Source organism: Shewanella sp. Isolate13, from assembly GCF_022398325.1.
In the GTDB taxonomy this organism is placed as follows: domain Bacteria; phylum Pseudomonadota; class Gammaproteobacteria; order Enterobacterales; family Shewanellaceae; genus Shewanella.
On sequence record NZ_JAKEVD010000010.1, the window covers coordinates 115,343 to 158,323 of the forward strand.

The 42,981-nt window shown below is 44.8% G+C and carries 39 protein-coding genes and 6 tRNA genes; 19 read left to right on the forward strand and 26 right to left on the reverse strand.

Features of this window, described 5'->3' with window-relative positions:
• Window positions 1-19 precede the first annotated feature (19 nt).
• The gene (locus tag L1D44_RS09115; RefSeq protein ID WP_220770258.1) at window positions 20-748 is read right to left on the reverse strand and encodes a SapC family protein; all 729 of its coding nucleotides are present in this window, start codon (window positions 746-748) and stop codon (window positions 20-22) included.
• Between the two features lie 751 nt (window positions 749-1,499).
• On the opposite strand from L1D44_RS09115, the gene L1D44_RS09120 reads away from it, so the two are divergent.
• The 5 genes from L1D44_RS09120 to L1D44_RS09140 all read left to right on the forward strand — a co-directional run bounded on the left by L1D44_RS09120 (window position 1,500) and on the right by L1D44_RS09140 (window position 9,412).
• Window positions 1,500-4,205, forward strand: a complete 2,706-nt coding sequence (locus L1D44_RS09120; RefSeq protein ID WP_239889983.1) for a family 20 glycosylhydrolase — start codon at window positions 1,500-1,502, stop codon at window positions 4,203-4,205.
• Between the two features lie 235 nt (window positions 4,206-4,440).
• Entirely contained in the window at window positions 4,441-5,337 is an 897-nt protein-coding gene (locus L1D44_RS09125) for a BadF/BadG/BcrA/BcrD ATPase family protein (RefSeq protein ID WP_239889985.1), read from the forward strand.
• 31 nt (window positions 5,338-5,368) lie between these two features.
• On the forward strand, window positions 5,369-6,502 hold the full coding sequence (gene nagA / locus L1D44_RS09130; protein WP_239889995.1) for an N-acetylglucosamine-6-phosphate deacetylase: 1,134 nt from the start codon (window positions 5,369-5,371) through the stop codon (window positions 6,500-6,502).
• Between the two features lie 122 nt (window positions 6,503-6,624).
• Window positions 6,625-7,809, forward strand: coding sequence for a DUF5009 domain-containing protein (locus tag L1D44_RS09135; protein WP_239889996.1), 1,185 nt, complete (start codon window positions 6,625-6,627; stop codon window positions 7,807-7,809).
• A gap of 289 nt (window positions 7,810-8,098) precedes the next feature.
• Window positions 8,099-9,412 (forward strand): sugar MFS transporter, encoded by a 1,314-nt coding sequence (locus L1D44_RS09140; protein ID WP_239889998.1) that lies wholly within the window; start codon window positions 8,099-8,101, stop codon window positions 9,410-9,412.
• A gap of 421 nt (window positions 9,413-9,833) precedes the next feature.
• On the opposite strand, the gene L1D44_RS09145 is transcribed toward L1D44_RS09140, so the two are convergent.
• The 8 genes from L1D44_RS09145 to mutY all read right to left on the reverse strand — a co-directional run bounded on the left by L1D44_RS09145 (window position 9,834) and on the right by mutY (window position 13,593).
• Window positions 9,834-9,909 (reverse strand) — tRNA-Thr (locus L1D44_RS09145).
• A 227-nt stretch (window positions 9,910-10,136) separates the two neighbouring features.
• Window positions 10,137-10,212, reverse strand: a tRNA-Phe gene (locus tag L1D44_RS09150).
• Window positions 10,213-10,689: 477 nt separating this feature from the next.
• Window positions 10,690-10,765 (reverse strand) — tRNA-Thr (locus tag L1D44_RS09155).
• Between the two features lie 227 nt (window positions 10,766-10,992).
• A tRNA-Phe gene (locus L1D44_RS09160) sits at window positions 10,993-11,068 on the reverse strand.
• A 536-nt stretch (window positions 11,069-11,604) separates the two neighbouring features.
• Window positions 11,605-11,680, reverse strand: a tRNA-Thr gene (locus L1D44_RS09165).
• A gap of 50 nt (window positions 11,681-11,730) precedes the next feature.
• Window positions 11,731-11,806, reverse strand: a tRNA-Phe gene (locus tag L1D44_RS09170).
• Window positions 11,807-12,247: 441 nt separating this feature from the next.
• Entirely contained in the window at window positions 12,248-12,526 is a 279-nt protein-coding gene (locus L1D44_RS09175) for an oxidative damage protection protein (RefSeq protein WP_220770589.1), read from the reverse strand.
• A 2-nt stretch (window positions 12,527-12,528) separates the two neighbouring features.
• Window positions 12,529-13,593: an A/G-specific adenine glycosylase gene (gene mutY / locus L1D44_RS09180; RefSeq protein WP_239890000.1), complete on the reverse strand. Its 1,065-nt coding sequence runs from the start codon at window positions 13,591-13,593 to the stop codon at window positions 12,529-12,531.
• Between the two features lie 291 nt (window positions 13,594-13,884).
• Between mutY and trmB the strand changes: the two genes are divergently transcribed.
• From trmB to L1D44_RS09210, 6 genes are all read left to right on the forward strand, one after another.
• On the forward strand, window positions 13,885-14,598 hold the full coding sequence (gene trmB / locus L1D44_RS09185; protein WP_239890009.1) for a tRNA (guanosine(46)-N7)-methyltransferase TrmB: 714 nt from the start codon (window positions 13,885-13,887) through the stop codon (window positions 14,596-14,598).
• Window positions 14,599-14,650: 52 nt separating this feature from the next.
• Complete coding sequence (locus tag L1D44_RS09190) at window positions 14,651-14,977, forward strand: YggL family protein (protein ID WP_239890011.1); 327 nt, start codon at window positions 14,651-14,653, stop codon at window positions 14,975-14,977.
• The gene (gene glsB / locus L1D44_RS09195) at window positions 14,977-15,891 is read left to right on the forward strand and encodes a glutaminase B (RefSeq protein WP_239890013.1); all 915 of its coding nucleotides are present in this window, start codon (window positions 14,977-14,979) and stop codon (window positions 15,889-15,891) included. Before L1D44_RS09190 ends, glsB begins: the two co-directional genes overlap by 1 nt.
• A gap of 213 nt (window positions 15,892-16,104) precedes the next feature.
• A complete protein-coding gene (locus tag L1D44_RS09200) occupies window positions 16,105-16,920 on the forward strand; it encodes a YggN family protein (protein WP_239890015.1) in 816 nt (271 codons plus the stop codon).
• Between the two features lie 316 nt (window positions 16,921-17,236).
• Window positions 17,237-18,178: a LysR family transcriptional regulator gene (locus tag L1D44_RS09205; RefSeq protein ID WP_202722488.1), complete on the forward strand. Its 942-nt coding sequence runs from the start codon at window positions 17,237-17,239 to the stop codon at window positions 18,176-18,178.
• Window positions 18,179-18,843: 665 nt separating this feature from the next.
• Window positions 18,844-20,865: a hypothetical protein gene (locus L1D44_RS09210; RefSeq protein ID WP_239890017.1), complete on the forward strand. Its 2,022-nt coding sequence runs from the start codon at window positions 18,844-18,846 to the stop codon at window positions 20,863-20,865.
• 97 nt (window positions 20,866-20,962) lie between these two features.
• On the opposite strand, the gene L1D44_RS09215 is transcribed toward L1D44_RS09210, so the two are convergent.
• From L1D44_RS09215 to L1D44_RS09260, 10 genes are all read right to left on the reverse strand, one after another.
• Window positions 20,963-22,081, reverse strand: a complete 1,119-nt coding sequence (locus tag L1D44_RS09215; protein ID WP_239890019.1) for a TDT family transporter — start codon at window positions 22,079-22,081, stop codon at window positions 20,963-20,965.
• A gap of 481 nt (window positions 22,082-22,562) precedes the next feature.
• Complete coding sequence (locus L1D44_RS09220) at window positions 22,563-24,431, reverse strand: DUF885 domain-containing protein (RefSeq protein ID WP_239890021.1); 1,869 nt, start codon at window positions 24,429-24,431, stop codon at window positions 22,563-22,565.
• Between the two features lie 152 nt (window positions 24,432-24,583).
• A complete protein-coding gene (gene hemW / locus L1D44_RS09225; protein WP_239890028.1) occupies window positions 24,584-25,723 on the reverse strand; it encodes a radical SAM family heme chaperone HemW in 1,140 nt (379 codons plus the stop codon).
• Complete coding sequence (rdgB, locus tag L1D44_RS09230) at window positions 25,723-26,322, reverse strand: RdgB/HAM1 family non-canonical purine NTP pyrophosphatase (RefSeq protein ID WP_220770579.1); 600 nt, start codon at window positions 26,320-26,322, stop codon at window positions 25,723-25,725. The genes hemW and rdgB overlap by 1 nt, the downstream gene beginning before the upstream one ends.
• A gap of 124 nt (window positions 26,323-26,446) precedes the next feature.
• Entirely contained in the window at window positions 26,447-26,881 is a 435-nt protein-coding gene (locus tag L1D44_RS09235) for a DUF4426 domain-containing protein (RefSeq protein ID WP_239890037.1), read from the reverse strand.
• 90 nt (window positions 26,882-26,971) lie between these two features.
• Window positions 26,972-27,169, reverse strand: a complete 198-nt coding sequence (locus L1D44_RS09240) for a hypothetical protein (protein WP_239890039.1) — start codon at window positions 27,167-27,169, stop codon at window positions 26,972-26,974.
• A gap of 111 nt (window positions 27,170-27,280) precedes the next feature.
• A complete protein-coding gene (yggU, locus tag L1D44_RS09245) occupies window positions 27,281-27,568 on the reverse strand; it encodes a DUF167 family protein YggU (protein ID WP_220770577.1) in 288 nt (95 codons plus the stop codon).
• Window positions 27,568-28,116, reverse strand: a complete 549-nt coding sequence (locus L1D44_RS09250) for a YggT family protein (RefSeq protein ID WP_239890041.1) — start codon at window positions 28,114-28,116, stop codon at window positions 27,568-27,570. The genes yggU and L1D44_RS09250 overlap by 1 nt, the downstream gene beginning before the upstream one ends.
• Window positions 28,117-28,151: 35 nt before the next feature.
• Complete coding sequence (proC, locus tag L1D44_RS09255; RefSeq protein WP_239890043.1) at window positions 28,152-28,970, reverse strand: pyrroline-5-carboxylate reductase; 819 nt, start codon at window positions 28,968-28,970, stop codon at window positions 28,152-28,154.
• A 151-nt stretch (window positions 28,971-29,121) separates the two neighbouring features.
• Window positions 29,122-29,823, reverse strand: a complete 702-nt coding sequence (locus L1D44_RS09260; protein ID WP_239890045.1) for a YggS family pyridoxal phosphate-dependent enzyme — start codon at window positions 29,821-29,823, stop codon at window positions 29,122-29,124.
• A gap of 35 nt (window positions 29,824-29,858) precedes the next feature.
• Here L1D44_RS09260 and L1D44_RS09265 point away from each other — a divergent pair, with 35 nt between their 5' ends.
• The 3 genes from L1D44_RS09265 (at window position 29,859) to hemH (ending at window position 33,174) form a co-directional block, all read left to right on the forward strand.
• Window positions 29,859-30,896, forward strand: a complete 1,038-nt coding sequence (locus tag L1D44_RS09265; protein WP_239890047.1) for a type IV pilus twitching motility protein PilT — start codon at window positions 29,859-29,861, stop codon at window positions 30,894-30,896.
• Between the two features lie 31 nt (window positions 30,897-30,927).
• A complete protein-coding gene (locus tag L1D44_RS09270; protein ID WP_220770572.1) occupies window positions 30,928-32,040 on the forward strand; it encodes a PilT/PilU family type 4a pilus ATPase in 1,113 nt (370 codons plus the stop codon).
• 120 nt (window positions 32,041-32,160) lie between these two features.
• Window positions 32,161-33,174, forward strand: coding sequence for a ferrochelatase (hemH, locus tag L1D44_RS09275; RefSeq protein WP_239890048.1), 1,014 nt, complete (start codon window positions 32,161-32,163; stop codon window positions 33,172-33,174).
• Window positions 33,175-33,241: 67 nt separating this feature from the next.
• Here the strand turns inward: hemH and ruvX are convergent, their stop codons facing one another.
• From ruvX to L1D44_RS09295, 4 genes are all read right to left on the reverse strand, one after another.
• Window positions 33,242-33,667 (reverse strand): Holliday junction resolvase RuvX, encoded by a 426-nt coding sequence (gene ruvX / locus L1D44_RS09280; protein WP_239890049.1) that lies wholly within the window; start codon window positions 33,665-33,667, stop codon window positions 33,242-33,244.
• A gap of 41 nt (window positions 33,668-33,708) precedes the next feature.
• Complete coding sequence (locus tag L1D44_RS09285; protein WP_220770569.1) at window positions 33,709-34,269, reverse strand: YqgE/AlgH family protein; 561 nt, start codon at window positions 34,267-34,269, stop codon at window positions 33,709-33,711.
• A 23-nt stretch (window positions 34,270-34,292) separates the two neighbouring features.
• Window positions 34,293-34,622, reverse strand: coding sequence for a stress response translation initiation inhibitor YciH (gene yciH, locus L1D44_RS09290; RefSeq protein ID WP_239890051.1), 330 nt, complete (start codon window positions 34,620-34,622; stop codon window positions 34,293-34,295).
• A gap of 195 nt (window positions 34,623-34,817) precedes the next feature.
• Window positions 34,818-35,138, reverse strand: coding sequence for a hypothetical protein (locus L1D44_RS09295; protein WP_239890053.1), 321 nt, complete (start codon window positions 35,136-35,138; stop codon window positions 34,818-34,820).
• A 174-nt stretch (window positions 35,139-35,312) separates the two neighbouring features.
• On the opposite strand from L1D44_RS09295, the gene L1D44_RS09300 reads away from it, so the two are divergent.
• Entirely contained in the window at window positions 35,313-35,873 is a 561-nt protein-coding gene (locus L1D44_RS09300; RefSeq protein WP_239890055.1) for a DUF4136 domain-containing protein, read from the forward strand.
• A gap of 89 nt (window positions 35,874-35,962) precedes the next feature.
• Here the strand turns inward: L1D44_RS09300 and L1D44_RS09305 are convergent, their stop codons facing one another.
• Window positions 35,963-36,793, reverse strand: a complete 831-nt coding sequence (locus L1D44_RS09305) for a hypothetical protein (RefSeq protein ID WP_239890057.1) — start codon at window positions 36,791-36,793, stop codon at window positions 35,963-35,965.
• Window positions 36,794-36,818: 25 nt separating this feature from the next.
• Window positions 36,819-37,700: a LysR family transcriptional regulator gene (locus tag L1D44_RS09310; protein ID WP_239890059.1), complete on the reverse strand. Its 882-nt coding sequence runs from the start codon at window positions 37,698-37,700 to the stop codon at window positions 36,819-36,821.
• Between the two features lie 84 nt (window positions 37,701-37,784).
• Here L1D44_RS09310 and L1D44_RS09315 point away from each other — a divergent pair, with 84 nt between their 5' ends.
• The 4 genes from L1D44_RS09315 (at window position 37,785) to L1D44_RS09330 (ending at window position 42,101) form a co-directional block, all read left to right on the forward strand.
• Window positions 37,785-38,198 carry a PACE efflux transporter gene (locus L1D44_RS09315; protein WP_239890061.1) on the forward strand — a complete coding sequence of 138 codons (414 nt, stop codon included), beginning with the start codon at window positions 37,785-37,787 and terminating at the stop codon, window positions 38,196-38,198.
• 248 nt (window positions 38,199-38,446) lie between these two features.
• On the forward strand, window positions 38,447-40,363 hold the full coding sequence (locus tag L1D44_RS09320) for a TonB-dependent receptor (protein WP_239890063.1): 1,917 nt from the start codon (window positions 38,447-38,449) through the stop codon (window positions 40,361-40,363).
• Between the two features lie 294 nt (window positions 40,364-40,657).
• Entirely contained in the window at window positions 40,658-41,248 is a 591-nt protein-coding gene (locus L1D44_RS09325) for an OmpA family protein (protein ID WP_239890065.1), read from the forward strand.
• Between the two features lie 28 nt (window positions 41,249-41,276).
• Entirely contained in the window at window positions 41,277-42,101 is an 825-nt protein-coding gene (locus L1D44_RS09330; protein WP_239890067.1) for a mechanosensitive ion channel domain-containing protein, read from the forward strand.
• A 79-nt stretch (window positions 42,102-42,180) separates the two neighbouring features.
• On the opposite strand, the gene L1D44_RS09335 is transcribed toward L1D44_RS09330, so the two are convergent.
• Window positions 42,181-42,819, reverse strand: coding sequence for a trimeric intracellular cation channel family protein (locus tag L1D44_RS09335; RefSeq protein ID WP_239890069.1), 639 nt, complete (start codon window positions 42,817-42,819; stop codon window positions 42,181-42,183).
• Window positions 42,820-42,981 lie beyond the last annotated feature (162 nt).

A 42,981-nucleotide genomic window follows, 5' to 3' on the forward strand; every position in this document is an offset into this window, starting at 1 on the left:
TGGCTTAATCAATAAGGGCTTAGTGAGTCAAATCGTAGTGGTTTTGTTTTTCAATCAGACGTGGGATCTGCTGCAGTGATAGTAAATGAGCGTAGATTAGTGGTAGCAGGCCGTTCTCTTTTAGGGATATAAACTCTTCATTACTAAGCTGGTTTAACGCTTTCTCATCAACAACATATATACCGTCGATGTTTATTGGTTGCTGACTTTCGGCTAGCTTAACCGTTAACTGTTTTGCCGTGAACAAGCTCTTGGATGCTAGGAGCTGACAAATATTGCCTGTCTGTTCATTAAAAGCGGCTATTTCAAGTAGCGCTTGAGTTCGTTTCTTAAGGTATTCACTCTGCTCTTTATTATCGTTAAATAAGCGATGTGCATTCTCTGCAGCTTCGGTTACTAACGGGCTAGCGGTATCGACGCAGATTAGAACGTTGTCACTTTCTTGACTGGTCTTAACTAAAGATAAGGGGGCGTTATTAAAGCCTCGAGGTTTTATCATTGCTGGCCAATCACTGCTTTGACAGTAGAGGTTTAGGCCGTTTTTAACTCCCATCATGGCGACAGGAATAAATTGTCCAGTCTCGCTGTTCTTAACAAAAACCAGTGGAAACTCGGTCGCTAATTGATGAAATTCATGAAAAACAACAGGAATGAGCTGCTGCTCGGCAAAGCGGCGATAGTCTTGTGACTCGGCAATACACATTTCAAGATGATTTTCAGAGTTAAGTGGGACGATATTATTCTTCATTGTTATAGGGTCCTTGAGCGTAATCCATTTGCAAGCCACTAGAAAACTAACACAGGCGTGTTGCAATTGCGTGTTTTTTGTTGTGCTTAGGTATACTTATAAGTGACAACGTTGTCAATTAAGCCTCGGGAATAACACCTTACAGATCTAGATAGCTATGCTTTCGCCTCATCGGTACCTAGGTTAATTTTATCTACTGTTATCTAGGGCCTATTTCTTATATGAACCTTTTTTAGTGCCGCTAATGTTCATATCGGGTGTCAAAGAAGAGAGTCGTAATCAATATTAATATCGAGGGTTATGGTTTAAGGTATTGTTTTTATAATGCTTTACTCTTGATTGTCTCAGTAGGGAGAATATAAATACAGCTAAATGTCAGATAAATGTAGTTGTTTTGTACATATTTGTGTATATTCTGAATGACAGCGTTGTCATCTGCTTGTGTGACAGGTTGTTTGTAAGGTCTTCATGGACGGGAAGAGGTCTCTCGTTTCATGTCTTTGACGAACAATTATGTTTGTTACTCCTATATAGTCTCTCCCCAGAAACTAGCGTGGGCCGAGTACTTTAAGAGTACTCGGCCATTTTTTTATCTGGCACAATAGAGGAGCCTTACGCAAGGTATTGAGAAACAAGCGTGTTAGAACCTAAGTAATACTGAGTTCTCGTTGATTTTCATAAGGGGGAGAAATAACGAGACCGAGCTTGAGCATTTCACCTTTAAATAACAATAGAAATCATAGGGAATGTAATGAAGATTAAAGTGATAGTTTCAGCGGTAGCACTCGCGTTGTCTGTTGGTGCATGTTCTACGCAGAACGAAACTGAAGAGGTTACTCGTGTTATCTCCCCCACAGAGCAAGGCTCATCGCTTAGCCAACCAGTAAGTTCTTCTGGCTTGACTCAAGCTTCACTGAAGCTAATTGGTGAGACGCTCGATATTCGTTATCGCGTAGTGACCAATATCCCCGATGATAATTGTGACCAAGGTGCGGCAGATGGTCGCTGTTTCTTGGCTGAAATAGATCTAACTTCTCAAGTCGATATAGACAGTAAAGATTGGGCTATCTACTACTCCCAAATGCGACCCATTCAAAGTATCGTGGGTGATGAGTTCTCTATCACTCGTATTCAAGGCGACCTACATAAAATCACTCCGGCAGTGGGCTTTAGTGGCATTAGAAAGGAACAAACTAAAACGATTCAATTTCGCGGCGAGTTATGGCAGTTATCTGAAACTGATGCCATGCCCAATTACTATATCGTTGCCGATGGTTTAGAGCCTGTCATCATTGCTAGTACTCAGGTATCGGTTGATCCTGAAACTGGTATGGAAGTTCGCCCTTATGTGAGCGCCTTTACCGACAGTGATAGCCAATATAAGCGCCGTGAAACAGACAAGCTTCAATGGGCAACGACAGAGGTACTATATCGTAATAACCTCAACACGCCTGTCGATGCCAGCCTAGCAGAAAATACCATTTTACCTACGCCGTCAAAGGTTTCACTGAAAACAGATGCTAAAGCTATCTCACTAAAAGATGGAATAAAGCTCGAGCTTAATGGCGTCAGCCTAGAGGCTGTTGATGCAGCGTTGCAGCGTTTAGCTCGCATCGGCGTTGAGCAAAGTAACCCTGAGGTTGAAAGTGGTGTTAACACGGCACTGTATCCTTTAGCTACAGCGAGCATTGAAGGAGAATATCGTCTCGAGATCTCTAGCAATGAGATCAAGATTTTTGCCGCAGATGATGCAGGCTACTCCTACGGTTTAGCCTCACTGGCGGCACTCGTCGATGCCAACACCTTAACGGTTAACCCTATGATAGTGGAGGATACGCCGCGCTTTGATTTTCGTGGCATGCATATCGATGTATCACGCAACTTCCATAGTAAGCAGTTGATTCTAGACCTTTTAGATCAGATGGCGGCCTATAAGCTCAATAAGTTACATCTACATATGGCAGATGATGAAGGCTGGCGTTTGGAGATTGCAGGCCTAGCTGAGCTAACGGAGGTAGGAAGTAAGCGCTGTCATGATCTCAATGAAGATACCTGCCTACTACCTCAGTTAGGCAGTGGTCCCTATAGCGACACTAAGGTTAATGGCTACTACAGTAAAGCTGACTATATCGAGATCTTACAGTACGCGACCGCGAGACAAATACAGGTGATCCCATCGATGGATATGCCGGGTCATTCGCGAGCGGCGATCAAATCGATGGAATCGAGAGCTCGCAAGCTAAATGCTCAAGGGAAAGTAGAAGAGGCAAAGCAATACCTGTTATCTGATAGCCAAGATAAAACTGTCTATTCATCGATTCAGTATTATAACGATAACACCTTGAATGTGTGTATGGAGTCGACCTTTACCTTTATCGAAAAGGTTATCGATGAAATCGCTAAGCTGCACCAAGCTGCTGGCGTGCCACTGAATCTTTATCATATCGGTGCCGATGAAACGGCTGGAGCCTGGCTCGAATCCCCGCTATGTAAGGCCTTTATCGCCAATAATGATAAAGGCGTGACTAGCATGGATCAGTTAGGGGCTTACTTTATTGAAAGAACCTCAAAAATGTTAGCAGATAAAGGCATTGAAGCAGCAGGCTGGAGTGATGGCATGAGCCATACTCGCCCCGAAAATATGCCAAAGCAGGCGCAATCAAATATCTGGGACGTTATTGCACACGGTGGGCATAAGCGGGCACATCAACAGGCTAACCTAGGTTGGCAAGCGGTATTAGGCCAGCCAGAAGTACTCTATTTTGATTTTCCCTATGAGGCGGATCCAAAGGAGCACGGCTACTACTGGGCTAGCAGAAACACCAACTCAAAGAAAATCCATAGCTTTATGACTGGGAACTTACCCGCCAATGCCGAGCAGTGGACCGATATTGAAAACCTACCATTTGAAGCAGACGATACGCTTAAAACCGATGAGTCAGGCAAAGTCATTAGTGAGCCACTAAAGGCTCCGTTTGGCTTTGCGGGTATTCAAGGTCAGCTGTGGAGTGAAACTGTGCGTAGTGATGATGTGGCTGAGTATATGATGTTTCCTCGTCTGATGATGTTGGCTGAGCGTGCATGGCACAAGCCTAGCTGGGAAGTGCCATATCAGTATCAAGGTGCAGTTTATAATCAAAACAGCGGTTTCTTCACTAAAGAGATGCGTCAAGCACAGGCCAGTGACTGGCACACGGTTGCCAACACTTTAGGCGCTAAAGAGCTATTAAAGCTAGATAAAGCCAATATTGCCTATCGTGTGCCAACGCCTGGAGCCGTCATTAAAGACGGTAAGTTGTTTGCGAACGTTATTTTTCCAGGACTTGAAATTGAGTATCGTGATGCAACAGGGCGGTGGCAGAACTATGCCGAAGGGGTAAGGGTAACTGCACCTGTAGAGGTGCGTGTTATAGCCGCCGATGGCAAGCGTAAAGGCCGAACTTTAGTCGTTGAATAACAATTAACTAACAGGTGTTGTCTTGCGCTTGTTAGTAATAACTAAGCCTGAAGGTGGCAGCATTAAGGTGTTGCCACACTTCTACCCCATTATCTGGTAGGTTTAAAAAACAAATGACAACGCTGTCATTGTTGTTGTAACATGGAGTTAACTTAGTGGGCTTTAGAGGCGTTAATATGCATAAAGCCCTGACCCATTCTGCATTTAAAGAATGAGAACAATAAAGAGGTCTGTCATGGGCATGAGCCAGGCGAAAGAAGAGTCCCTATATATAGGTATCGATGGTGGTGGCAGCAAATGCCGCGCAACAATTTACACTCACGATTATCGCATCCTAGGTACTGGAGTTGCAGGCCGTGCCAATCCGCTTCATGGGCTAGCTCAAACATTTCAATCAATTGAAGAGTCCACTCAACTAGCCCTTATTGACGCGGGTCTTAAAGCTAGTGACAGTAAACAACTCGCTGCAGGTCTCGGTCTAGCCGGGGTTAATGTTCCTCGCCTTTATCAAGACATCGATAAATGGCAGCATCCGTTTGCTAGCATGTATCTCACAACCGATCTTCACACGGCTTGCATAGGCGCTCACCAAGGCCAAGAGGGCGCGGTAATCATTACCGGTACAGGCTCTTGTGGTTATGCACGCGTTGGTGATCAAGAGTTATTTCTCGGCGGACATGGATTTGCTTTAGGTGATAAGGGCAGCGGTGCTTGGCTGGGCTTAAAGGCCAGTGAGGCTGCGCTGTTAGACTTAGATGGTTTTGGCGAGAAAACATTACTGACCGAGCGATTGATGCAACACTTTGGGGTCAATAATGCCCTCGGCATAGTTGAGAACTTAGCGGGTCAGTCTTCCAGTACCTATGCCAAGCTTGCCAGAGTCGTGTTTGAATGTGCTCAGCTTAATGACGGTGTGGCCTTAGACATTGTTCGTGAAGGCGCTGCCTATATCAGTGAATTGGCTAGAAAGTTGTTTGACATAGAACCGCCTCGATTCTCTATGATAGGTGGTTTAGCCGAGCCTCTAGCACCTTGGTTGGCTGAAGATGTATTAGCTAAATTATCTCCTAGTCTGCAGCCGCCAGAGTGGGGCGCAGCCTTTTTTGCTAAGCAACAACATAGCAAAGCCTAGCAGGATCACTATTTTAGTAAGTGAGAATAAGATGAAGCAGACGATAATTGCCGACCGCGTATTTGATGGAGAGACATTTCATACAGATTTAGCCATCACCTTCGAAGATGGTCATATCCTTTCGTTCGACACGGCTCAAGGTGTAAGCGAATCTCGCGTGAGTGGGCTGATGGTACCGGGCTTTATTGATGTGCAAGTCAATGGTGGTGGTGGAGTTCTGTTTAACTCCTCTCCGAGTGTTGAGGGCATCGAAGCGATAGGTAAGGCTCATGCTAAGTTTGGCACGACAGCTTACTTACCGACACTTATTACCGATGATGTCGATGTTATGCGTCAGGCGGCCGATGCGGTTGCATTAGCCGTTGAGTCAAAAAGTGCAGGTGTCGTCGGAGTGCACTTTGAGGGACCACACTTAAGCGTGCCTAAAAAAGGTGTGCATCCACAATCATATATCAGGCGCATCTCCGATGCCGAACTGGCAATTTTTAGTCGCCAAGATCTAGGCATTAAAGTGGTAACGCTTGCACCTGAGAATGTATCACCAGGGGTGATAGAAGCATTAGTGAAGGTGGGAGTGAAGGTATGTTTAGGTCACTCCAACGCCGATTACGATACTGTTAAAAAAGCGCTCGCAGCTGGCGCGACAGGCTTTACTCATTTATATAATGCCATGTCGGCACTGGACTCTAGAAATCCTGGCATGGTCGGCGCAGCTCTGGAAAGCGCAGACGCTTGGTGTGGCTTGATTGTCGATGGTCATCACGTTCATCCTGCTTCAGCAAGGGTCGCTATTAACGCTAAGCCTCAGGGCAAGGTGATGTTAGTTACCGATGCCATGCCTCCTGTTGGTCTTGAAGATGAGGTCAGCTTTGAGTTATTTGGTACTCAAGTATTAAGGGCGGGGGATAGGCTTAATGCTGCGACGGGCGAACTTGCAGGTTGCGTGTTAGATATGGCGGGAGCGGTAGCCAATACGGTTAATATGCTTGGACTAGAGCCAGAGGAGGCGCTAAGAATGGCATCTTTATATCCTGCCCAGTTTCTCGGATTGAGTGACAAGATGGGCCAGTTACAAGTTGGTGGACGTGCCGATATGGTGCTTCTCGATGACAAATATCGTGTCGAGCATACCTATATTGGTGGTGAGTTGGCTTTTAAGGGCTAATCATAGCTGCTAGTTTGTTCAAATTAAGCTTCGATAAGCCTCTGTGGTGAATATGAACTAAAACCACCGGAGGCTTTGCTTTATATTGGCGGTGTTAAAAGCGGTAGAAAAGGGCTGTTTAGATGACAACAATAATAGATAAACCCCAATCGAATATCGTAAAGACAGTGGTTGAAACGGCTTCCAAGCCGAAAGCTAAGCTTAGGCTTAAGTCGTTAGATGCACTGCGCGGCTTCGATATGTTTTGGATCTTGGGGGGCGAAGCGATATTTGCCGCTTTGCTGCTATTAACGGGATGGGCCGGATTTAAGTGGTTTGATAGTCAGATGCACCACAGTGCTTGGCACGGTTTTACTTTCTATGACCTTATTTTTCCGCTGTTTATCTTCCTGTCAGGCGTTGCCCTGGGCTTATCGCCCAAGCGTTTAGACAAGTTACCCCTACCTCAACGTATACCCTTATATAAACATGCGGTAAAACGCCTGTTACTCTTGCTGTTATTTGGAGTGATTTATAACCATGGCTGGGGCACAGGAGCGCCATTTGTTGCCAGTGACATTCGCTATGCTAGTGTGCTTGGCCGAATCGCCTTTGCATGGTTTTTTTGCGCTCTTTTAGTGTGGCACACAAGTTTAAGAACTCAGATAGTGACAGCAATAACCGTATTGATTGGCTACGCCTTGCTGCAAGTCTTTCCAATGGTAACCCTAGACAGCAGCGGAGCCTTTAGTCAAACAGGCTCAATTAACGCCGCAGTCGATAATTTGTTATTGCCAGGCATAACTTATCAGAACGCTGCAGTGGATCCCGAGGGAATACTTTCAACGATCCCTGCAGTCGTAAATGGCTTATTTGGTGTCTTTGTGGGGCACTTTATCGTTAAACCTCACGTTAAGGGAGAGTGGTTTAAGGTTGGAGTTTTAACCATTTCCGGTTTTAGCTTATTGGCGCTAGGTTGGGCGACTTCGCCATGGCTCCCTGTGAATAAAACCCTGTGGACCAGTAGCTTTACCTTAGTGACTTCGGGCTGGAGCATACTCTTCCTAGCCTTGTTTTACGCCATCATCGATGTAGTTAAGGTACAGAAGTGGGCGTTTTTCTTTACGGTTATAGGTTGCAACTCTATCGTTATCTATATTGCGACTAGCATTGTAAATTGGAAGTACACAGCCAGCAGCTTGTTTGGTGGATTAATTTCTTCCTTGCCTAACAATGCTCAAACCTTAGTCAGTGTTGTTGCTTTGCTGCTAGTGCAATGGCTAGTGCTTTACTGGATGTATAAGCGCAACATCTTCATTAAGGTTTAAGCTATTAAGTTTACACTCAGCCTCGATTAAGCTCTTTTAGCAAGGGCGAGGCGAAGAGGAGCAGTAGCTTTAAATTCGTGGTTTGAGTAAAAATGACAGCGTTGTCTTTTTCGCCATAATGTTTTAACATCGGTGAAACATTAGGTTTGAAATGGCCTGAAGTTAAAACCAAGGTAGAGAATATAAGCAGACAGTCATCTGCATAAGTTAAAGAGATAACAATGAAGGGTGGGGTAGCAGTTTAATCTGGTATCATAAAATTAATTACTATAAGAAGCAGGTTTAATACATGACAGCAACGACTCAGGCTCAAGCTAGCCCCAAGAGCAGTTTACTGCCTATGACCATTATCGGTGTGTTATTTTTCATCTTCGGATTTGTGACTTGGCTTAACGGCTCGCTGATCCCTTTCCTTAAAATCATCTGTGAGCTAAACGAATTTCAAGCCTTGTTTGTGACGTTTGCTTTCTATATTGCTTATACCGTGATGGCTCTGCCGATGTCATCGATACTTAAGAGAACGGGCTACAAAAACGGTATGGCAATCGGCCTAGCCATTATGGTGGTCGGCTCTTTACTGTTTATTCCTGCGGCGCAGAGTGCAAACTTTATCTTGTTCCTTGGTGCTTTGTTTGTACTTGGTACGGGCTTAACCATTTTGCAAACCGCATCTAACCCTTACGTAGTGCATATTGGCCCTAAAGAAAGTGCGGCGATGCGAATTAGTATCATGGGGCTTATCAATAAAGGCGCAGGGGTTATTGTGCCCATATTGTTTACGGCGTTAGTGCTGTCAGGCTTTGAAAACTTCACTGCAGATCACTTAGCTGCGTTAAGCGAAGCAGACCGATTAGCACAAATTAATGAATTGTCTTCAAGATTGGTTATGCCCTACATCTATATGGCACTGGCGCTGACTTTCTTAATTGGTTTAGTTAAGTTCTCATCGCTACCTGAACTTGAGTTTGAAGCAGCTGAAGAGCATCAGGAAAAGGGCAGTATTACCCATTTTCCACAGGTAGTACTTGGCGCAGTGGCCTTGTTTGCCTATGTCGGTGTTGAAGTAATTGCGGGTGACACTATTGGCTTATACGGTGAAAGCTTAGGGGTTAATAACTTTGCTTCGCTGACCTCTTATACCATGGTGTTTATGGTATTTGGTTACATAATAGGTGTGACCTGTATTCCTAAGTTTATCAGTCAGGAAAAAGCGCTGCTTGGTTCGGCGCTTGCTGGAATCGTTTGCATTATCGGTGCGGCATTAGGTTCTCGTGAAAGTACTGTAATTGCTGACGTACTTTGGGGATGGAGTGGTATTCCGGTGATCCCTGATACGGTAACTTTTGTGGCATTGATGGGGCTTGCTCATGCACTCGTCTGGCCATCAATCTGGCCATTGGCACTTGAAGGGCTAGGTAAGTATACGGCTCAAGGTTCTGCTCTGTTAATCATGGGCATTTCAGGTGGTGCAATTCTACCATTAGTATTTGGTAAAGTAGCTCATTTTGCCGATAACACTCAGGTTGCTTATTGGGTTGGTCTACCATGTTATCTATTCATCTTATTCTACGCGCTAAAAGGCCATAAGATGCGTAGCTGGTAACATTGGATTAAGAAGCTCTTGCTTGGCAGGAGCCGTTATAAGGGAGCCTAAGGGCTCCTTTTTTGTTTTCAGACGACCAAACTCGGTAAAAGGCACTAAAGGCTGAATGAGAGCCGGATACAAGCCGACAAAAGCTAGGACGGTAAACGCAGAACCTTAGCCGGGTATAGGCCGATAAAAGCCAAGACGGAAAAGCTGAAAGGGCACAGGCGAAAGCCAAAGTACTGTCGGTCGGCATTTATGCCGTTTTAGTTCGATGGAGATTAGGGCGAAGTAAATAGCAGGTATAAAAATCTACTTGTCATAGATCGGGCTTTCTTGTTGAGGTTGTTAGCTTAACTTAGTTTGGAGCAGAGTAGTTTGAAGCTGATTGAACGACAGATACAAAAAAGCCACTCAGTGAGTGGCTTTTTTGTTTTTATGGTGCCGGCACCAAGAGTCGAACTCGGGACCTACTGATTACAAGTCAGTTGCTCTACCAACTGAGCTATGCCGGCTTATTTGCTTAACAAGTTACTAAGTAAGATAGTTAACTCATTAATAAATGTTGGTGCCCGAACCCGGAATCGAACCAGGGACACGAGGATTTTCAATCCTCTGCTCTACCGACTGAGNTCGAACTCGGGACCTACTGATTACAAGTCAGTTGCTCTACCAACTGAGCTATGCCGGCTTATTTGCTTAACAAGTTACTAAGTAAGATAGTTAACTCATTAATAAATGTTGGTGCCCGAACCCGGAATCGAACCAGGGACACGAGGATTTTCAATCCTCTGCTCTACCGACTGAGCTATTCGGGCAACTAAGCGCTACTAATGTATGCGTTAGATTTGCTACTTCAAACTGAGCCTTTAAAGCCCGTCTCGTTTGGAGTGCGCGTATAATATAGGGATGTTTTAGAAGGTGCAAGTGCTTTTTTTGTTGTGTGGGTTATTAGTAAGCTAATTCCTTGCCTAGCTCCTGTTGAGTGGTTAAAAAAGCGCTAACTATAGGGCTGTTAACTTCGGAGGCAGCACTATTTGTCACTATTATCTGGTTGTTCGCTGCCAGCCCGCGATCTTCTTCAGTGGTATGATCTCAATTCTGAACAGTAGTCTGAAGCCCTAAACTTAAAGGGCAAGCTGAATATAAAATAACACTTGCTTAAGGGAAGGGGGTTCTTATTGAGCGGTTAGCCTAACTTAGTTTGGGGCAGAGTCGTTCGGAGCAGAATAGTTTGATGCTGATTGAACGACAGATACAAAAAAGCCACTCAGTGAGTGGCTTTTTTGTTTTTATGGTGCCGGCACCAAGAGTCGAACTCGGGACCTACTGATTACAAGTCAGTTGCTCTACCAACTGAGCTATGCCGGCTTATTTGCTTAACAAGTTACTAAGTAAGATAGTTAACTCATTAATAAATGTTGGTGCCCGAACCCGGAATCGAACCAGGGACACGAGGATTTTCAATCCTCTGCTCTACCGACTGAGNTCGAACTCGGGACCTACTGATTACAAGTCAGTTGCTCTACCAACTGAGCTATGCCGGCTTATTTGCTTAACAAGTTACTAAGTAAGATAGTTAACTCATTAATAAATGTTGGTGCCCGAACCCGGAATCGAACCAGGGACACGAGGATTTTCAATCCTCTGCTCTACCGACTGAGCTATTCGGGCAACTAAGCGCTACTAATGTATGCGTTAGATTTGCTACTTCAAACTGAGCCTTTAAAGCCCGTCTGTTTGGAGTGCGCGTATAGTATAGCGATGTATTCGAGGGGGCAAGTGCTTTCCTGTCTGACTGCGCAACAAATAGTCTTTATGTGGGATTATTCCGCATTTCTGGTTTTGGTTGAGGTATATTTCGGCAATGCGGTTCAAATGCTAGGGTTAATTCGGTTAGATAAATATTTGAATAACTCTAGAAGGTGTTGCGCTCGGTGAGTACTAACAGAGCAAGCTCTAAAATCCAACGCCTTCTGATACAAAAAGCCAATCGTTTATAGAGGGCGCTTGCTGAACGGTTAGCCTCGCTTGTCTTGAGCTGAATTTATTACAGACATAAAAAAATCTACTTGTTTATGGCAAGGACTTTTTTGTTGAGCAGTTAGTCTAACTTAGTTTGGAGCAGGATAGCTTGGAGCAGAGTAGTTTGATACTGACAAAACGACAGATACAAAAAAGCCACTCAGTGAGTGGCTTTTTTGTTTTTATGGTGCCGGCACCAAGAGTCGAACTCGGGACCTACTGATTACAAGTCAGTTGCTCTACCAACTGAGCTATGCCGGCTTATTTGCTTAACAAGTTACTAAGTAAATAGTTAACTCATTAATAAATGTTGGTGCCCGAACCCGGAATCGAACCAGGGACACGAGGATTTTCAATCCTCTGCTCTACCGACTGAGCTATTCGGGCAACTAAGCGCTACTAATGTATGCGTTAGATTTGCTACTTCAAACTGAGCCTTTAAAGCCCGTCTCGTTTGGAGTGCGCGTATCTTATAGCGGCAAAAAAAATCCTGCAAGGGCTTTTTTAATTAATGCCTACTGTTCGCCTAGTTTGTGTGCAGGGGCTTGAGTTTCGAACAATCATTGTCGCATTAATGATTAAAATACTAGCTAAAACTCAATTAAAAGCCGCCGTTATCGGCAGGTTGTTGGTCGATGAACGGCTAACATTTTTAATTTATGGATGAGGGGAGGTGAGAGTGTTATCTCAATTCATCGATATTATGAGCTTGTGTAGAGTTGATGGGAGTCTTACTTTTGAACGGCTTAGTACAAACTAAACAAAAAAGCGCCACCTAAATTAATTTTAAGCGGCGCCTTTGTCGGTTCATTTTAGACGTTTCGAGTCTTACTCGTCATCTTTTTGAGGCACATAACCCTCAATTTCAACTTCTTTACCTTCAAATAGAAAGTTTACCATCTGCTCTTCAAGAAACTTACGGTCATCGACATTCATCATGTTAAGTTTCTTTTCGTTGATCAACATGGTCTGCTTTGACTGCCAAAGTGCCCAGGCTTCTTTACTAATATTATCGAAAATACGCTTTCCTAATTCGCCAGGGTAGAGCTGAAAACCTAGGCCTTCTGCTTCTTTGTTTAAATACACGCAGTTTACTGTGCGAGCCATGATTACTCCTTATTTAATACAGAACCTAAGTCGGCCAAAATTCGCTCGGTAGCCGAGGCTAAACCAACTTTAGGTGGATGAGTTAAGTTATACCAGACAGTGGATGTTTGTTCCATGATCTGATTATCGCTATCTCCACTTGCACGCACCAGTACAGGTTGGACATCGAGGTGAAAGTGGCTAAAGGTATGTCTAAAACCAGTGAGCTCCTGCTCAGACACCACCTTCAGTTGTTTATCTTTAATATAGCTATCTAATTCATGGCGCTGATTGAACTGGGGAAAACACCAGAGTCCTCCCCAAATACCTGCCGGGGGGCGCTTTTCTAGTTGTACTCGATGGTTTTCTTCAATGACTAACAGCCAAGCCGATTTTTCAGGGATGGTTTTCTTTGGTTTTTTTCCCGGAAACTCACTCTGACGCCCGCTTAACTGCGCTTTGCAGTCGATAGCGACTGGGCATTGAGCACAGTTAGGTTTAGATCTGGTACATACAGTGGCGCCAATATCCATCATAGCTTGATTATATTTCTGGATATCTTTAGCCGGTGTTAGCTTTTCCGTTAATTGCCAGAGCGCCTGCTCGACAGGCTTTTTGCCCGGCCAGCCTTCAATTGCGCCATGTCGCGCTAAAACACGTTTTACGTTTCCATCGAGAATAGGAAAGTTAAGTCCAAGGGATAAAGACAACACTGCCCCTGCTGTTGAGCGCCCGATCCCTGGTAATGCTAATACGTCATCGAAGTCGGTCGGAAACTCCCCACTAAACTGTGATTGCATTGTTTGGGCGGCTTTATGTAGGTTTCGTGCACGAGCGTAATAACCAAGGCCTGTCCAGTAATGTAGCACTTCGTCTTGCTCGGCGTTCGCTAAAGCATCGATATCTGGGAATCGCGCGATAAATTTTTCGAAATAGGGGATAACGGTAGCAACTTGGGTCTGCTGTAGCATGATCTCTGAAATCCATACTTTATATGGGGTTTTAGCGATTTGCCAAGGGAGCTGTTTACGACCGAACGTGTCGTACCAATTAATAATTCGTGTTGAAAAGGAAGCGGTAGTTTTCATCGGCGCAGTGTAACTTTAGCCTTGGCGATTAACAAGGCAACACTTGCGCTTTATGCCCTAATAGGTCTCTACACGATCAGCTCTGCAGCTTATATAGAGGATAAGTGTGATATTTGAGCTGAAAACCCAGTTATTTGCGGGCAAAGTACAGCTGCAGCTCGCACAAACTGAGATTATTGGTATAATTTCGCCACAATAAGGCTTGCACTGAAGGTCTAACTTTGGATAATGCCTTTCTTTTTTTAAATAATAGCTGTCTTATGCGAGAGCAGGCTTAAAGCGAGGGCGAAAATGAGCGACGTAACAACCGCTGAATTCAATGAAGAAGGTAAATACCTTCGCAAAGTAAGAAGCTTTGTATTGAGAGAGGGGCGCCTAACTAAAGGTCAAGCTCAAGCGATGGAGCAGCAATGGCCAATTATGGGCCTAGATTATACTCCAGAACCAATCGATCTAGTCGAAGTCTTTGGTCGTGAAGCGGATACGGTTTTAGAGATCGGCTTTGGCATGGGCGCATCACTCGTTGAGATGGCGAAGGCAGCACCAGAATTAAACTTTATTGGCATCGAAGTTCATAAACCAGGTGTTGGCGCTTGCTTGGCAGATGCCGCCGAAGCGGGTGTGACTAACCTACGCGTTTATCATCATGATGCGATTGAAGTACTAGAAAACAGCATCGCAGAAGGCAGCTTGGCACGTGTGCAGTTGTTCTTCCCAGATCCTTGGCATAAAAAGCGTCACCATAAGCGTCGTATCGTTCAGGCACCTTTTGCTGAATTGATCCGCAGTAAGCTTAAAGTGGGCGGTGTGTTCCATCTGGCAACAGACTGGGAAAACTACAGTGAGCATATGCTAGAAGTGATGAATGCAGCGCCTGGTTATAAAAACCAGTCAGCAACTGGCGATGTGGTAGAGCGTCCAGAACATAGACCTTTGACTAAATTTGAAGCTCGCGGCCATCGTTTAGGTCACGGTGTTTGGGATCTTATGTTTGAGCGTATATAAACGCTAAATATATTCTTGTTTACTTTAAATATTGTTTTTTAGGAGAACAACCATGGCAGCAAACCGTAGTCGTCGCTTACGTAAAAAATTACGCGTAGATGAGTTCCAAGAGTTTGGGTTTGACGTTAACTGGACCTTTAATGACTCTGTAACTGAAGAGCAAATTGATGCAATCGTTGATCAGTTTATCGACGAAGTGATTGAGCCTAACGATCTTGGTTACCACGGCGGTGGACACAAAGAATGGGAAGGCATTATCGCGACTCAAGCTATCGGCAAATGCACCGAAGAAAACCGAGCTGCAGTTAAGGCATTCTTCGCTAACCAACCAGTATCAGATCTCGAAATCGGCGAGCTTTACGATATTTGGTGGGGCTAATGCCTGAATTGGCATTACTTGAAGAGATTGTCGACAAAGTTCGGCCTCTTCTTGGACAGGGCAAGGTCGCTGATTATATTCCAGCCCTTGCTCAAGTTGATGCTAACAAGTTAGGTATTGCAGTGACAACCTCCGATGGTGTCACAATAGGGGCTGGAGATTATCTCGAGCCCTTTTCAATTCAGAGTATCTCTAAGGTGTTCAGCCTTACCTTAGCGCTTATGCTGTATGAAGAGGATGAAATTTGGTCGAGAGTTGGCAAGGAGCCTTCTGGCCACTCTTTCAACTCGTTAGTACAGGTAGAATTGGAAAAAGGCGTTCCTAGAAATCCTTTCATCAACGCTGGTGCGTTAGTCATTGCCGATCTTCTGCAGAGTCGCCTTGGCGCACCTAAGCATCGTATGCTTGAAATTGTTCGTGGGCTCAGCGAAAACCATCGAATTGGGTACGACAAAGTGGTTGCCGCATCTGAGTATCAGCATAGTGCGAGAAATGCCGCTATTGCTTACTTGATGAAATCCTTTGGCAACTTCAATAATGATGTCGATACCGTTTTGCACAGTTACTTTCATTATTGCTCACTGCGTATGAGTTGTGCAGACCTGTCGCGCACCATGTTTTATCTGGCTAATGCGGGAAAAAGTCTTTCTGGTAAACAGCTTATTAGCCCAGTACAGACTCGGCAACTTAATGCGCTGCTTGCGACATCTGGACTCTATGATGGAGCAGGAGAGTTTGCCTATCGTGTCGGCATGCCAGGTAAGAGTGGTGTTGGCGGCGGTATTATCGCTGTGATCCCTGGTGATATGTCAGTGTGTGTTTGGTCTCCTGAGCTCGATACTAATGGTAACTCCTTAGCTGGCACTGCGGTATTAGAAGCCTTGAGTCAGACGCTAGGTCGTTCCATTTTTTAATCTTCCTACATCAACAGCCTATATATGCTGCTTGTGAAATTTGGCCAATTGTTAGTTTAATTGGCCAAATTATTTATTAATGCGGCTAGCCACTATTCTGTGGAAATCTAATAAACCTGAATAAAAACAATGGCTTTTATTGTTTGGCACAGTCTGTGCTTTATCTAATCAAGATTAAAGTCATACAGACAATAGCGATAAAGGATTGATGCGATGAAAAAATTACTTACCTCAGTTGGGATCTCCGCGGTATTGCTTTCGGCAACTAGCCTACAAACCGTTGCCGCTCATAGCGACCATGACGTTCATAATGAGTGTGAAGTCGCACTGAATTATGACGTCACCGTAGAACCGAAGAAGCTTATCGTAAGTGAGGTTGGTGACGAGAAGTATCGCATCGAGATGGACAAGCTGTTTGTTAATGGCAAGCAAATTTCACTCAATAGTGAGCAGCAGGCTTTAGTTAGTCAGTACTCACAAGAGGTTTCAGCACAGGTCCCTGAAGTCATTGCCCTCGTTAATGACGCCGTTGAGATGGCGTCAACGGCGGTGAGTCTCGCTCTGACTCCATTATTAGGCGATAGCGCTGGCGCCAAGATAGACGAAATGATGGCAGGCCTTGAGGAACGTATCGAAAGCGTTGCCTACCAACATGGTGATAAGTTTTACCTTGGTTCAACAGAGTCTTCTCTAGAAGATGCTTTTGGTGAAGAGTTTGAGCAAGAGATGGAAGAACTTGTGCAAAACTCCCTTGGTAGCATGATGATGAATTTAGGTGCGCAGATGATGTCAGGTGATGGCGACAGCTTCGAGCAGAAGATGGATTCGTTTTCACAGAAGATGGACTCTATCGGTGAAGAGATTGAGCTGCAGATGGAACAGCAAGCCGATGACATAGAGGCTCGTGGTGAAAAGTTATGTGAAAGATTTAAAACCTTAGTCGTGCTTGAGCAGCAGCTAAGAGACGAGATCCCTGAGTTAGCGAGCTATCCCCTGGTCGAAACAGCAAATACCACTCTGCTGGAGTAAATCGATTTAACCTGTTGCTTTTAGTTGATTTGCAACGCCCCCTGCATCCCACCTTTGTGCAGGGGCTTTTCCGTTTCTAGGCCACAATAGCGGGTAAACCAATCTTTTGCTTTGATTAGTCCAAACGACTTATTTGATGAGTTATGAGGATTTTTTGGTATACTTCTAAAAATAAAAGCAAAAACCATATATTGGTAAATAATTAAAACTCTACTCTAGCGTACATATATTCACTTAAGATATTGTTTTTATTGAAAACAGCATGTCTTAGCGATGGAAGTACTATTACTGTCGTAAACACCTTAAGGCGATTTACATGTTAGAACTTTTAGAACCGATCGCAATTTTTACCCATGTGGCTCGAGCGGGGAGTTTTAGCTCTGCGGCGAGAAAGTTAGGCATATCTAAGTCAAAGGTCAGCACCCAAGTTGCCGAGTTGGAGCATAAACTTGGTGTACAGCTTATTCAACGTACCACAAGAAGTCTGAGCCTAACCGAAGCCGGCCAGTTGCTATACGCCCAAGGTGAAGAGCTATTAAGAGATGCCGATCAGGCCGTCGCCAGCGTTCATAATCTTAATGATGCTACCCGAGGCGTATTGAAAGTGGGGATTTCGCAGTCGTTCGGCACCATGCATATTATTCCTGCTCTGCCTGAGTTCATGGCAAAGCATCCAGAGCTTGAGCTACAAGTTAGCCTATTAGATCACAAAGTTGATGTTGTCAGCGAAGGTTTAGATCTGTTGCTTACCATGTCTGAGCAATTACCCTTAGGTATGGTGGCAAGACCCTTGATGAAGTGTCAGTTCTTGTTGGCTGCCTCACCATCTTATGTTGAGAAGCATGGAGTACCTAGTCGCCCTGAACAACTGGTGGATCATAACTGCTTGGTATATCAAGGCGAGTGGCATGAGCACAGTGTTTGGCAGTTTAAACAAGGTGACGATTACTGTGAAATCGGTGTAACCGGTAATTTCAGAGTCGATAATGCCCCTGCACTTAAGTCTGCAGCGGTAAGCGGGCTGGGCGTGGTTTATCTTGCCAGTTACTTGCTTGAAGATGAGCTTGAGAAAGGCACGCTAGTTCCCATTCTTGAAGATTGGCAACTAACCCATCACTTGCCTTTGCAGGCTGTTTACCCAAGGCGTAAACACTTAGCACCCAAGGTGAGTGCCTTTATCGACTTTATAAAGGATCATATCGGCACCCCACCATATTGGGATGAGCCGCTAAAAGAGTTGTATGCAAAACGTAAGTAAAATGGGGAAACATTGTTCTAAATGCTGAACAGTGTGAACCTGTTCTAATATAGCAAGCTCTTATATCTCTTTAATTCAGTCGCTTACGTTAGTCTTTTGGTTGTTTAGCTAAGTCGAATTTAGGCTTGGCTAAACTGCTTTTTATCATTTCTGTTGCAGTTTGTTCTCATTTCAATACAATTGTGGGCAATTGATTCAAAAGTTCTGAGTCCTATAATGTAATCGAGAATGACCCCTCTCAATTGCGTTATACAGAGCAGCTAAAAAGCAGTTTTGTATCAATGCTGGCAGGCTTTAATAACTAAAACAATGTCAGCCTTAAAACCATCATCCTAGTTTTGGTTTACCTCGATTTTTATCGGGGTATTTTTCTTTTTGGCGATTGCCAAAGCCCCAGTTTTAGCCTTTTTCATTCGTTTGTTTTGTTTATGACACGGCTTAAAGCCCCTCATTCTTCAAACTAGTTATCATCACACTCGTTATACGGGCCAGCGGTTGAGACACGTTATGGCACTTTGCTCCCTTTTCTTGTTAAGTGTCGGGCAAGGTCTGTATTCAGGAGTAAAACACTTGAAAGTCGAGTCGTAATCATCTTAAGCTGCGGATAAAATTGAATTATTTTCTCTATTAGCCTTAGTCGAGCAATTTATTAAACATGTATGGCAATGAATAAATTTATTAAATCACTCTTTTCTCGCTCCACGGACTCTGAGTCGGCATCTGAAGTTACCTCACCATTAGCTATTCAGACGGAATACACTTTTCAGCACCATCGCCTGTTTTATGGTGGATTTATCCAGTTACAAATAGTGAAACGAAGTGGCTTCAATGTTGAGTTACTGGACCAGGTTGAATTGCTTGATAGTGGTAACTGCGAGCTGCTTTTGGCTGAGTGGCTAGATAATGGGCGTTTTATCGCTGTGGACTCTACGGGGCGACTTTATAGCTCTGGTTTCAGCTCTGCTTCTAACTCTGTTAGCTGTGAATTGAGTCGTTGTGAAGGGAGTGGCTCGGTCAATAAGCCGAGCCTGTCGCCGATGACGTCCTTGGATCTTTATCCAACTAAGGATGCATGCTTTTACAATGGCAAGCTTTGGCTGGTCGGCGCTAAACGAGGCGGGCGACGCTGCGCCGAGTCCATGTACTGTATCGACATAGCTCATGCGCTTAAGCGAGCGATACGCTCTGGTTCATTTGAATTGATCTCAACGGATATCTGTTGCTTGGAAATGCCATTTAGGTTTGTTAATGGCTCTATGGTCTGCGTGGCCGACAATGAGTTTGTGTTTTACCAGCGTGAAAAGCATCGAGTGCATCAGCTTGTGAGTTTTAATCCACTGACTTCTGAAACTAAAGTCCATCCGCTTGAGGGGAAATCTACACCAACGGAGATCTCCGTTCGTAATAGCTTTTTTATGGATAACAAGCGCGGTATTGCGCTGCTCGCCAATACCGAGTCGCTTGTTTTGGCTCAGCCTTCAGATGATGCCTCTAAATTATCTGTGCAGGCTCCGAGCTTTGACTTTGTATTGCAGTTAATCGACTTTCAGCAAAAGAAAACACTGTGGAGCCGCAGTGTTAGAGTACTTAGCCCATCGCAAATTTGCGCCGATTATGAGGCTGAGGATTTAGTTGAATCATTAATGGTGATTGCTGCTGGCGATAACAGCTCGAGCCATCATGATGAGCTGCAAACCTTCATTGAGTGTCTAACATCGGCAAGCGTTAGCAGCGATGGCAAGAGTATCTGGCTCGGTTGGCAAGATGGGACGGTGCAGCAACTTTCGCTGACAGGCGATGCTATATCGCCCTTATATAAATTGATGAAAGATAGTATCAATGGCAAGCGGCGTTCAGTACAAGTCTTTGCTCATGAACCCGTTGTGATTAAAGGTCAACTGGATAAGCAATTGATAGTGGCTGTTGGTGAGGATGAAGATGCGTGTATTTGGCAGGTAGAGTTGCTAGATAAACAGGGATCTTCATCTATAAAGCAGGCTGAGAGTCATCTCTGTACAGTTAGTGAATATCGGAGCCAAGGAGAAAGTCAGAAGCAAAACCCAGTTAGCACAGTTATTCCAGTCGTCTGTCAGTCAGCGGAGTTCAACTTGATTATGCCAACAAGGCTAATGGAATTACCGAGCTTGAATGGCCAAATCGATATTTGCCTGCAAGATGTCAATGATACTGCAGCAAAGATTAGTTCGCTTGAAAAGCTTAATGCTCTTATGCCTAAACTTGAAGCCCATTACCTTCAAACTGGCCAAACTTCGCTATTTTTTGGTTTTGTGACCCAGTTAATCGACAGCAGTTCAGTGCAAAGCGAGTACGACCTGTTCGCCTCGGCAGCTTATGATGAAAAAGGCGCTGCGCTATTAGCAGATGTGATTAAGCAGTTTGCTAGCTGGCCTGGTGCAGCTCAGCTTAAGGGACACAAAGGAGCACCAGTAATGGCCGATGCGGTGCTCGCTTTGGCAGATAAGCGCCAGTATTTAGCTATTCTCGCTGAATATTTTTGTGCCATTGGCGGTCAAGAGCCAATCCATCCATTCCATGTAAATAGAACCATGCTAGTGCTCCGTGAGCAACATGCTGATACACCGGAGTTAGCCGCTTTTATGGCTAAGGTACCTTGGCCATGGAACGATGCAAGTTTTAGCGTGGCCAATGTCGGTAATTATGACTAAATACTTGTAGGGGCTGAACTAAGGAGTTGATACTTATGACCTTGGTTCAGCCTTGATATGGTCTAGGTAAAATAGACTCGTAACCTTTGCATGACTTTTAAAGCTGTCCTTTCTTAGAAACGACATGGGCTGATGTGGTAGGGTTTTTCATAATATGGCCACCCTTAAAGCCTTTTATCGTGCCGATCGCTGCAATAATCCAGGCGCAAATTAAACCTGTAAATAACATTACTGCCGCCCACTCAAAGGCCGGTAGCCCAGTATGTAATGCCAATTGCGTCGTTCCGGTAACGCATGTTCCAACAGGGAAAGTAAATGCCCACCAAGTTAGTGCAAAAGGCATTTTCCTGCGCAGCGCTCGTAATGTGAGTAAGCTTGCTAATATTGACCAGAAAAAAGCAAAGCCCCAGATAGGTACGCCATAGAGAATCGCCATGGTATTCATTGCTGTCGATATAGGTTCATCAACGACCAGCAGTGCTGCGCTACCTAAGGCTCCAGCGGCGGTAATAGACTGACCAAGTGGGCCTAATACTATCCATAGAGTCGGGACCCGTGCACCTCCCGATGTTCCTGAGTGTGCTAGTCGGCTCCAGATCATGGTAATAATAATCAGTGCGCTGAGTAAACTAACGCCAAACATGGCATAACAGGCGTAAAGAAGAGTCTGTTGCAGGGCGATACTTTCCAGGTGGGGAATGAGCATGGCGCCTATAGCCGCTGAGACCATAGGGGGGACAACGGGCATAAGCCAGCCACCAAAAGCGGCATCTTCACGAACCTGATGATGGGTAAAGAGTCGATATGGGATCACTATTGCGGTAATCAGTCCTAAGAGTGTGCCCGCTATCCATAGCACCCAAGCTAGGCTGAGCGCTGTCTCATTAGTCATCACTTGTGAACCGTACAAGATCGCGCCCCCAGCCACCGTAAGCATGGCCATTGGCGGTGCGCCAAAAAATTGAGACATCACGGGATCGTTAAATTGGCGCTTTATAATATGCGGTCTGACTACTGTCTGAATTGTTTTAATCACTAGCATAAGGGTTAACATCAAGGATGCGATTAGCCAGATAATGAGTCCTGCACCTGTTAAGTATTTACCAAACATGGGTAGACCAATGGCGGCGTTAGCTATGATGCCAGTGCCCATAACGGAAGCGAACCAGTTTGGACCTATCTCTGTACTTAATTCGGGGGAAGTCGTTTTAGGCATGCGTTTTCCTTACCACTTAATATTTCAACTAGTATTATAACCTTAGCCATTAAAACTAAGTTGTTTATGATGATAATACTAATCATACTAAATATGTGATTAGTATGAGCACAATTGAGGGGGTAATGCTGCTAAAGAGCTTGAAGACTATCGATAAACATAGCTTGCCAATAAATAAGGGCACAAAAATCTGGTGCACCATCATACTGAGGCCAAATTCGAGTCTAGCGGTATCGGTTAAAGCGTGTTCAATCATGATTACATACCTATCCATATAGTTGGCTGGAGCATATCAGGATTGGTTTTCCTAAAAGTTGAATCTGTTTTTCCTGAAACGATAGCGAGTGGATAGGTGCAGGAGACAGAGCTTGATTCGCTTACTCTAGGAGCGCATTGTGGCTGCGCTTAGTCATGGGAAAAAAATCGGCCACATTAGCAGTGACCGATTTATTGGTTTCATTGAGGTTAGACTCGGGCTGGCTTAGCTACTTTGCTCAATCCAAAGATCGATTTCGCTTTCTAGTACGTCTAACGGTACAGGGCCATTCTTTAACACTATGGTATGGAAGTCACGAATATCGAACTTATCGCCCAAGGCTTGTTGAGCCTTATCTCTAAGGGCCAGTAACTTTATCATCCCTACCTTATAGGCGGTGGCTTGTGATGGCATCACGATATGACGCTCTACCATTTTCACTGCATCCGACTTGGCATTTGGGGTATTCGACACATAGTATTCGATAGACTCTTCACGGGTCCACTTCTTAGCATGAATGCCCGTATCGACCACTAATCGACATGCACGCCAAAGCTCCATGGCTAGTCGGCCAAAGTCTGAGTAGGGATCGGAATACATGCCCATCTCTTTCGGGAAGTATTCGCTGTATAGGCCCCAGCCCTCAATATAGGCGGTATAGCCACCAAACTTACGAAACTTAGGTACGCTCTCCAGTTCTTGAGCGATAGCTATCTGCATATGGTGCCCCGGCGTACCTTCATGGTAGGCCAGTGCTTCCATCTGATATTTAGGCATCGCCTTCATGTCATAAAGATTGGCGTAGTAAGTACCAGGGCGGCTTCCATCGGGTGACGGATTATTATAAAACGCCTTACCGGCGGATTTTTCTCTAAAGGCCTCTACCTGCTTAACGATCATTGGTGCCTTTGGCTTTATCTTAAACACCTCATCGAGCCTGCTACTCATGGTGTCAATAAGCGCGGTGGCCTCAGCGAGGTAAGCTTGACGGCCTTTATCATCGTTGGCGTAGTAGAACTGATCGTCTTCACGCATAAACTTAAAGAATTGCTGCAGCGTTCCCTCAAAGTTAACTTTCTTCATGATGTCACGCATTTCGCTATGAATACGTGCCACCTCAGACAGACCCAGCTGATGAATATCATCGGCCGTCATATCGGTTGTGGTTGTGCGTGCCAGTGCGTTGTTGTAGTACGTGTCGCCTTGGGGGAACTTCCACGCGCCATCACGGGTATCGGCCTTGGTTTCAAGCTGAGTCATGTAGGCAATTAGCTTGTCGTAGGCCGGCTTTACATCGTTAACTAGCGCAGTTTTAGCGTCACGTAATAGGCTTTCTTTGTCACTATCGCTGATCTCAAGGCTTGATACTTTACGCTTAAAGTCGGCCCAGAGAGCACTGTCTCGTGGCTTATCGCCACTATCAGACTTAGCAGTGAAAGGCACACCGGTAATGATATTTCGGCTGTCGGTGATCACGTATGGGAAGACAAACTTAGGCGCGATAATGCCCTTATTCTCACGTACTTCTAGGGCGTCCTGCAGCTGAGATAAACGCTTAGGTACGCCTTGCAAGCGGCTGATGTAGGCTTTGGCATCATCGATGCTGCCAATCTGGTGCTGATTAATCAGGAACGAGGCGATCTGCGAGTGGCCGCCATACATCTGGTTGACGGGGTAGCTATGGTGACGCCATTTATCATCTTTAATACCTTGCTCAAGCCTTTGAGTGAGTAGCTGGTAGCTGAGTAAGGTTTGGCCTGTGAGTTTGCTGGCATCGATTTGTTTTAGCTGAGCGAGATGCTGCTTGGTGCGTGCAAGGGCGGCATCGTCTGCATCATCTCCCATCTCGTCCCACTTGTCATAATCGGTTTTAATCCCGAGATGAGTTTGAGAGATGGGACTGGCCATCACATTTTCCATGAAAATGCTTTCGAACAGGGCGTTGGCTTTTTCCGATTCACTCTCAGCCTTGTGGGCGACGGGCTCACTTGGGCTTAGAAAAGGGGTTGAGGTGGGGGCGGCAATAGTAGGGTTAACACTTAGCCCAATGGATAGCGAAAGGGCGATAAGGCTCATTTTTGTTTTTATGGGCATTTTTAGGCTTCCTTAGAATTATGTTGGTTATCCTAAAGAAGCCGTCGCTCAATTTTTAGTTTTAAATGTTAGAAAATATTTCTGAATGGCCAATAATTAAAGTTTTAACTAATTTATTCAAAACCTTATCGATTTCGGCTAGCTGCTTATGTTCATTGTAGAAACTGTGACAGCAACTCATTGACGAACATATGGCCTTTGCTAGTGAGCTGCCAGTGCTCATCAGATTCGGTCATCAAGCCTATAGCGCAGGCTTGTTGGATGCCATCGCTAATCGTATCTCTTGGCAAACCTGTACGCTGCTCGAACTCAAGCTTAGGGATAGGGCTCATCAAGCGTAAGCGGTTCATCAGATACTCTAACGCTCTGTCTTCCTCTGCCACTTCTGAGGTTTCGTAGCTGTAGTTATCAGCCGTTAAATAGCCTTTCGGATGCTTTATCTTTACCGTGCGGACAATCTTGTTGTCGCTTAGCATGGTGATTTTTCCGTGGGCGCCACAGCCAATGCCGAGGTAGTCGCCAAACTGCCAGTAGTTAAGATTGTGTCTGCACTGGTAGCCTTCCTTAGCATACGCCGAGATCTCATACTGCTGATAGCCCAGCTCGGCTAAACGCTTTTGTCCCTGCTCATAGATCTGCCACAAGTTCTCATCATCGGGTAGCTGTGGCGGTTTAGAGTGGTACAAGGTATTAGGCTCAATCGTTAGCTGGTACCAAGACAGATGTGGCGGCGCCAGCTCGGCAGCGGTTTCAATATCGGCAAGGGCTTCATCAAAGCTCTGGTTTGGAAGGCCATGCATCAAGTCTAAGTTAAAGCTTTGATAGCCTGAAGCTTTAGCTTTCTTAGCGGCGATTTTCGCTTCATCTTCATTATGAATGCGCCCTAACAGGTTGAGCTTATCGGTTGAGAAGCTCTGCACTCCGATTGAAAGGCGAGTGACTCCAGCCTTGCAATAGGCCTCAAAATCGTCATGTTCTAGGGTGCCAGGGTTGGCTTCCATGGTGACTTCGATATTGTCATTAAAGGGGATGAGTTTATCCACCTCTGTCAACAAACGGCCAATCTGCTTAGCATCAAACAGAGAAGGGGTGCCGCCACCGATAAAAATCGTGTGTAAACGTCTGCCTTGCACATAAACAAGATCTTGTTTGAGATCTTTAATCAGCGCATCGACATATTCAGTTTGGGGCAGTTCACCATGTTGTCCATGGGAATTGAAGTCACAATAGGGGCACTTTTGTACGCACCAAGGAATATGAATATAGAGACTTAACGGTGGCAGAGTTAGCATCAGTTAAAGATACCTTGTTGCTTCATGGCTTCGATGAGCAATACTAGTGCCTTACCACGATGGCTTAACTTATTCTTCTCGTCGCTGCTTAGCTCGGCAGCTGCGCATTCATGTTCTGCAGGGATAAAGATAGGGTCGTAGCCATGGCCGTTTTCACCCTGTGGAGCAAAACCTATGCTGCCTTCCCATGATGCTTGGCAGATGATTGGTGTTGGATCTTTAGCATGACGCATATAAACCAGTACACACTGAAAACGTGCATTACGCTCGGTTTGGCCTTCGAGTGCAGTTAAAAGCTTAGTGTAGTTTTGCTCATCTTTAGCGCCTTCGCCGGCATAGCGCGCCGAGTAAATACCTGGAGCGCCTTGCAGAAAGTCCACTTCTAGACCCGAATCATCGGCGATAGCAGCATGGCCAGTAATTTCGGCGGCATGTCTTGCCTTGATGATGGCATTTTCAACAAAGGTGGTACCCGTCTCAGCCACTTCTGATACGTTGAATTGGCTTTGAGCTAAGATCTCGACGCCGTAATCGGCCATCAATTCTGAAAATTCTTTGAGTTTACCTTTATTGCCGCTAGCTAGGACGATTTGATTCATGGGACGCCTGTGGATGAGTCAGAAAATAATGGCGGCAATAATAGCCGAGATAAGCGGATTTCGGTAGTCAAAGCGCATAAAAAAAAGGGGCTCGAGGCCCCTAATGTTTACTTTGCACTAGCATCTATTCGACGTAGAACTTCTGTTTAAAATTAAGTGTCGTGTTGAGCTTTTTGCCGTATTTGACTGCGATTTTAAAGTTAATCTCTTGATCGTCACGGTAGGGGACTTCGGCGATGTAATAGATGGAATCCCCTTCACGGATTTCTCTAAATTGAAGATCGATTCTGGCATCGAGTAAGTTATTAGCGACACCAGAAATCTCGACCGGAACCGCAGGGTTACCCTTAACACTGGTGTCGAGTACCGTAATATTAATAATACCAGTGTAGCTACTGCGTTGGATCCCGTAAGTCTTGGCAATACTCGGAGTTAGAAAGGTACTGCTAAGAGCGACATAGTGGATATCGTAGTTACCCACTTTTTCTTTTTGTTCGGCAAATGCGTTGCTGCTTAGGCAAAAACAGAGCATTAGCATAGTGGTTAAAGCACGGACCATATTCGTTTTCCTTAGGTAGATATCTTGTTAACAGTATAGAACTTAGTTGGCATCAATGCCTTATACCAATCAATATAAAGATTTGATCGCTCAGCGAGAGTTTAGCGGTAATGAGGCAAGGTCATTAAATGCTCCTGCTTGAATGACATTCACCACATCCATGTGGTTTGCAACGAGTGAAGAGCATAGCTGTTCTACGGTTAAGCTCGTTAACACTGCATCAGAAGCTATAAAACTCGCCATTCTGGAGCGTTTTTGGCTGCCTACTTCTGCGTTAAACAGCTTCATAAGGGAATAACCATTCTTTCAGCTGTTCGCCTTGAATTAGTTTGCCAAAAAACGCTCTGAGTAGATCAACTTCTTATACTGATTGGTATTATTGCAATGATAAGTATAAGGTTACAAAAGGTTTTGTACTTCCTCAGGGATCAGTTTTGGCGCAGTGATCCTCACCTGCTTGTGACGTCCCATTTGGCCTTTAACAATTTCAATATCGCCTTTCGGTACTTTAAAGGCTTTAGAGAGATACTTGGTGAGGTGAGCATTAGCTTTGCCATCGACAGGTGGAGCGGTGATAGCAATTTTTATCTCTTCACCGTGTAGGCCAATGATTTGGTCGCGGCTAGCTTTGGGTTGGATATAGAGTTGTAGCAGCAGGTTGCCCTGCTGCATTAGTGCCGGAGTCACTATACGTTAGCCCAGAATGGAACGTATTGTGCGAGCAAGATATTAAGGAAATTAAGCGCAATCATCATCACTAGTAGTGATAAATCTAGCCCACCCATTGGCGGTAAAATACGGCGAATAGGGGCAAGTAGTGGCTCAGTTAGCTGACCCATTACCATTTCGATAGGGTTATTACCTTGGCTGACCCAGCTCAAAATTGCGCGTAGGATTAGCATCCAGAACAATAATACACCCGCTTCTTTAATCACAGACACTAAAGAGACAAGCAGTAAGGTCGGTACGCTGATTGCCGCTCCTGCCATCAAGCTCAAGGTGACAAACTTAAGCATTACAACGGCTATCGCCAATACGAAAGAGGCGGTATCGAAGCTACCAAATGATGGCAGTACGCGGCGCATTGGGCCAACGATAGGGTGGGTAGCCTTTACGATAAACTGACTGAAAGGGTTATAGAAATCGGCTCTTGCTAGCTGTAGCCAAATACGTAATACCACGACCATCAGGTATAGATCGAATACTGTGCTTATCAGAAAACTAAATGCATTCATCTGTTTACTCTACTTGTTCAAGTTAAATTTAAAAATTAGTACTGCTTTGCCATCTCTTCGGCGCGGGCGATACAATTGCTCATCGCATTATCGACCAAGCCTCGTAAGTTACCTTTTTCAAACGTCTCTACGGCTTGCGCTGTTGTACCGCCTTTCGAAGTGACGTTTGCTCTTAGCTGCGCCAAGCTAACATCTGGATTCTGTTTAGCCATTAATGCAGCACCAAGGGCTGCTTGCTGGGCCATTTCTCTGGCTGCAACTTCAGGCATGCCGCCTTTAACCGCACTTTCTACCATAGATTCTAAAAATAGGAAGAAATAAGCAGGAGAGCTGCCCGCTAAGGCGATCACCTGATTTAAGTCATCTTCCTTATTGACCCAAACCACTTCGCCGCCAGTGGCCATTAAGGTTTCGGCGATAGCTTTGTGTTCTGTCGAGATCTCGTCTCCCGCATAAAGCCCCGTTAAGCCTACACCGATTTGCGTGGGAGTATTAGGCATAGTGCGTATTAGTTTGATCTCTTGCTTAAAATAATCGCCATAACGCTTAGCGGTAACACCAGCGGCTATGGTGATAATCAGTTTGTTAGAAAGATCCAGACCACTTAGCTCTTCACCGACAACTTGCATCAGGTGCGGTTTTACGCCTAGCACGATAACATCGGCAGCCTTTGCCGCATCTAGGTTGCAGTTAGACACCTTGATGCCAAAGTCTGCCACCATAGCATCTAGCTTAGGTTGACTTGGATTGGTCGCTTCAATTAGCTCTGGGCTATAGCCGCTTTTCACTAGTCCACTGACGATACTGCGAGTCATGTTACCTGCGCCAATAAAGCATACTTTCTTTTGTGTCATGAAGATCTCTTTTTAATTTTAGTTAGCAGCAAAAATATTAGCCGCACAGATACAGACTATTTTACCTGTTAATATCTGGGCGGATAAGAGGAATACAAGTTTTATGCTATTAAACAATTTTCATATAGCGACTAAATTAGTCATATGAAACTTACACCTTGGTGTAATCGCGCTCACCAAAGATAGCGCTACCAATACGCACCATGGTTGAGCCGTGGGCAACGGCTAGCTCTAAGTCATTACTCATACCGACAGACAGGGTATCTATACTGTCGAAGCGCTCTGCTAATTGCTGATAAAGCGACTGTAAGGCTGCCAGCTCCTGTGTGGCGGTTTGCTCATCGACATCCGCCGAGGGAATCGCCATAAGGCCGCGCAGAGTCAGGTTTGGTAGCTGCGCTATTTTATCGGCCAGAGCTATTACATCGCTAGCCTCAACCCCTGATTTACTCGCTTCTTGGCTGATATTGACCTGAATGCATATATTGAGCGGCGGCATTGACTCAGGGCGCTGATCGTTAAGCCTCTGGGCAATTTTTTCGCGCTCAACCGTATGCATCCAATCAAACAGTGTGGCAACCACTTTGGTCTTATTCGATTGCAGCGGGCCAATAAAGTGCCATTCGATATCGGGGAACTCTTGGCTCAGTGCATTGATCTTTGATTCACCCTCTTGTACGTAGTTTTCACCGAAGCGGCGTTGACCGGCATGGTAGGCTTCGATGATCTGACTATTGGGTTTTGTTTTGCTCACCGCAAGCAGTTGTACATCTTCTACTCGGCGAGAAGAATTTTGCGCCGCTTGTGCGATCCGGCTCTGGGCGATTGCGAGTCTGTCTGTTATTGTTGTCATGTTGTAAGTTTTTGGTTGAATGGATATCCCAAACTATGGAAATCACAGAGTTACTAGCCTTTAGTGTAAAGCACAATGCGTCAGATCTACACCTTTCAGCGGGTGTTTCTCCGATGATCCGTGTCGACGGTGAAGTGAGAAAGATTAATTTACCCGCATTAGATCACCAAGGTGTGCATAGCTTAGTCTATGACATCATGAACGATAAGCAGCGGAAGGATTTTGAAGAACACCTAGAGATCGATTTCTCGTTTGAGGTTCCCGGTCTCGCACGCTTTCGTGTTAACGCCTTTAACCAGTCCCGCGGTGCTGCGGCGGTTTTCCGTACCATTCCTAGCGACATTTTAAGCCTTGAGCAGCTAGGTGCGCCAGAGATCTTCAAGAAGATTGCAAGTTTTCCTCGTGGCTTAGTGCTGGTGACAGGCCCTACAGGCTCGGGTAAGAGTACCACGTTGGCGGCAATGATAGATTACGTGAATGAGAATCGTCATGACCACATTCTAACCATTGAAGACCCGATAGAATTTGTTCACCAAAACAAGCAGTGCTTGATTAACCAGCGAGAAGTGCACCGTCATACTCATAGCTTTAATGCCGCGCTTCGAAGTGCGCTTCGTGAAGATCCTGATGTGATCCTTGTGGGTGAGATGCGAGATCTTGAAACCATTCGATTGGCGATGACAGCGGCGGAAACCGGTCACTTAGTCTTCGGTACCCTGCACACCACTTCGGCGGCGAAAACGATTGACCGTGTGGTTGACGTATTCCCTGAGGGTGAGAAGGGCATGGTTCGTACCATGTTGTCAGAGTCGTTACAGGCGGTGATCTCTCAGACCTTGATTAAGAAAGTTGGCGGCGGCCGAGTGGCAGCCCACGAAATTATGATGGGTACGCCTGCAATCCGAAATCTTATTCGTGAAGATAAGGTCGCCCAGATGTATTCGGCTATCCAGACGGGTATGGCTCATGGCATGCAAACGCTGGATCAGTGTCTACAGAACTTGGTTAATCGTGGACAGATCTCTCGCGAAGACGCGATGGCCAAGAGTTCAAATAAACAAGCAAATTTTTAATCGGTATATAGCTAATAGGAATAGTTAGTCTATGGATGTTCGTCCTTTTCTAAAGGTGATGATTGAGCGTAAGGCATCGGATCTGTTTATTACCGCAGGTTTTCCACCTAGCGCTAAGATTGATGGTGAGCTGCGCCCACTCGGCGAGAACGCCTTTACTCCAGCTCAGTCGCTCGATTTTGTTGAGTCGTTAATGACCGATGTTCAAAAGCAGGAGTTTCACGAGTCTCGAGAGTGTAACTTCGCTTTTTCGGCTAAAGATTTTGGCCGATTCCGTGTTAGCGCCTTCTGGCAAAGGGAGTCTCCTGGGTGTGTAATGCGCCGGATTGAGACCAAGATCCCTGAGGTCGATGACTTGATGCTGCCACCGATCCTTAAAGACTTGGTTATGAGCAAGCGCGGGCTGGTGATCATGGTGGGTGGCACCGGTACTGGTAAGTCAACTTCTCTTGCTGCCTTAGTCGGTTATCGAAATACCCATGCCCGTGGACATATTCTGACTATTGAAGATCCTGTGGAGTTTGTGCACGACCATAGACAGAGCATTATTACTCAGCGTGAAGTTGGCATCGATACCGAGTCATTTGACGCCGCACTTAAAAGCTCACTGCGTCAGGCGCCTGATGTGATTTTGATTGGTGAGATCCGTAGCCAAGAAACCATGGAGTTTGCGCTGTCATTTGCGGAAACCGGTCACCTTTGTATGGCGACCTTGCACGCTAACAATGCTAACCAAGCACTGGACAGGATCATGCATTTAGTGCCTGAGAGTAAGCATCATCAGTTGTTGTTCGATCTGTCCTTAAACTTGCGCGGTATTGTGGCGCAGCAACTGGTACCTAAGAGTGATGGTACAGGGCGACGAGCAGCCATTGAGGTGTTGATTAACACGCCCCGCGTGGCGAGCTTGATTGCTAAGAATGAGCTTCATACTCTTAAAGATACCATGGCTAAATCAAACGAGCAGGGGATGCAGACCTTTGACCAGGCCTTGTTGAAACTATACACAGATGGTGAGATCAGTTATGCCGATGCCTTACATCATGCGGATTCACCCAATGATCTGCGTTTGATGATTAAGCTACAAAGCTCAGATCCTACTAGTACCAGTTCAATGGATGGGGTGACGCTCAATTTAGATTAAATTGAGACGAGATTGAAAAACAGGCAATAGCTTCTATTGCCTGTTTTTTTACGAATAGCGTTGCTCTTTCGCTGCTTCAAAGGAATCAGCAGGGGAATTAAGATAAGTTAAGGAGTTATTTTGGCTAAGTATTTAGGGCTCAACAAGGAAAATGGCCATCAAAAGCGTGGTAAAACTGGCGTGCTATTAGTTAATTTGGGGACGCCTGATGAGCCAACGGCATCAGCGGTAAGGCGTTACCTAGCGGAGTTCCTCGCCGATCCGCGAGTGGTCGAGATCCCCAAACTGCTGTGGATGCTGATCTTACATGGCATTATTTTGCGTGTACGTCCGGCAAAATCGGCAGCGCTCTACCAGCAGATTTGGACTGAGCAGGGCTCACCGTTAATGGATATCACATGTCGCCAAAGCCAAAAATTGGCTGAGCATTTTAAGCAGAGTGGCGAAGCTGTATCGGTGGATTTCTGTATGCGTTATGGTAAGCCTTCGGTGTCATCGACACTGCAGCGAATGCATAAAGAAGGTATAGATAAAATAGTGGTACTGCCCCTGTATCCACAGTATTCAGCGCCAACAACGGCCTCAGCCTTCGATGCTATCGCTAAAGAGCTGAGCACGTGGCGTTATCTGCCAGCATTGCACTTTATTAACACTTATCATGAACATCCAGATTTTATCGAGGCATTAGCGGCTTCGATTGCCAAAGACTTTGCCCTTAATGGCCAGCCACAAAAGTTGGTGCTTTCCTACCATGGTATGCCAGAGCGTAACCTGCATCTGGGCGATCCCTATTACTGCTTTTGTATGCAGACAACCAAGTTGGTGGTGGAAAAGCTGGGACTAACAGAGGAGCAATACATCACGACATTCCAATCTCGCTTCGGTAAAGCCAAGTGGTTAACGCCCTATACCGATGCCACCATGGAGGCTTTGCCTAGCCAAGGGGTCAAAGATATTGCGGTTGTGTGTCCAGCCTTTAGTGCTGACTGCCTAGAAACGTTAGAAGAAATAGCCGGTGAAAACCGTGAGATCTTTGAAGAGGCGGGTGGTGAGCAGTATCGTTATATTGCGGCATTAAACGATAATGATGAGCATATTAAGATGATGGCTAATATCGTTAAGCCATATATTTAGGATTGGTTTTAGCAATCCGCAAAAAACAAAAAAGGAGGCTAAGCCTCCTTTTTTGTTTTTTATAATTTTAGTCGCCGTACTGATTTTCAAAGTAGCTTTCAACAATCAGTACCGCAGACATGGCATCAACTTGGCCTTTAGTTAGCGCCTTGTAACCGCCCATCTCAAATAGTCTCGCCTTAGCATCGGCTGTGGTTAGACGTTCATCTTGGGTAGCGACTTTTACGCCAAAACGGCCACTTAAGCGGTTGGCGAACTTTCTCGCTCTTTGGGTCATCTCTTGCTCTGTGCCGTCCATATTCAGTGGCAGGCCAACAACAATAAGATCCGGTTTCCACTCGTTAATGAGTGCGCCAATCTCTTCCCATTTAGGGATACCGTCCACGGCTTTAATAGAAAGTAGAGGCCGGGCACTCGCGGTAAGCTCTTGTCCAATAGCGATGCCGATACTCTTGGTACCGTAATCAAATCCTAAGACGCTTTTGTCGCCCATTTATGTGTATTCCTATTTAATAGTTTTGCATTGCGCTAACATCACGCATGACCAGCAAGGTTCGAGAGTTGCCAAATATCAAAGCCGAGTGACTCAGTGGCAAGCTGCCAACGTTTGTCATGTTCGATATCGAACAATAGTTCTGGACTTGCGGGGATCGACAGCCAGGTGTTTTCGATAATCTCTTGTTCTAATTGACCTCGAGTCCAACCAGCATAGCCTAGGGCGATCACAAACTTTTCCGGCGCCTTGTCTGAACCTAAACTGGTTAAGATATCTTGCGAGGTCGTTAGCATTACCTCTGGAGTAATCGCATCACTGTTACTCCAACAGTCTTGAGTCGTATGGAGTACAAAGCCGCGTTCGGGATTAACTGGGCCGCCAACGAGAACTTCCCTTGCTAAGGAGATAATAGGCTCAGGCTCTTCGGCTAGCTCCATCTGCTCTAATAGTTCATCGACGATAATACCGCTGGGTTTGTTGATCACTATCCCCATGGCACCTTTCTCGTCATGCTCGCAAATATAAATTAATGAACGCTCAAAAAAGGTATCTTGCAAGGACGGCATTGCGATTAAGAAATGATTTTGTAAACTGTCCATCGATTTTTCCATTGTGGCAGGGGTTAACCACCCGCCAATTTGACAGTGTAATTGAGTTTTTCAAGCAGAGTTTTTAGTTGTTCTCTATTATCGGTTTGCACTTCAATATTGAACTCTTTAACTGTACCGCCACAGCCGCACTGTTTTTTCAGTTTTTGAGCTAAAGCCTTTAGCTCCTTTTCTTGTAACCCAAGACCTTTAATGACAGATACGCCTTTGCCTTTACGGCCCTTACTATCTTTATGAATTCTGACAATTCCGTCACCTTCTGGCGCCGTTTGAGTCTGTTTTTCGGGGGCAATTCTGCCACTATCAGTGCTATAGACTAATGATACGTTTGGATCGGATTTCATTTGTATGGTCGCTGGTGAACTAATGGAAGCAGTTTAGCAAAGTTGCCGGCGTTACGGGAGAGGCGGGTAACAGAATCTGCGCGTTTACTCTGTTCTATGGCATTTATAAACACGGTCGAAAATCAAAGGCTAGAATCAATGCTTAAAACTCAGAGTAAGCCCCAAAGTTGAGGGGCGGTAAACGCGCAAGTGCATTTACAGGTATAGTGCTAGCTCAATCAGTAACGATGCAAAAGTTAGAGTGGCTAAAGGAGCCAGATACTTATGAGCACTTGGTAGGGCAATGGCGCAAGAGGTCAAAACAAAACCAATTGCTGTGCCAGCAAAATGGATGACAGGGGAGCTGGCTATGGCAATAATGAGCCAACTTAGTACTAATAAAGGCAGTATTACAAGTGAATGCTTACTGAATTTATCGACGATAGAAGGCTGGTTATCCGCTTTATCTGTGACTTTTTCTGGTGTGATGAAAAACATCACAGTTGCGATGGCAAAAGCCGCGATAAACCAAGACATAAAATGACTCTCTATAAAAGCTAATCTAATTGATAATCATTATCATTAGGTTGTTTGCTTAAGTCAAGCTGAACCTGTTGAGGATTTACTAAAATTGAGTTGTAGATCCATAAATTGCTCTGTAAGCTGGTTTAATAAGTACTCAAAAGATAAAAGAATATTGTTGGAGATAACATGAAGAAGTTATTGGTAATCATGGCGGCGCTAGCATTAAGTGCATGTAGTTCACTTAAAACGAGCTCAGATTATGATCCAGGTGTAAACTTTTCAGAGGTGAAAACCTACGCTTGGGTAGAGAAGAAAACAGCGGATGCGACATATCATTTAGATGGTTTGATGGATCAACGCGTGCGTAAAGCGGTGGATGATCAGCTGCAGCTAAAAGGGCTAACAAAAGCCGATGTTGGCAGTGCTGATGTATTGGTTAACTATCTAACCAAAGTCGATAAGAAGATTAATGTCGACACCTTCAATTCTAACTATGGTTATAACCCATATTATGGCCCAGGTTGGGGCTGGGGTGGTGTTGGTCACACTCAAACCACGGTGCGTGAATATGAAGTCGGTACTTTGATCCTTGATTTAGTTAACGCTAAAACAGGTAAGCTAATCTGGAGAGGCTCTGTCGCCGACACAATGCGCGACAAAGATACCCCTGAAGAGCGCGTGGAAGTGGTAAATGCAGCGGTAGGTGCACTGTTACTTAACTACCCACCAAAGCCTGAAGATAAGTAAGCTTTTAGTTATTGAGCTATCACTTAACAAGAAACGGCCAAATGGCCGTTTTTTTATATATTGAAACTGATACTTAGTATTTTTATCATTTAGGCGAAATGGGCTAGTGACTTGGGTATGTTGGCTAACTTCAAATTCATCAGACCTAAAGATTTCAAGGCGGTTAAGTTCTCTATTTCTTCGGGCAACTCAGTTAGCAACGAATAGCCTAAATTTAGTGCTACCAGGTTGGTAAGCTTACCTATCTCTTTAGGTAATACCTCAATCTCACTGCAGTATAGATTAAGCTCTTTTAGTTGCGTCAACTCGCCGATTTCTGCAGGTAAATTGTTTAGGCAAACATTATCAGACAAATCTAACTTTTCTAAGGATGCGAGTTTGCCAATCTCTTTTGGTAGCTCCTGCAAACAGCAGCCATTTAAGACTAATTCTTTTAAATGGATTAGATTGCCTATCTCTGCAGATAACTCTTCGATATCGTCACATAAGCTAGAGAGATCCAACTTTTCAAGCGATGTAATCTTCCAAATTTGCTCTGGTAAAGCATCCTTTTCACAACAGATAAAATCTAATTCTTTTAAATTTTGCAAATCAGTAATTTGACTCGGTAGCGTTGTCATTGCAGGATATTCGATTTTAAGCGCTGCTAAAGAGACTAGGTTGCCGATCTCTGCTGGTAGTCGCTCAGTCCCTGACATATCTAATTCAAGTTCTTTTAGCTTTGTTAATTGGCCTAGCTCTTTAGGTAGTTCAGTGACTTCGGTCCCAGATAAACGTAATATTTCTAGGGAGCTTAAATTGGCTATCTCGGCAGGTAAGCTCTTAATTTCTCGGCCTCTTAATTGAAGCTCTTTAAGCGTTTTGCATTGCAGCTCATCGTTGAGTAGTGCTGTTAATGCTTCGGCGGTACAGATTTCCATTTTGGTTCCTTTTAATGCTGAGGCTTTATTTGTGCAGCAAGTCTCGCATTAAGGCTCTGACTTTTTTATTGAATTCATTTTCAGAGCGGCTTTTATGTTGAATAACATCGACATTAGCTTGCCAACCCAATTGTTCAAAATCAATCTTCAGTTTGCAAAGTTGCTGAGCCGCTATCGCTTCTTCGCAAAGGTGGAGTGGTAATAGCGCCCAACCAAAGCCTGCCTTGGTGAGTTCGAATAACATGTAGTAGTTATCGGCATGCCACACATCGGGTGAATGGGGAGTATTAAACCAACCTTTGTAGTTTTCTTTAGAACCAATTAGTAGTTGCCGATGCAGTTTCAATACGTCGATATGTGATGAGGTTTCTTGGGCAAGGGGATGCTTGGGGCTTACTAATAACTCAAACTGAATTACTCCTAATGATTCAAAATCTAAACTTGGCGGGTAGGATAACTCACTAAATACGATGCCAAAATTAGCTCGCTTAGTGTCGACTAAGTGGATGATATCGAGACTTGAAGCGCTCAATAACTCTAGCTCACACTCAGGGTATTGTGCTGAAAGGCTATTTAGCAGTGCCGTGAATTTGTCGTAGGGGATCGCTTCATCAACGGCAAGGGTGAGCTTTAAATCATCTTGCTTATCCAGCGCCTGTACCTGCTGATTAAGTCGCTGATGCTGGGCCAGTACCGCTTTGGCTTGTGGTAGCAGCTGTTCGCCTGCCCGAGTTAGTACTGGGTAGCGATGACTTCTATCAAATAGTGTCTGATTGGTGTCTATTTCAAGGTTGATTATATGTTGGCTGATCGCAGACTGAACCTTACCAAGCTTTCTGGCTGCGGCAGAGAAGGAACCCGTTTCAACGGTCGTTACAAATGAATACAGCTGTTCGATGGTTAACATATCAGTAAAGGTGATGGTATCTAACTTTTATGTATCGTAGTTAAAGATGATAATGGCTGCAACTTAACTTTAGAGCGAATTACCATGACAGTTAAAGACAGAATCATTCATGCTATTTTATTTGAGGCTGTGGCCTTAGCTATCATAGTTCCGGCGGCATCTATGTTATCAGGCACAGAAGCAACCTCTATGCTAGCCGTAGGAGTGGGGTTGAGTATCTACACCGTTATCTGGAACTACTTTTATAATATTTGGTTTGATAAGCAGTTTGGTTCCGATAGGGTGAATCGTACTCTAAAGATGCGTATTGGTCACACCTGTGGCTTTGAGGGCGGAATTATCTTTATTACCGTACCAGCCATTGCTTGGTTCTTAGGGATCACCTTGCTACAGGCGTTAGTGTTGGAGGCGGCGTTTTTAGTCTTTTTCTTCTTCTATGCGGTGGCATTTAACTGGTGTTACGACAACATTAAGCTCAAGCTAAAAGTGGCGAGCTAAGTGTTAAACTCTCTTACCGCAAAAATAACCGCTGCTATAAAATAGTGGCGGTTTTTTATTTGTACGTTATTTCTTCTATGAAGAACTTGTGATAGGAGAAAAAAAGAGCGGTAATACTTTTTTAAAATTCGTCATACTCGTAGTCGTTGAGGTGATCTTCATCACGCACCTTTTGGTTATGAATATATATAGTCCGTGTTGAAAAAATGAGCTTAAACATTTGCTTATAACAATATGGATATTTAAAGATGCATAAAAAACTCAAACTAATAGCCCTCGCTTTATCTGTTACCGCTTCCAGCTCTTTTGCGGATGAAATTGAAAAAATCACCGTTCACGGCCTTCAACATCAAGACGATGGTACCTATACCAATGTCTACTTAGGCAGTGATGTTACGGTTATCAGTAATGAGATGATCCAGTCTGCTGGTGGCGTGGACATCAATAAGATCCTGAGTCAGTTCGTTCCTGGGTTGTTCGCCAATGGGCGAGCAGGGCGTCACACCGATACCGATTACTCGCTGCAAGGCAGCCGCCCACAAGACATTCTCTGGTTGTTAGATGGCAATCGTTTGAACAACCGCCTCTATGGCTCAACCTATACCGATAGTATCAACCCCATGATGATCGAACGTATAGAGGTGATCAAAGGCTCACAGAGTGTGCTTTTTGGCTCTGAAGCGATTGCTGGGGTCATTAATATCATCACTAAGAGTTATCAGGGGAGCGATGCCGGAGAGCTGAGTCTAGCTGCCGATACATTGCCGAGTTACGATCTCTCTGGTTTTGTTAGCAGTGAAATTGACTCGGTTCAATTAACTTTAGCGGCAAGCTCGAGTCAATCTGAGGGGTATGCACTCTGGCCCGATGAGGAGTACTCACCAACGGCTGTGTTAGATAAAGAGCGCGGCTATCAAATGAATAACCTAAATGCCAAGCTTCGCTGGTCGCTTAGTGATGCTCAGCAGCTTACCGTTTTTGCTCAATACAGTGATGGCTTACTTGAGCGCCCATTAGCCTATGATGCGATATTAAGTGAGAACGATCGCAAACAAACCATCGCCTATGCAGACTGGCAGTTGCAGGCTTCACAGCAATTGTTACTGCAGGCTAAGGTCAATTATCAGCACTGGGATTCCAGCTACAGTGAAATTACCCAAGATGAGAAGGGCAATGTCGAAGTCACTTACTGGCAGGAGTATTGGGGCTTTAAAGATCTTGGGGCAACGGTTAGCGCTAACTATCAGACAAAAGCAGGAAGCCAGTGGGTGTTAGGTGGTCAGTATGAAGAGTATGAAGGTGCCGATGAGGTGATGCTGTTCACCGCAGAAAAAGACCACAGCTACTCGTTATTTAGTCAGTACCAACCTAAGATTGACGCCTTACCCGATACTCAAATATCAGTCGGGGCTAGGGTTAATCGCCTAGCAAATGATGAAACTGTCTGGGTGGGTAATCTCGCATTAACCCATGATATAGCCCAGAACCTACAACTTAAGACAAATCTGGGCAATGGATATCGCCAACCAACGGCTTCTGAGCTGCACTCTCAAGTTGGTACTCTCGGCAACGCCGACTTAGTAGCCGAAACGAGCAAGAGCATTAATTTTGGACTTCACTATCAAGACGATATCTCGCTTACAGTCGATGGATACTGGCGAAGTGTAGACAATCTTATCGAGCCGCGTGCACTTAGTGAGGTTGAATTTATCTACGATAACCTCGATGCTCGTGTCGAGAGTTATGGTATCGACCTACACCTTGTAACCGAGCTGTCGTCGCAGTTGCTGATGGAACTCAGTGGCAGCTACGCTTCTGCCGAGCGGCAAGATACTGGCGAACAGATTGAGCGAGTACCTGAATATACTGGTTTTGCAAAACTTAGCTACGATGTGAATGACGATATTGCGGCTTGGGTGAGTGGTCAGTATGTCGGTGAATTTGTCGATTATGGCTTAATCGCAGGCGATTACCTGCTAGCAAATATTGGTATTCAAGCTTGGATAACGGAGCAGCAGGATCAGCAACTTTCTCTTACCATAGATAACCTGTTTGATAGCGAAGTGACTCAAAGTATTTTTAAGCACGGTCATAAAGCGCAATACCCTATTGCTAGCTTAGGCGCACCACGGACTGTGCAGTTGCAATATCGTTACCTATTTTAGTTTGGCCAGCTTCTGCGCCACTATCACTTAGCATTAAAGCGGGGCGAGCCTTATGCAAGCCCCTTCCTCCTCTCTTCTGTTAGAGGGCAAAATCGAAAACTGGCAGATATTAACTATGCTTGTATTGTTTAAGTTAATTGTTTGACTGTGTTTTTGTATCAATTGCGTTAATATATCGCTTATTATCTTTTAATCATTAATCACTGATATCGGTTGCAAATACAATTAAATGCGGTTGAATATGATGCTTATCATCTAAACCATAGCAGAGTGTAATGCTGAGATAGGTGAAATATGATGGCAAAGTTAGCGCGTTTTTTGATTATGACCACATTCTTGTCGGCGGCCGCAGTTGCTAAGCAGTGGCAAGACAGCGATCTAGATGGCGTGCCAGATCTAAAAGATGCTTGTGCCGATACGCCGGCAGAGGTCGTTGTTGATGCCAGAGGGTGTCATAAGTCGGTTGTTAATAAGCAGAGCATTGTTGTTCAGCCTAACTTATGTCTAAGAGCAAATAATGCTGAGCACTACCCAAGGGGATGCACCGAGCTGTCATCTTTGGCTGTTAGGTTTGAATTTGCTAGGGCTGAGGTGTTGATTTCACAGCATCAAGCGATTGAGCGTTTAGCACGTTGGCTTAATTCAACGAATGTGGCGCTGCGGCTGGTGGGCCATACAGATGCGGTTGGAGGTGATAGATTCAATCGGCAATTATCACTGCAGCGAGCGGAGCAGGTTAAAAAAGTATTAGTCGAGCAGTTTGGTTTACATGCAAGTCGATTTCAAGTTGCTGGTGTTGGTAGCACAGAGCCTATTGCTAATAATGGAACTGGCCAGGGGCGAGAGCTGAATCGACGAGTTGAGTTTTTAGTTATTGTTCAATAGTTTTATCTTAAATTTGAGGGAGTATAAAATGGATAACTTGCAAGGTTTAATGGAGCAAGCGCCTGAGTTAATCGTCACCTACGGCATGAAGATAATCTTTGCGATCATCATATTTGTCATCGGTAAGTTTCTATCGAAAGTCGCAAAAAATTTAACTACTAAGTTACTCAACAAGCGTAAGGTCGACAATACCGTTGTCTCGTTTGTTGCCAATATCGCTTGGGCATTAGTGTTTGTCTTTACTATTGTCGCCACCCTTGGCCAGATTGGCGTGCAAACCGCTTCATTAGTCGCTGTAATAGGTGCCGCGGGCTTGGCTGTTGGTTTAGCGCTGCAAGGTTCACTGTCTAACTTTGCTGCTGGTGTATTGATGGTGCTATTTAGACCATGCCGCGTTGGTGATTATGTCGAGGCTGCAGGTATAGCGGGCACGGTTGATGAGATCACCATTTTCTCGACTCGCTTACTGACGCCAGATAATAAAGTCATTATTGCGCCTAACTCGGCGATGATGGACGGCACCATTATTAACTACTCGGCGATGGAAACGCGTCGTTTAGATCTAGTGATAGGTGTCTCTTATGATGCGAACTTAGCCGAGACGAAAAAAGTATTAACTAACATCCTAGATAACAGTCAGTATGTACTTAAAGATCCTGCATATACAGTGGCAGTTTCAGAGCTTGCTGACTCGTCGGTGAACTTTGTGGTTCGCCCTTGGGTTAAAGGCTCTGATTATTGGCCAGCGCACTTTGAAATTCTTGAGCAAATTAAGAATGCGCTCGATGAGGCTGGCATTGGTATCCCATATCCACAGATGGATCTGTATGTGAAAGAGACTACAGCGGCTTAGTTTATTTAAAAGAGATAAACTACTAAGCAATAAAAAGGTCGGCATATGCCGACCTTTTTATTGAATTTTTTACACAAGCCTAGTGTGCGTTGTCTGATTGATATTGGTAATCAAACTTGGGCATCGACCACTTGTAACGAATGGCTAGCATTCTAAAACTAAAGCCAAATACTAGAGATATCGAGAGATTAATCCACTCTGGGACACCGTTAAACTTCATCGCCACATAGGCAGATGCAGTCAATAGGGCAACCAAGGCATAGAGCTCTTTCTTAAAGATCAGCGGCACTTGATTACAGAGAATATCCCTAATAACACCGCCAAACACGCCTGTCACCACTCCCATCACAATGGCTATCTCGGGGCTAAAGCCTAACATTAAGGTCTTCTGTGCGCCGATAATTGAGAACACGGCTAAACCAACCGCATCAATGGCTAGAAAGAGTTTAGATAGGTGACGCATAACCGGGGCGATCATTACCGTAAGTAAAGAGGCTGCTGCAATGGCAATCAAATAATGGACATTCTCAATCCAAATTAATGGGTAGTTGCCGAGTAAAATATCGCGCAACGTGCCGCCACCTATCGCGGTAACACAACCTATTATGACTACACCAAACAGGTCCATCTGTTTTTTACCAGCAGCCAGTGCACCTGTCATTGCTTCGGCTAAAATACCGATTAGCCATAAAAAGCTGATAACTTTAACTTCTAACATAATTCGCACTAGCTAAATAAAAGGAAGAGAATTTTGCCTCTTTTTAGGCCAAAAATACAATGATAAAAGCTTGGTTCTTGCATTATATTTTCTAATGCGAAATATCTCGATTGTTTAGTTAGGTTAGCTTTGGTGGGGTGTAGTGAGTATTTATAATAAGAT

Coding starts and splice junctions, on each gene's coding strand:
- L1D44_RS09115 (WP_220770258.1), bottom strand. CDS start 748: ATGAAGAATAATATCGTCCCACTTAACTCTGAAAATCATCTTGAAATG.
- L1D44_RS09120 (WP_239889983.1), top strand. CDS start 1,500: ATGAAGATTAAAGTGATAGTTTCAGCGGTAGCACTCGCGTTGTCTGTT.
- L1D44_RS09125 (WP_239889985.1), top strand. CDS start 4,441: ATGGGCATGAGCCAGGCGAAAGAAGAGTCCCTATATATAGGTATCGAT.
- nagA (WP_239889995.1), top strand. CDS start 5,369: ATGAAGCAGACGATAATTGCCGACCGCGTATTTGATGGAGAGACATTT.
- L1D44_RS09135 (WP_239889996.1), top strand. CDS start 6,625: ATGACAACAATAATAGATAAACCCCAATCGAATATCGTAAAGACAGTG.
- L1D44_RS09140 (WP_239889998.1), top strand. CDS start 8,099: ATGACAGCAACGACTCAGGCTCAAGCTAGCCCCAAGAGCAGTTTACTG.
- L1D44_RS09175 (WP_220770589.1), bottom strand. CDS start 12,526: ATGGCTCGCACAGTAAACTGCGTGTATTTAAACAAAGAAGCAGAAGGC.
- mutY (WP_239890000.1), bottom strand. CDS start 13,593: ATGAAAACTACCGCTTCCTTTTCAACACGAATTATTAATTGGTACGAC.
- trmB (WP_239890009.1), top strand. CDS start 13,885: ATGAGCGACGTAACAACCGCTGAATTCAATGAAGAAGGTAAATACCTT.
- L1D44_RS09190 (WP_239890011.1), top strand. CDS start 14,651: ATGGCAGCAAACCGTAGTCGTCGCTTACGTAAAAAATTACGCGTAGAT.
- glsB (WP_239890013.1), top strand. CDS start 14,977: ATGCCTGAATTGGCATTACTTGAAGAGATTGTCGACAAAGTTCGGCCT.
- L1D44_RS09200 (WP_239890015.1), top strand. CDS start 16,105: ATGAAAAAATTACTTACCTCAGTTGGGATCTCCGCGGTATTGCTTTCG.
- L1D44_RS09205 (WP_202722488.1), top strand. CDS start 17,237: ATGTTAGAACTTTTAGAACCGATCGCAATTTTTACCCATGTGGCTCGA.
- L1D44_RS09210 (WP_239890017.1), top strand. CDS start 18,844: ATGAATAAATTTATTAAATCACTCTTTTCTCGCTCCACGGACTCTGAG.
- L1D44_RS09215 (WP_239890019.1), bottom strand. CDS start 22,081: ATGCCTAAAACGACTTCCCCCGAATTAAGTACAGAGATAGGTCCAAAC.
- L1D44_RS09220 (WP_239890021.1), bottom strand. CDS start 24,431: ATGCCCATAAAAACAAAAATGAGCCTTATCGCCCTTTCGCTATCCATT.
- hemW (WP_239890028.1), bottom strand. CDS start 25,723: ATGCTAACTCTGCCACCGTTAAGTCTCTATATTCATATTCCTTGGTGC.
- rdgB (WP_220770579.1), bottom strand. CDS start 26,322: ATGAATCAAATCGTCCTAGCTAGCGGCAATAAAGGTAAACTCAAAGAA.
- L1D44_RS09235 (WP_239890037.1), bottom strand. CDS start 26,881: ATGGTCCGTGCTTTAACCACTATGCTAATGCTCTGTTTTTGCCTAAGC.
- L1D44_RS09240 (WP_239890039.1), bottom strand. CDS start 27,169: ATGAAGCTGTTTAACGCAGAAGTAGGCAGCCAAAAACGCTCCAGAATG.
- L1D44_RS09250 (WP_239890041.1), bottom strand. CDS start 28,116: ATGAATGCATTTAGTTTTCTGATAAGCACAGTATTCGATCTATACCTG.
- proC (WP_239890043.1), bottom strand. CDS start 28,970: ATGACACAAAAGAAAGTATGCTTTATTGGCGCAGGTAACATGACTCGC.
- L1D44_RS09260 (WP_239890045.1), bottom strand. CDS start 29,823: ATGACAACAATAACAGACAGACTCGCAATCGCCCAGAGCCGGATCGCA.
- L1D44_RS09265 (WP_239890047.1), top strand. CDS start 29,859: ATGGAAATCACAGAGTTACTAGCCTTTAGTGTAAAGCACAATGCGTCA.
- L1D44_RS09270 (WP_220770572.1), top strand. CDS start 30,928: ATGGATGTTCGTCCTTTTCTAAAGGTGATGATTGAGCGTAAGGCATCG.
- ruvX (WP_239890049.1), bottom strand. CDS start 33,667: ATGGGCGACAAAAGCGTCTTAGGATTTGATTACGGTACCAAGAGTATC.
- L1D44_RS09285 (WP_220770569.1), bottom strand. CDS start 34,269: ATGGACAGTTTACAAAATCATTTCTTAATCGCAATGCCGTCCTTGCAA.
- yciH (WP_239890051.1), bottom strand. CDS start 34,622: ATGAAATCCGATCCAAACGTATCATTAGTCTATAGCACTGATAGTGGC.
- L1D44_RS09295 (WP_239890053.1), bottom strand. CDS start 35,138: ATGTCTTGGTTTATCGCGGCTTTTGCCATCGCAACTGTGATGTTTTTC.
- L1D44_RS09300 (WP_239890055.1), top strand. CDS start 35,313: ATGAAGAAGTTATTGGTAATCATGGCGGCGCTAGCATTAAGTGCATGT.
- L1D44_RS09305 (WP_239890057.1), bottom strand. CDS start 36,793: ATGGAAATCTGTACCGCCGAAGCATTAACAGCACTACTCAACGATGAG.
- L1D44_RS09310 (WP_239890059.1), bottom strand. CDS start 37,700: ATGTTAACCATCGAACAGCTGTATTCATTTGTAACGACCGTTGAAACG.
- L1D44_RS09315 (WP_239890061.1), top strand. CDS start 37,785: ATGACAGTTAAAGACAGAATCATTCATGCTATTTTATTTGAGGCTGTG.
- L1D44_RS09320 (WP_239890063.1), top strand. CDS start 38,447: ATGCATAAAAAACTCAAACTAATAGCCCTCGCTTTATCTGTTACCGCT.
- L1D44_RS09325 (WP_239890065.1), top strand. CDS start 40,658: ATGATGGCAAAGTTAGCGCGTTTTTTGATTATGACCACATTCTTGTCG.
- L1D44_RS09330 (WP_239890067.1), top strand. CDS start 41,277: ATGGATAACTTGCAAGGTTTAATGGAGCAAGCGCCTGAGTTAATCGTC.
- L1D44_RS09335 (WP_239890069.1), bottom strand. CDS start 42,819: ATGTTAGAAGTTAAAGTTATCAGCTTTTTATGGCTAATCGGTATTTTA.